The organism is Micromonospora sp. CA-249363 (assembly GCF_050950185.1).
In the GTDB taxonomy this organism is placed as follows: domain Bacteria; phylum Actinomycetota; class Actinomycetes; order Mycobacteriales; family Micromonosporaceae; genus Micromonospora.
This window is the reverse complement of the sequence record NZ_CP192020.1, coordinates 2,219,940-2,277,610: the sequence shown is the minus strand read 5'-3', so window position 1 is coordinate 2,277,610 and position 57,671 is coordinate 2,219,940. Positions and strand designations below refer to the sequence as shown.

Here is a 57,671-nt window from a genome sequence, read left to right as displayed (position 1 = left end):
GAAACAGGCCCAGGCAGACCAGGCGCACGCGCGGTTCGCCGACTCCGAGTCGGACTTCGTCGCGTACCTGAACCTGTGGCGGTATCTGCGGGAGCAGCAGCGCGAGCTGTCCTCCAGCGCCTTCCGCCGGATGTGCAAGGCGGAGTACCTGAACTACCTGCGCATCCGCGAGTGGCAGGACATCGTCAGCCAGTTGCGCCAGGTGCTGCGTACCCCGGCCGAGGGCGACCGGCGCGGCGGGCGGCCGGCGCGCGAGGCCTCGGCCGAGGCGGACGCCGGCCGGGGCGCGGGCCGCCGGGGTGGCGCGGACCTGCCGGAGGAGATCGACACCCCGAAGGTCCACCAGTCGCTGCTGCCCGGCCTGCTGTCGCACATCGGGCTCAAGGACGCACAGAAACACGAGTACCTGGGGGCACGCGGCGCGAAGTTCGCGCTGTTCCCCGGCTCGGCGCTGTTCAGGAAGCCGCCGCGCTGGGTGATGGCGGCCGAGCTGGTGGAGACGTCCCGGCTGTGGGGGCGCATCGCCGGCCGGGTCGAGCCGGAGTGGGTCGAACCACTGGCGCAGCACCTGGTCAAGCGCAGCTACAGCGAGCCGCACTGGGAGAAGAAGCAGGCCGCGGTGATGGCCTACGAGAAGGTCACCCTCTACGGCATGCCGCTGGTCGCGTCGCGGAAGGTCAACTTCGGGCGGATCGACCCGGCACTGAGCCGGGAGCTGTTCATCCGGCACGCCCTCGTCGAGGGCGACTGGCAGACCCACCACCGGTTCTGGGCCGACAACAAGCGACTGCTGGGCGAGATCGAGGAGCTGGAGAGCCGGGCCCGCCGCCGGGACATCCTGGTCGACGACGAGACCATCTTCGGCTTCTACGACCAGCGGATCCCCGCCGACGTGGTCTCCGGCCGGCACTTCGACACCTGGTGGAAGAAGACCCGCCACGAGCGCCCCGACCTGCTGACCTTCACCCGCGACCTGCTGGTCAACGACGGCCGGGGCGGTGTCGACGAGAGCGACTACCCGGACGAGTGGCAGACCGAGGGGGTGACGCTGCCGCTGACCTACCGGTTCGAGCCGGGCACGGCGACCGACGGCGTCACCGTGGACATCCCGCTGCCGCTGCTCAACCAGGTGCCGGCGGAGAGCTTCGACTGGCAGGTGCCGGGGCTGCGCGAGGAGTTGGTGATCGCGCTCATCCGCTCGCTGCCCAAGGCGATCCGGCGCAACTTCGTGCCGGTGCCGGACTACGCGCGGGCCGCCCTCGCGGCGATCACCCCCGGGGAGACGTCGTTGCTGGACGCGTTGACGCGTGAGCTTCGGCGGATGACCGGGGTGACCGTGCCCCGCGACGCGTGGGAGCCGGACAAGCTGCCCGCGCACCTGCGGGTGACGTTCCGGGTGCTCGGCGACGACGACAAACCGGTCGCCGAGGGCAAGGACCTGCCGGCCCTGCAACGTCAACTGCGTCAGGAGGTACGCCAGGTCGTGGCGGCCGCCGCGCCGGAGGTGGCCCGCACCGGCCTGCGGGAGTGGAGCGTCGGCGCGCTGCCGCGAACCATCGAGCAGGTACGCGCCGGGTACGCCGTGACCGCGTACCCGGCCCTGGTCGACGAGGGCACGACGGTCGGGGTGAAGGTGTTCGACTCCCCCGCCGAGGCGGAGGCCGCACACTGGGCGGGCACCCGCCGACTGCTGCGCCTCACCGTGCCGTCCCCGGCGCGCTTCCTGCAGGGACGGCTGAGCAACGAGGCGAAACTGGCGCTGAGCCGCAACCCGCACGGCGGCGTGCAGGAGCTGATCGAGGACGCCGCCGGAGCGGCCATCGACCGGCTCATCGACGCCGCCGGTGGGCCGGCGTGGGACGCCGAGGGCTTCGCCGCCCTGCGCGACAAGGTCCGCGCCGACCTGGTCGACACCGTCGTCGAGGTGATGGACCGGGCCCGCAAGGTGCTCGCCGCCGCGTACGCCGTCGAGCAGCGGCTCGGCGCGACGCGCAACCTGGCCGTGGTGGCGGCGCTGGCCGACATCCGCAAGCAGCTCGCCGGGCTGGTGCACGCCGGCTTCATCACCGAGACCGGGTACGCGCGCCTGCCCGACCTGCTGCGCTACCTCACCGCCATCGAACGCCGGATGGACCGGCTGGGCGGCAATCCGCAGCGCGACCGCCAGCAGCAGGACCGGATCGCGGTGGTCCAGAAGGAGTACGACGACCTGCTCGCCGCCCTGCCGCCCGCGCGTCGGCAGGAGGCGGCCGTCCGGCAGATCCGCTGGATGATCGAGGAGTTGCGGGTGAACGTGTTCGCCCAGGCGCTCGGCACCCCGTACCCCGTCTCGGAGCAGCGGATCTACCGGGCGATGGACGACGCCGAGGGCCGCTGAGCCGGCCGGTCCGGCCGCTGCCGGCCTGGTCGCGGCGGCGCCCTCGGCCGGGTCAGCCCAGCGGCTCCACGCCCGGCGGCAGCTCGCTCCGGTCGATCGCGGACTGGACGTAGTCGAGCAGGATCCGCCGGAGTTCCCGGCCGGCGTGCGTCGGGACGACGTCGCGGCGACGGGCCACCGCGATGGTCCGCGTCACCCCGGGGGTCGCCAGCGGCGTGATGCGCACCCCGGGTCGGCGCGCCAGCACGATCCCGGGCACCAACGCGATGCCGAGTCCCGCCTCGACGAAGCTGAGGACGGCGTCCATCTCGCCGCCGTCCACCGCGAAGCGCGGTTCGAAGCCCGCCTCCCGACACGCCGCGATGGTGGCGTCCCGCAGGTCGTAGCCCTCCCGGAACATCACCATCGGCTGGTCGCGCAGGTCGGTGATCCGCAGCTCGCCCGTCGCCGAGGCGGTCGGCACCTCGCCCACCGAGGCCACCACCAGGCTCTCGCGCAGGATCGGATCGACACGCAGGCCCGGGTCGGCGCCCTGCGACGGCATGATGATCAGCGCCAGGTCCAGATCCCCGCGCAACAGGTCCCGGACGAGGTCCTGGGACCCGCTCTCCTCGACGCGCAGGTCGACGGTGGGGTGCGCGTCGCGGAACCGGCGCAGCACCGGCGGGGCGAGCGAGGTGGCCAGGCTCGGGGTCGCGCCCAGTCGTACGCGCCCTCGGCGCAGGCCGACCAGCTCCTGCACCTCCCGGGTCGCGGTCTCCACGTCGGCGAGGATCCGGGTCGCCAACGGCAGGAGCACCTCCCCCGCCGCGGTGAGGGCGATGTTGCCCCTTACCCGCTCGAACAGCGGGGCGCCGAGGTCGGTCTCGAGGGCGTGAATTTGCTTACTCAACGAGGGCTGGGTTATGCCGACGATGTCGGCGGCTTGGGTGAAATGTCGTACTTCGGCCACCGCGACGAAGTACCGGAGCTGATGGAGCTGCATCTACATAGCTTATGGCTATCAACGCTGCGAGTTCGATGCATTGGACGACTGATCAAAGTGCTCCTAGCGTCAGATCCGTGGTAATGACGAAAACTCGGTCGCCCATCCGCTCGAACGTCGGCCTCAAGGCCGTCATGGCGGTGACGGGCATCCTGCTGGTGCTGTTCCTGATCGCGCACATGCTCGGGAACCTGAAGGTGTTCACGGGGGAGACCTCGTTCGACCACTACGCGCACTGGCTGCGCGACATCGGCAAGCCACTGCTGCCCGGTGTCTGGTTCCTGTGGATCCTGCGCACCGTCCTCGTGGTGGCCGTCGTCGCCCACATCGTGGCCGCCACCGTGCTGGCGCTGCGCGCCCGCGCCGCCCGCCCGGTCAAGTACGCCCACCGCAAGAAGGTCCGGGGCAGCTACGCGGCCCGCACCATGCGCTGGGGTGGCGTGATCATCCTGCTGTTCGTGATCTACCACCTGCTGGACCTGACCACCGGCACGCTCAACCCGGTCGGCAACGAGCACAAGCCGTACGGCAACGTCGTCGCCGACTTCGCCCCGGCGCGCTGGTACGTCACGCTCTTCTACACCCTGGCGATCGTCACGCTCGGCTTCCACCTGCGCCACGGCGCCTTCAGCGCGTTCCGCAGCCTCGGCCAGCAGACGCCCCGGGGCGAGCGCCGGGCGCGCGCCGCCGCGCTGGTCTTCGCCGTGGTGCTCTGCGCCGGATACCTGGTGGTCCCGTTCGCCGTACTCACCGGATTGGTGTCCTGACATGGAACTCTTCACCGAGGGCGACCCGATCGCCGACACGAAGGCGCCCGCCGGCCCGGTCGAGAAGCGCTGGGAGACCCGACGCTTCGAAGCCAAGCTGGTCAACCCGGCCAACCGCCGCAAGATGACGGTGATCGTGGTCGGCACCGGCCTGGCCGGCGGCTCGGCCGCCGCGACGCTGGCCGAGCAGGGCTACCACGTCAAGTCCTACTGCTACCAGGACAGCCCGCGCCGGGCCCACTCGATTGCGGCGCAGGGCGGTATCAACGCCGCGAAGAACTACCGCAACGACGGCGACTCCGTCCACCGGCTGTTCTACGACACCGTCAAGGGCGGCGACTTCCGCTCCCGGGAGTCGAACGTGCACCGCCTGGCCGAGGTGTCGGTCAACATCATCGACCAGTGCGTCGCCCAGGGCGTGCCGTTCGCCCGTGAGTACGGCGGCCTCCTGGACACCCGCTCCTTCGGCGGCGCGCAGGTGCAGCGCACCTTCTACGCCCGGGGCCAGACGGGCCAGCAGCTGCTGCTCGGCGCGTACCAGGCGCTCGAGCGGCAGATCGGCCTCGGCAACGTGGAGATGAACGCCCGGCACGAGATGCTGGAGCTGGTCGTCGTCGACGGCAAGGCCCGGGGCATCGTCGTCCGGGACTTGGTCACCGGCGAGATCAGCACCGAGATGGCGGACGCTGTCGTGCTCGCCTCCGGCGGCTACGGCAACGTCTTCTACCTGTCCACCAACGCCAAGGGCTGCAACGTCACCGCCACCTGGCGGGCGCACCGCAAGGGCGCGTACTTCGCCAACCCCTGCTACACGCAGATCCACCCGACCTGCATCCCGGTCTCCGGCGACCACCAGTCGAAGCTGACCCTGATGAGCGAGTCGCTGCGCAACGACGGTCGGGTCTGGGTACCGAAGACCAAGGGCGACGACCGCAGCCCGAAGGACATTCCCGAGGACGAGCGGGACTACTACCTCGAGCGCATCTACCCGTCCTTCGGCAACCTGGTCCCCCGCGACATCGCCTCCCGCGCCGCCAAGAACGTGTGCGACGAGGGCCGGGGCGTCGGTCCGACCAAGCTCGGCGTCTACCTCGACTTCGCCGACGCCATCGACCGGCTGGGCCGCAAGGCCATCGAGGCCAAGTACGGCAACCTCTTCGAGATGTACGAGCGCATCACCGGCGAGGACCCGTACGAGGTGCCGATGCGCATCTACCCCGCCGTGCACTACACGATGGGCGGGCTGTGGGTCGACTACGACCTCCAGTCCAGCATCCCCGGCCTGTTCGTGATCGGCGAGGCGAACTTCTCCGACCACGGCGCGAACCGGCTGGGCGCCTCGGCGCTGATGCAGGGCCTCGCCGACGGCTACTTCGTGCTGCCCACCACCATCGCCAACTACCTGGCCTCCGGCGGGCTGGAGAAGGTCGACGCCAGCCACCCGGCGGCGGTCGAGGCGCGCACCGACGTCGAGGATCGGATCCAGCGGCTGCTGGCGGTCAACGGCGACCGGACCGTGGACTCGTTCCACCGGGAGCTGGGCCAGATCATGTGGGAACACTGCGGCATGGAGCGCAGCGAGGCCGGACTGCGCAAGGCGATCGGCGAGATCCGCGACCTGCGCGAGCAGTTCTGGCAGCGGGTCAAGGTGTCCGGCACCGGCGAGGAGCTGAACCAGTCGCTGGAGAAGGCCGGCCGGGTGGCCGACTTCTTCGAGCTGGCCGAGCTGATGTGCATCGACGCCCTGCACCGCGAGGAGTCCTGCGGCGGTCACTTCCGGGCCGAGCACCAGACCCCCGACGGGGAGGCGCAGCGCGACGACGACCGGTTCGCGTACGTCGCGGCCTGGGAGTTCACCGCCACCGGTGAGCCCTCGGTGCTGCACAAGGAAGACCTGAAGTTCGAATACGTCCACCCCACGCAGCGGAGCTACAAGTGAACCTGACCCTGCGCATCTGGCGCCAGAAGGGCCCCGAGGACAAGGGTCGGATGGTGACCTACCCGGTCGACGACGTGTCCCCGGACATGTCGTTCCTGGAGATGCTCGACGTGCTCAACGAGCGGCTGATCCTCTCCGGCGAGGACCCGGTGGCGTTCGACCACGACTGTCGCGAGGGCATCTGCGGCATGTGCGGCCTCATGATCAACGGTGACGCGCACGGGCCGCAGCGCGGCACCACGGCCTGCCAGCTGCACATGCGGCAGTTCAAGGACGGCGACACGATCGACATCGAGCCGTGGCGGGCCAGCGCCTTCCCGGTCGTCAAGGACCTGGTGGTCAACCGGAGCGCCTTTGACAGGATCATCGCCGCCGGTGGCTACATCACCGCGCCGACCGGCAGCGCGCCCGAGGCCCACTCCACCCCGGTGGCCAAGGCCAACGCGGACGCCGCCTTCGAGTCGGCGGCCTGCATCGGCTGCGGCGCGTGCGTGGCGGCCTGCCCGAACGGCTCCGGCATGCTCTTCACCGCCGCCAAGCTCACCCAGCTCTCGCTGCTGCCGCAGGGCCAGCCGGAGCGCTACACCCGGGTGATCGGCATGGTGGACGCGCACGACGAGGCCGGCTTCGGCGGCTGCACCAACGCCGGCGAGTGCACCCCGGCCTGCCCGAAGGGCATTCCGCTGAACACCATCGGCCGGCTCAACCGCGACTACCTGTCGGCCACCACCAAGGGCGGCAACACGCCCGGCTCCTGACCCTTTCGGCCCAGGCAACCCCCTGACCGCCGCGCCCGGATCGTCGGGCGCGGCGGTCCGGCGTCAGGGGCACCCAGCGAACGCAACGACCGTCCTGGCCCGACACCGTCCGGCCTGGCCCGACCGGACCTGGCCCGACCGGACCTGCCTGGCCTGGCCTGGCCTGGGCGCAAGATCGACTCCGTTCCGCCGATGTGGCGGTGTCCGAGCGCTCGGACACCGCCACATCGACGGAACGGAGTCGATCATGCCGTCGCGCCCCTCGGCGTGCGTGCCGACGCGGTGCAGCGCCGTGGACAGGAGGGGCAACGCTCGCGACCCTCGTCGCTTCTCGGGGCCCTGCACGCGGCAGCAGGACAAGACCGACTCGGTATCCAGGAAGTCGGCCAGTCCGGGCGCCCACGACACGCCGACTTCCTGGAACCCGAGTCGGTCAAGGCACCAGGAACGGTCGCTCCAGCCTCACCGACGAACGGCGACCAGCCTGGGCTGGGGGCGACCGTGCCCGGCGCAGGGATCAAGCCTGACCGCCCGGAGCCGGGCACGGTCGCCCCCAGCCCCAACCGCAACCACCGACAAGCCGGGCACGGTCGCCCCCCAGCCCCAACCGCAACCACCGACAAGGCCGGAGCGCCGGTTCAACTCCCCCTCCCCGGGTAGCAGTCAGGGTAGGACCGAGGGAGGGCAGCGGGACATGAAGGCGTTGACCTGGCAGGGCAAGCGGGACGTACGGGTCGAGGAGGTGCCCGACCCTCGGATCGAGGAGCCGACCGACGCGATCGTCAAGATCACATCGACGGCGATCTGCGGGTCGGACCTGCACCTGTACGAGGTGCTGGGGCCGTACCTGAAGCCCGGGGACATCCTGGGACACGAGCCGATGGGGATCGTCGAGGAGGTCGGCCCGGAGGTGACCGGACTGAAGCCCGGCGACCGGGTGGTGGTGCCGTTCAACATCTCCTGCGGCGACTGTTGGATGTGTCGACGCCAGCTCTACGCCCAGTGCGAGACCACCCAGGTGACCAGCGAGGGCAAGGGCGCGGCGCTGTTCGGCTACACGTCCCTCTACGGGTCGGTGCCCGGCGGCCAGGCCGAGTACCTACGTGTTCCGCAGGCCCACTTCGGGCCGATCAAGATCCCGCAGACCGGCGCGGACGAGCGCTATCTCTACCTCTCCGACATCCTGCCCACCGCCTGGCAGGCGGTGAAGTACGCGGACACCCCGCCCGGCGGCACCCTGGCCGTCTTCGGGTTGGGCCCGGTCGGCCAGTTCTGCGCCCGCATCGGCCGCCATCTCGGCGCCGGGCGGGTGATCGGGCTGGACCTGGTGCCCGAGCGGCTGGAGCTGGCGCGCCGGCACGGCATCGAGGTGCTCGACGTACGCGAGTTGTCCGACGTGCCGGGCGCGCTGATCGACCTGGTCGACGGGCGTGGTCCGGACGCCGTCATCGACGCCGTCGGCATGGAGGCGCACGGCTCGCCGGTCGGCAAGCTCGCCCACGCGGCCGTCGGGCTGCTGCCGGACAAGCTGGCCCAGTCGATGACCGACCGGGCCGGCGTCGACCGGTTGAGCGTCCTGCACGCCGCGCTCAAGGCGGTCCGTCGCGGCGGCACCGTCTCGCTCTCCGGCGTGTACGGCGGCGAGGCCGACCCGATGCCGATGATGGAGATGTTCGACCGGGGCGTCCAACTGCGGATGGGGCAGTGCCACGTGCGCCGCTGGGTCGACGAGATCATGCCGCTGCTCTCCGGCGACGACGACCCGCTGGGGGTGGAGGATCTGCGTACCCACCGGCTGCCGCTGAACGACGCGCCGCGCGCGTACGAGATGTTCCAGAAGAAGGAGGACGGCTGCATCAAGGTGGTCCTGAGTCCATGAGTCGGGTCGTGGTGGTCGTGGGCGCGACCAGCGGGATCGGCCGGGCGACGGCCCGGGCGTTCGCCGAGCGCGGCGACCGCCTGGTGCTCGCGGCCCGCGCGCCGCAGACCCTCGCCGAGGTGCGCGCGGAGTGCGCGGACGTCGAGGCCCTGACCGTGGCGACCGACGTCACCGAGGCGGGGGCGCTGGAGTCGTTGGCGCTGGCGGCGATCGAGCGGTTCGGTCGCATCGACGTCTGGGTGCACACCGCGGCGGTGATGGCCTACGGGCGTTTCGACGAGCTGCCGGAGCGGGTGTTCGACCAGGTGGTGCGCACGGACCTGCTGGCCGCCGCCGGCGCGGCGCGGGTGGCGCTGCGGCACTTCCGGGCGACCGGAGCCGGCACCCTGATCCTCACCGGTTCGGTGCTCGGGCACATCACCGCCCCCTACATGAGCGCGTACGTGGCCAGCAAGTGGGGTTTGCAGGGGCTGGCCCGAACGATCCAGCAGGAGCTGCGGGACAGCCCGGGAATTCGGCTGTGCCTGGTCAACCCGGGCAGTGTGGACACACCGGTCTACCAGCAGGCGGCCAACTATCTCGGTCGTGTCGGGCGTCCGCCACCGCCGGTCGCCGGGCCGCAGCGGGTGGCCCGGGCGATCGTCGACTGTGTGGACCATCCGCGCCGGGAGGTGTCGGTGGGGCGGCTGAACGTGCTGCTGCGGGCGGGCTTCACGGCGCTGCCCGGCGTCTACGACGTCCTCGTCGGCCCGTTGATGCGGCTCGCGGGCCTCAGCGGACGACCGGTCGAGGCGCACGACGGCTCGGTCTTCGCGCCGAACCCGGCCGGCGAGGCGGTCCGTGGCGGCCACCTGCCCGACCTGCGGCAACTCGGCCGAGTGGTGTCCGGGCCGGCCGCGCAGCTCCGCGACGCGGCGAGCGGCGCGATCGGCGCCGCGCTGCGCCGACGGCCCGGGTGAGAATGTTCGGGACTGTTCGGAACCTTTTCCGGGGGCATCATGAATAGATCAACTCGCCTAGCGTGGGGGGCCGGCAGGCGCTTCGGCGCCCCACGACGGGAGAGACGATTGACCATCCGACTGAACCGCAGGACCGCCCTCGGACTGGGCACGGTGGCCACCGCCGGCACGGTGCTCGCCGCGGCCACTCCGGCCAGCGCCGCCGAGGCGGCACCGACCACCCCCGCGCAGGCGGCCCGGCGGGTCGCCACCGTCTTCGGCCGCCACAGCGTCGAGGCCGGCGGGAACTGGCAGGCGTACGTCAGCGTGGCCGACCCGGCGGGCGCGCCGGTGGTCGCGGTGGCGGCGGAGGCCGACCGGCGGATCGAGGCGTACAGCGTCAACAAGATCGCGGTCGCCACGGCCGTGTTGGACAAGGTCGACCGTGGACTGCTGACGCTGGACCAGCGGGTCGAGGTGACCGCGGCGATCGTGGTGCCGGGTGGTGACGGCATCTTCAGCCTGGACGGCGCGTACCCGAGCAGCGTGACGCTGGGGCACGTGCTGGCGAACCTGCTGACCGTCTCGGACGACACCGCCGTACGGCTGTGCGGGCTGGTCGCGCCCGCCGCCGAGATCAACGCGATCCTGGTCGCCAAGGGCTTCCCGAACACCCAGGTCGAGCCGGTCGCCAACCCGAACCGGTTCTTCCTCGGCACGAGCACCCCGCGGGAGACCCACGACCTGCTGCGCGCCCTGGTCGCCGGCACGCTGCTCTCGCCGGCCTCGACGGCGCACCTGCTCGGGCTGCTGCGCTCCCCGGTGGCCTTCACCGACGGCATCCGTCGCACCATGTCCTCCGACGAGCGGGCCCGCATCGCCACCAAGGCCGGCTGGTTCGCCGACGCCCGGCACGAGGCCGGGGTGATCTTCGACCGGTCCGGCGCCGCGGTGCTGACCTACGCGCTCTTCGCCGACGGGCAGGCCGACCCGGACAACTTCGGCGCGACCCATCCGGCGGTGCAGGCGCGGGCCGCCATGGGTCCGAAGTTCCTCGCCGCGGTGGACCGCCTCGGGGGCACGGGCGCCACGTACCGGACGGCCGCCCAGCGGCCCAGCAACGGCGGCTGACTCCGCTTCCGGGCCGGTCGTCGGGGAACGACCGGCCCGGTGCGGGCGACCGCCGGGGCGGGAAGCTCGCGGGGGAACTACCGTGTAGTGCGGGACACGGCGGAGGGACGGCGATGACGCCAACGGCACGCGCGGACGGGCAGGGGTCGCTCGGGCGACGGATGTGGGCGACGGGGGGACTGGCCGCGCTGGCCGGCCTGGCCTGGATGGCACGGGATGTGCCGGCGGCGCTGGGCGGCCGGCTCGCCGGGGCCCGGGCCGAGCGGGCGGCCCGCTCGCCGCAGTTCCGCGACGGCACGTTCCACAACCAGGCCGACGTCCGCACGATGGTCGCCACCGAACCAGGTCGTAACCTGGTCCGGGAACTGATCTTCGGCAAGCAGAAGCGTCGCCCCGGCGCGCCCGTGCCGCTGCTGCGGCCTGGCACGTCGCCGGCGGCCGACACCGCCGACGAGCTGAACATCGTCTGGTACGGCCACGCCTCGGCGTTGATCGAGATCGAGGGCCGGCGGGTCCTGCTCGACCCGGTGTGGAGTGACCGCTGCTCGCCGTCCGGCGCGGTCGGCCCGCGTCGGCTGCACGAGCCGCCGGTACGCCTGGACGAGCTGCCCCCGCTCGACGCCATCCTGATCTCCCACGACCACTACGACCACCTGGACATGCCCACCGTGCGGGCGCTGGTCGCCGGGCAGTCGGCGCCGTTCGTGGTGCCGCTCGGCGTGGGCGCCCACCTGGATCGCTGGGGGGTGCCCGCCGAGCGGATCATCGAGCTGGACTGGTCCGAGTCGCACCGGGTCGACGGGTTGGAGATCACCGCCACCGCGGCCCAGCACTTCTCCGGTCGCGGGCTGCGCCGCGACGGCACGCTCTGGAGTTCCTGGGTGGTCGCCGGGGCGCGGCGCAAGGTCTTCTACACCGGTGACTCCGGCTACTTCGCCGGGTACGCGGCGATCGGCGCCGAACACGGTCCGTTCGACGTGACGCTGATGCAGATCGGCGCGTACGACCGGGCCTGGCCGACGATCCACATGTTCCCCGAGGAGGCGGTCGACGCCCACCTCGACCTGCGCGGCGGGCTGTTCATCCCGGTGCACTGGGCGACGTTCAACCTGGCCCTGCACGACTGGTCGGAGCCGGTGAACCGGCTGTGGGCCGAGGCGAAGGCCCGCGACGTGCGACTCGCCGTGCCCCGACCGGGTGAGCGGGTGGTGGTCGACGACCCGCCGGCCGTCGACGGATGGTGGCAGTCCGTCGCCTGAGCAGTCTGCGGCCCGACCCGGCTCACCGGAGCCGGGTCAGAGCACGAAGGCGTCGGTCCAGAGCGCGCCGGAGCGACCGGAGAGCGCGTCCAGCATGGCGACCGCCTGGCCGTCGGTGAGCTGCGCGACGAAGTCCACGATGGCGCGTCCCCGGGCCCGGCCGATCCGGTGCGGTGTACGCGGGTGCAGCTCGGCCTCGGCCAGCTCGACCAGGTCGTGCAGCCGGCGGGGCAGGCGGGACTCCTCCTCCGGGTCGAGCAGCCACTCCCACAGCGCCTCCACCAGGGTGCCCAGCAGCCGGGCCTGACCACGCTGGTGCAGGGCCAGGTCGGGGCGGGCCAGCACGAACCGGTGGTGGACGAACTTGAGCACCTGCACCTCGTGCCACTGCGCGCAGCCGAGCAGCACGTACCCGGAGCGCACCGACGGCTGGTCGGTCACGGTGATGGCCTCGACGAAGCGCGTGGACCAGCGGGCGGAGAACCGCGCCACGTACTGCTCCGCCTCGATCGAGCCGTCGAACGGCATCGCGAGGAGCCCGTCCACCAACTCCTCGCGGACGTGCTCGACGGCGGCGGCGAACGCGTCGTCGTCGGCGACCCAGGCGTCCTTGCGGTGCAGTTGCCGGCGCAGCCGTTCGATGGCCGCGCCGGGTCGTCGGGCCGAGGTGGCCAGTGCCGCGTCGGTGATCGCCCGGAAGTGCCCGCTCTCGCGCTGCCAGGCCATCAGCTCGGCGGACACCGCGCCCTGCTGGAGCACCCCGACGCGGTAGAAGTCCTCCACGTCGTGGATGGCGTACGCGATGTCGTCGGCGGTGTCCATCACGGACGCCTCGACGGTCTGCTGCCAGTCCGGGATGCGGCCGACGAACGGCTCGCGGGCCTGCCGCAGGTCGTCCAGCTCGGTCCGGTACGCCCCGAACTTCAACGAGCCGCTCTCCGGGTCGTCCGGTGGCGGGGTGGCGCCACGGGGTGGCGGTTCCAGCAGTCGCGGGTGGGGGTCGGGGTAGTCCAGCCGCGTCCACGGGTACTTCAGCATCGCCGCACGGACCGCGGCGGTCAGGTCCAACCCGGTGGTGGCCGCGCCCCGGATCTCGGTGCTCGTGACGATCCGGTACGACTGCGCGTTGCCCTCGAAACCGTCGGCGAGGCCGAGACGCTGGCGGGCCAGCCGGTCGAGCACCCGCTCCCCCAGGTGGCCGAACGGCGGGTGGCCGAGGTCGTGCGCGAGCGCGGCGGCCTCCACCACGTCCGGGTCACAGCCGCCGAGCTTGTCCAGCAGGTCACGCCACCTGTCGTCGGCCGTCAACCGCTCGGCGATGGCCCGGGCCACCTGGGCGACCTTGAGGCTGTGGGTGAGGCGGTTGTGCACCAGCAGGCCGGAGCCGACCGGGCTGATCACCTGGGTGACCCCACCGAGCCGGGCGAAGAACGGCGAGCCGACGATCCGGTCCCGGTCGGCGCGGAACGGGTTGGCCGTCAGGTCGCCGAGGGCCCGGGCGCTGCCGCCGAAGAGCCGCCGGGCGCGCGGCTCCGCAGGTGATTCCATGATCGCCACGCTAGCGCAGGCCCGGTGGGGCCGGTCGAGGGATCGGCCCGGCACGGGCTCGGTGGGCGCGACGCCGCGGCCCGGCCGGGCGCGGCGACGGCTGTCGGGGCCGCCCGGCAGAATGCAGGCGTACCCGCTCTTTGAGGGCGGATCGAGTCGAAGGCGGATCGAGATCGTGACCCAGTCTGTTCATCAGCGGATCGCCGACGAGCTCGGCGTGGCCGAGCGTCAGGTGCGGGCGGCCGTGGAGCTGCTCGACGGCGGCGCCACCGTGCCGTTCATCGCCCGCTACCGCAAGGAGGCCACCGGCCTGCTCGACGACACCCAGCTGCGCACCCTGGAGGAGCGCCTGCGCTACCTGCGGGAGCTGGACGAGCGGCGGGCGGCCGTACTGGAGTCGATCCGCGGCCAGGGCAAGCTGGACGAGGCCCTGGAAGCGCAGATCATGGCCGCCGACTCGAAGTCGCGGCTGGAGGACATCTACCTGCCGTACAAGCCGAAGCGGCGGACCCGGGCGCAGATCGCCCGCGAGGCCGGCCTCGCGCCGCTGGCCGAGACGCTGCTGGCCGACCCCACCCAGGACCCTCGGGCGACGGCCGCCGGATACGTCGACGCGGACAAGGGTGTCGCCGACGCCGCCGCCGCGCTGGAGGGCGCGCGGGCGATCCTCATCGAGACCTTCGCCGAGGACGCCGACCTCATCGGCACGCTGCGCGAGCAGATGTGGTCGCGGGGCCGGCTGGCCTCCCGGGTACGCGACGGACAGGAGACGGCCGGCGCGAAGTTCGCCGACTACTTCGACTTCTCCGAGCCGTACCCGAAGCTGCCCTCGCACCGCATCCTGGCCATGTTCCGGGGCGAGAAGGAGGGCGTGCTCGACCTGACCATGGAGCCCGAGGAGGCCGGCGAGGCCGACGCCGTCCCGACCGGCCCGAGCAGGTACGAGGCGATGATCGCCGGCCGTTTCGGGGTGTCCGACGCGGGTCGCCCGGCCGACCGGTGGCTGAGCGACACGGTCCGCTGGGCGTGGCGTACCCGCATCCTCATCCACCTGGGCGCGGACCTGCGGATGCGGCTGTGGCAGGCGGCCGAGGAGGAGGCCGTCCGGGTCTTCGCCACCAACCTGCGCGACCTGCTGCTCGCGGCCCCGGCGGGCACGCGGCCGACGATGGGCCTGGACCCGGGCCTGCGGACCGGGGTCAAGGTGGCCGTGGTCGACGCCACCGGCAAGGTGGTCGCCACCGACACCATCTACCCGCACGAGCCGCGCCGGCAGTGGGACGCCTCGGTGGAGACCCTCGCCCGGCTGGCCGGGGCGCACGGCGTGGAGCTGGTGGCGATCGGCAACGGCACCGCCTCGCGCGAGACCGACAAGCTGGCCGCTGACCTGATCAAGCGGTACCCGCAGCTCAACCTGACCAAGGTGATGGTCTCCGAGGCCGGCGCGTCGGTCTACTCCGCCTCCGCGTACGCCTCGCAGGAGCTGCCCGGGATGGACGTGTCGCTGCGCGGCGCGGTCTCCATCGCCCGCCGTCTCCAGGATCCGCTCGCCGAGCTGGTCAAGATCGATCCGCGCTCGATCGGTGTCGGCCAGTACCAGCACGACCTGTCCGAGGTGAAGCTCTCCCGGTCGCTGGACGCCGTCGTGGAGGACTGCGTCAACGCGGTCGGGGTGGACGTCAACACCGCCTCCGCGCCGCTGCTGACCCGGGTCTCCGGGATCGGGGCCGGGCTGGCCGAGAACATCGTGCTGCACCGGGACGCCAACGGGCCGTTCCGGTCGCGTACCGAGCTGAAGAAGGTGGCCCGGCTCGGGCCGAAGGCGTTCGAGCAGTGCGCCGGCTTCCTGCGGATCCCCGACGGGGACGACCCGCTGGACTCCTCCAGCGTGCACCCCGAGGCGTACCCGGTGGTGCGGCGCATCCTCGCCAGCACCGGGCAGGACCTGCGCGCGGTGATCGGCAGGAGCGCCATCCTGCGCGGGCTGCGGGCCACCGACTTCGTCGACGACCGGTTCGGCCTGCCCACCGTCACCGACATCCTCGCCGAGCTGGAGAAGCCGGGCCGGGACCCTCGGCCGGAGTTCCGTACCGCCACCTTTGTCGAGGGCGTCGAGAAGATCGGCGACCTGACGCCGGGCATGGTGCTGGAGGGCGTGGTCACCAACGTGGCCGCGTTCGGCGCGTTCGTCGACGTCGGGGTCCACCAGGACGGCCTGGTCCACGTCTCGGCGATGTCCCGGACGTTCGTGAAGGACCCCCGCGAGGTGGTGAAGTCCGGCGACGTGGTCAAGGTCCGGGTGCTCGACGTGGACGTACCCCGCAAGCGGATCTCGCTGACCCTGCGCCTGGACGACGAGACCCCGGCCGCCGGTGGTGGTCGGACGAGCCAGGAGGGGCGCGGCGGCCCGGCGCAGCGCGGACCCCAGGGAGGTCGCGGCGGCCAGGGCGGTCGCGGCGGGTCCGGCGGCGGCCAGGGCGGCTCCGGGGGACGCGGCGGTCAGGGCCGCCGCGGCGCCCAGCAGCAGGGCCGGGGCGGCGCTGCCGCGGCACCCGCCAACGACGCGATGGCCGACGCCCTCCGCCGCGCCGGCCTGGCCTGATCGGCCCTTCGGTCTCAGCCCTTCCGATCCCCCGAACCCCCGCTCCCGGCTCCGCAGCCGGGACGGGCCCGGGGGGGCGGGTCCGGGTCTGGGCCGCCGCTGGCCGGGGCCGAGCCGGGACGGGCCAGGCCGGAGTCCGAGGCCTTCGGCCGCCGTCTAGGTACTGGCCCCTTTGGAGCTGATGCGACGAACGAATCACGCGACCCGCAGTTTTGATGTCGCCAACGATTCAGCTCCAAAGGACGGCCCTACCGCACCCGGCCCGCAGGAGAGCGACGGGTCGGGGCGTACCGTCGGATCGTGGGTGAGGACGACGGCCGTAAGTGGCGGGAACGGCAGCAGCGGGCGGTGCGGGCGCATGCCGACGCGGAGGCCCGGCGGCGGGCCGCCGAGCAGGAGCGGGCCGCGGAGCTGGTGGCGTGGTTCGTGGCCGAGGCCACCCGGCGGGGGCTGCCCACCACGCGCCTGGTCGCGCGGGGTTACGACGGGCGCGGTCGCTACCGGACCGGGCTGCGGGGTTGGTACGTCGACCGGGCCGAGACCCGGGCGGTGGACGTGGCCGGTCGGTTCCATCTGCTGACCGTGCCGGGCGGCCCACGGGCCCGGTTGTTCGGCGTCGACCCGCAGCCCAGCCCGCCTCCGCTGGTCATCGGGGCGGGCGGACGCGACGGCGAGTCGATTCCGTTGCGGACGCTGCTCAGCCGGTTGCTCGACGACGGGACCGACGAGCCAGGTTCCACCACCAGAGCTGCTGCACGATGAGGGTGAGCAGGCCGGCCAGGACGATCGCGCTGAGGTTGATCACCAACTGAAGTGCTGAGCCGCCCGCCTCGTCCCACACCCCGTAGGCGGCGGCGACGGCCACGTTCGCCGCGGCCGGCACGGTGGTGACCGAGATCAGTACGCCGACCAGGCTGCCCGACTTCTTCGAGGTCAACGAGAGCATGCCGGCCACTCCGGCGAGCAGCCCGACGACCCAGGACAGCGCGTCCGGCCGCCAGATGAAGTCGGTGAGCGGTCGATCGGCGAGCAGCATCTCCTTGCTGACCAGGCCGGCGGCGGTCAGCGCCCAGGTGCTCAGCACGGTCGCCACCATGGCCGCCAGGAAGCCGACCGTCAGTGCCTGCACCGAACGGCCGATCACTCCGAGGCGGCGGCGCAGCAGCGCCACGCAGAGCGCGGCGAGCGGGCCGAACTCGGGGCCGACCACCATCGCGCCGACGATGAGGATCGGCTGGTCCAGCAGCACGCCGATGCCCGCGATCATCGTCGCCACGATGATCAGCACCAGATAGGTGCCGGACAGTTCGGTCTGCTCGCCGGTCTTCGCGGCGATCTCGTCCCAGACCACCGCGTCGGCCCCGCTACCGGGCGCGTCCTCGGCCGCGCGATCGGCCGCCGCGGAGATGGTCAGCTCGACGTCGTCGGCGGCGATCCCACCGTGTGCCTCCACACCGAGACGCTGAAGTCCCTGGAGCACGCTGTCGGCGCTCTCGCGGACCACGTCGCACTGGATGAGGTCGCCGCGGGGCTGCCGGGCGGCGCCGGGCAGCACCACCAGGTGGGTCACGCCGGGGTCGGCGGCCAGCAGGTCGGCCACCGCCTCGGACTGGTCCTTCGGAGCGATCACCCTCAGATGCAGCACCCACAGGCTCCCTTCGCGCGTTGAGCCCACCGGTGGGCGCGGCTCGCAGCACTGTAGCCGCCGCTGACGAGGGCTCGACGTGAAGAGCCTTCCGGGACCGGCACCCCACGAAGAGTGGAATATCCCGAAAACAGCCTCGAATGGCGGATACGCAGGTATGGGAGCTGGACTGATGGTAAAACCGGTTTGTCAGTTTGGCCCGGCGACGGCGGGAGTCATCCGAGCATGAGCAAGGTCTACCTCTCCCCGCCCGACGTCGGTCAGCTTGAGGAGTCGTACGCGCTGGCCGCCATCCGCTCCGGGTGGGTCGCGCCGCTGGGTCCCGATGTCGACGCCTTCGAGTCCGAGCTGGCGGAGCGGATCGGCACGTCGTACGCCGTGGCCACCAGTTCCGGAACGGCCGCCCTGCACCTGGCGCTGCTGGGGGTCGGCGCCGGCCCCGGGCAGGCGGTCGTCATGCCGACCCTGACCTTCGCGGCCACCGCCAACGCCGCCATCTACACCGGCGCCGAGCCGATCTTCGTGGACTGCGACCCGACGACCGGCAACATCGACGTGGACCTGCTCGAGTCGTTGCTCGACCGGCTCGCCGCCGAGCAACGACGGGTGGCGGCGGTCGTACCGGTGGACATGTTCGGCGTCTGCGCCGACTACGACCGCCTGCTTCCGGTGTGCGAGCGAGCCGGATACCCGGTCATCGAGGACGCCGCCGAGGCGCTCGGCGCCACCCGCTCCGGCCGGGCGGCCGGGTCGTTCGGCCGCGCCGGCGTGCTGTCCTTCAACGGCAACAAGATCATGACCACGTCGGGCGGCGGCATGCTGCTCACCGACGACGCCGAGCTCGCGGCCCGCGCGCGGTACCTGGCGACGCAGGCACGACAGCCCGTCGCGCACTACGAACACACCGACATCGGCTACAACTACCGGTTGAGCAACGTGCTGGCCGCGATCGGGAGGGCGCAGCTGTCCCGGCTGGACGGCATGATCCGCCGCCGCCACGAGTTGCGCGACCAGTACGCCAAACTGTTCGCCGCGTGCCCGGGGGTTCGACTGCTCGGCGACGCCGATCCCGGTGCCAACTGCTGGCTGACCACCATCGTGGTGGAGCCGGAGATAGCCGGGTGGCGGCCCGGCGAGCTGGCCGCCCACCTCGCCGCTCAGGACATCGAGACGCGTCCGGTGTGGAAGCCGATGCACCTGCAACCGGTGCACGCCGGAGCGGAGACCGTGCTCACCGGCGCGGCGGAACGGCTCTTCGCCACCGGCCTCACCCTGCCCAGCGGCTCGGCGATGCCCGAGCACGAGGGCGAGCGGGTCCGCCGGGCCATCGACGAGTTCCTGAGCCGCCGATGACCGACGGATTCGCGGTGACCGGCCCCGGCGCCCCGGCCGCCCTGCTGGACGCCTCCTGCCCGGACATCTACTTCACCGCCGGCTACGGCCGGGCGGCCGCCGAGACCGAATCGGGCAGCTGGCAGATCATCCACGAGCACGACCGGCTCATGCTGCCCCAGGTACTGCGGCCGGTCAGCGACACCGACGCCGACGCGGCGAGCCCGTACGGCTATTCGGGTCTGCACGTCGACACCGGCTGCACCCCCGCGGACCTGGCCCGCTTCTGGTCCCGTGCGGTTGCCCACTGGCGGGACTCCGGGGTCGTCGCGCTCTTCCTCCGCTTCTCGCCGCTGGATCCCACCTCGGTCGAGGCGGTCCGTGGGCTCGGCTCCGTCGAGCTGACCCGCCGGGCCGACACCGTCACCGTCGACGTGTCGCACGGGCCGGACGAGGTGTGGAACGGCATGGAGGGCCGATCCCGCACCGCCATCCGCAAGGCTCGCCGGAGTGGCCTGACCGGCGCCGTCCGTCCCGCCCGGTCGGACGACCTGCTTCCCGGCGCGCCCTTCCGCCGGCTCTACGAGTCGACAATGGTCCGACTGGGCAGCCAGCCCTGGTATCTGTTCCCGGACCGCTACTACCGCGACCTGGCCGCCGGGCTGGACAAGGCGCTGTCCATCGCGGAGATCCGCGACCCGGACGCCGAAGTCGTGGCCGCCGCCCTCGTGCTGCGGCACCGGGACCGGGTCCACTACCACCTGGCCGGATCCGACCCGCTCGCCGCGCGCGCCGGCGCCAACAACCTGCTGGTCTGGAGCATCCTGGATTGGGCCGCGGAGCACGGGTGCCGGCTGGTCCACCTCGGCGGCGGCGTCCGTGCCGACGATGGGCTCTTCCAGTTCAAGCGCTCCTTCGGCGGCGCCCGCACCCCGTTCTGGACGGGCTCCGCCGTCATCGCGCCGGACCGCTACCGGGAGCTGGTCGCCGCGCAGGCCCGACGGCTGGGCCGCACGGCCGAGGACCTGGAATCCAGCGGCTACTTCCCGGCGTACCGGGCGGGTGTCGCATGAGCGGAGCGACACTCGACACGCAACGTCGGATCAAACGGCTCATCGACGTCGTGGTGAGCCTGAGCGTCCTGGTCGCGCTCTCCCCGGTACTGGCCGTCGCCGCGATCCTGATCCGGCTGCGGCTGGGCGGGCCGGTCCTGTTCCGTCAGGAACGGACCGGTCGGGCGGGCCGCCGGTTCACCGTCTACAAGCTGCGCACCATGACCGACGAACGCGACGCGCACGGCGTACTCCTGCCGGACGGAGAGCGGTGCAAGGGCATCGGTCTGCTGCTGCGGCGGGCGAGCATCGACGAGCTGCCCCAGCTCATCAACGTGCTCAAGGGTGAGCTGAGCCTGGTCGGGCCACGTCCGCTGCTGCCCCGGTACGACCCGTTCTACACCGACCGGGAGCGGCTGCGCTTCGAGGTGCTCCCCGGGATCACCGGGCTGGCGCAGATCCACGGACGTAACGGGCTCGCCTGGAACGAGCGTCTCGAACTGGACGTCGTCTACGTCACCAACTGGTCGCTCGGGCTGGAACTGCGGATCATCGGCCGCACCGTCCGCGCGGTCCTCGCCGGCGCCGGCGTCGCGGCGGATCCGTCGGCGCAGATGCTCGACCTCGACCGGGAGCGGATGCTGACGTGACCGTCCTGGTGCCGCGGTTCGGCGTCGCCACCGTCGACGAGCCGGCCGATCCTCACCTCGACGGGATCGTGGAACTGCTCCGCCAGTCCATACCCGCCGAGTGCGCGGGTCTGACGCCGTACCACTCGGCCACCTTCGCCGCCTTCCTCGGCGCCGCCGTCGCCCCGCCCGGCGACCTCCGGACGGTCGTGCTCCGCTACGTCCGCGACTCCTCCGGCATACCGGCGGTCGCCGACTGGCGGGTGATCGGTGGACGGCTCTTCCTCAATGGCATCGCGGTCGCCGCAGGGCAGCGGGGACGCGGGTGGGGCGGGCTGCTGCTTGACGACGGATACGACCTGGCCCGCCAGCTCGGGTGCGCCGATCTCGCGCTGGACGTGTCGTTGGGCAACCCACGGGCGCGCCGCCTCTACGAGCGACGCGGCTTCACCGACGAGTCGTACGCGCAGTGGACCGAGGTACGACTCGATCCAGTGGCTCCCGAACCCGCCGTCCGCCTGCTCGACTGGCCGTCGTTCGCGGCGCACCACGCGGCGTACGGCTTCGGCGATCTTCGGATCGGTTGGGCGACCGGAACGGCGAGCGTCCGCGTCGTCGGCACGTCCCTGCGTCTCACCGCGGAGGCGCCCGGCCCTGGTCTCGCCGCCGCACTGGCCCAGGTCCTGCCGATCACCCGCTGCTGTCGGATCGGCACGACAGCCGAGGCCGGAACTGCTGGCGGCTTCGCTCGATTCGCCCGGATGTCCCGTCCGGTCGAGCTCAGGAGCTGAGCAGAGCGCTCGGCGAGGCGGTACGTGAAAAAGACAAGTGATCAATAAATAGGAGGTATCACTACATAAGGCGTAAAAGCCGCCGCCGGTCCTGGCGGCCGAACGATTGGGACGAGGACACACATGCCGCAGCGGCACATCGAAAGAGAACGACGCTCGGAAAGGGCCGGAGCGCGATGGGGGGCGGTGCCTCGGGCGTGTGTGCTCCTCGGCACGGACGCCGGCGCCTGGATCGTCGGAGTTGTGCTGGCCACCTGGGCGCGTTACGAGTTCACCCTCACCACGGGCCAACTGACGCGCGCGGTGACCCTCGGCGGCCTCGCGGCGGTCCTGCACGCGGGGTTGGTTCCGGTGCGGCGGCTCCGCTCGGGTCGGCACCCCGTCGGCAGCCTCCACGAGGTCCAGCACGTCGCCAGCACGGCGATCATGATCGCGAGCATCCTGACGGTGGGTCTGTTGCCACTCGCCGAGCGACCGGTACCCGCCAGCACCCCCCTCATCGGCGGTGCCCTGGCCGTGCTGTTCATGCTCGCCGCGCGGTTCGCCTACCGGCACCGCCACGATCTCGCCATGCGCCCCGACGTGCACTCGGCGACGCCGGTGCTCCTGTTCGGCATGGGCGACGCGGGTCAGGGCCTGCTGCGGGCCATGCTCGGCGATCCGCGCGGACGGTACCTGCCGGTCGGCGCGCTGGACGACGATCCGGAGAAGCGCGACCTCCGCGTTGGCGGAGTACGGGTGCTGGGCGGTCGACACGACGTCGGCACCGCCGTCCGACGCACCGGCGCCGGCGCCGTGATCTTCTCGGTCGCCAACGCCGACGCCGCCCTGATCCGTCAGATCCGCGAGGCGACCCTCGAGACGGGCGCCGCCTTCAAGGTGCTGCCGCCCGTCCGGGACCTGGTGGACCACCGGATCACCGTCACCGACGTCCGCGACGTGCAGATCAGTGACCTGCTCGGCCGTCGCCAGGTCGTCGCCGACCTGCCGCTGAGCGGCAACAGCCTGACCGGCCTGCGGATCCTGATCACCGGCGCGGGCGGCTCGATCGGCTCGGAACTGTGCCGACAGGTCATGAAGGCCGATCCGGGCGAGGTGATGATGCTGGACCGCGACGAGACGGCCCTGCACAGCCTCCAGATGTCGCTGGCCGGGCGCGCCCTGCTCGACGGCCCGGAGCTGATCCTCGCCGACCTTCGCGACGACGAGGGCATCCGCCGCGTCATCCGCGAGCGCCGGCCGGACGTCATCTTCCACGCGGCGGCGCTCAAGCACCTCACCCTGCTCCAGCGGCATCCCGGCGAGGCGGTCAAGACGAACGTCTGGGGCACCCTGTCGGTGCTCGACGCCTGCCGGGACGTGGCCAAGTTCGTGAACATCTCCACGGACAAGGCGGCCAATCCGATCAGTGTCCTCGGTTACTCGAAGCGGATCACCGAGCTGCTGACCGCACACGCCGCGTCACGGTTCCCGGGCACGTTCCTCAGCGTTCGGTTCGGCAACGTGTTGAGCAGCCGGGGCTCGGTGGTGACGGCGTTCCAACGGCAGATCGAGGCCGGCAACCCGCTGACCGTCACCCATCCGGACGTGACCCGCTATCTCATGACCGTCCAGGAGGCCGTCCATCTGGTCCTGCAGGCCGCGGAGATCGGTCGGAACGGGGAGGCTCTGGTGCTGGACATGGGTGAGCCGGTGCGGATCGCCGACCTGGCCCGGCAGATGGCCGACCATGCCACCAGCAGCGTCCCGATCGTGTACACCGGCCTACGGCCGGGCGAGAAGCTGCACGAGGACCTGCTCGGGGCCGGCGAGGTCGACACCCGCCCGCTGCATCCGCTGGTGTCACACGTGACGGTGCCCGCGCTGGACCCGATGGAGGTGCGCGGGCTCGACCCGTACGCCGAGCCGGCGAAGGTCGTCGAGCAGCTCGCCCTGCTCTGCGCCCCGCCGACGGTCTCCGTCGTGAACGGTCCGCTGGGCGTACCGCTGCAGTCACGCTGACGACGGCCACAGGGCCGGCCACCGCGGATCGCGGTGGCCGGCCCTGTCTGCTGTCCAGGTGAGCGCCGGGTGGTTCAGCGGCGGATGCCCGCCCAGTCGTGGTGCCGGCGGACGGTGGAGAGGATGAAGTCGACGACCCGCCGGGAGGTGTCCGGCACCTGGTAGTCGACCGGGCAGGGGACGCCCTGCGCGGCGACCTGGGCCACGGTCACCTCGACCGCCTCGACCACGCCCTGCGGGTCGAGACCGGTCATGATGATGCCGCCGGCGTCCAGCGCCTCCGGCCGTTCGATCGACTCGCGCAGCGTCACGGCGGGGAAGCCGAGGATGGCCGCCTCCTCGCTGACCGTCCCGCTGTCCGACAGGGTGCAGTACGCCCTGGTCTGCAGGTGCACGTAGTCGAGCAGGCCGAACGGCTCGTGGAAGGCGATACCGTCCAGCGCGGTGGCATCCGGCGCCAGCGCCTCCAGCCGTTTGCGGGTGCGCGGGTGGGTGGAGACCAGCACCGGCAGGCTCCACCTGTCGCGCACCGCCACCAGGCAGTCCAACAGCCGGCCGAGCCGGTCGGGACGGTCCACGTTCTCCTCGCGGTGCGCGCTGACCAGGAAGTACCCGCCCGGCTCCAGCTCCAACTGCCGGAGGATGGTCGAGTTGGCGATCGACGCCCGGTAGTGCTCCAGCACCTCGCGCATCGGGGACCCGGTGTGCAGGATGCGGCGCGGGTGCAGGCCCTCGGCGAGCAGATTGCGACGGGCGTGTTCGGTGTAGACCAGGTTGAAGTCAGCCACGTGGTCGACCAGCCGGCGGTTCGTCTCCTCCGGCACGTTCAGGTCGAAGCAGCGGTTCCCGGCCTCCATGTGATATACGGGCACCCGCATCCGCCGCGCCATCAACGCGGCGATGCAACTGTTGGTGTCGCCCAGCACCAGCAGCGCGTCCGGCCGCAGCTCGGCGATCGCCTGCTCCATGCCGACCAGCACCCCTCCGAGAACCCGGCCCAGCGACGAGGTGTCGACCTCCAGGAACCGGTCGGGCTGGCGCAGCCGCAGCTCGGTGAAGAACACGTCGGACAACGTCGGGTCCCAGTTCTGGCCGGTGTGGACCAGAACGTGGTCGACCGTGTCGTCGAGCCGGGCGAGCACCCGGGACAGCCGAATGATCTCCGGTCGAGTGCCGACCACCGTCATGATCCTGGTCATGCCCGTCCCCTCTGCGCAGCCACCTTGGTCAAAATGTCCTCGAACTGGTCGACGCCCACCCGCAGCGACATCCGCTCCTGGTAGACCTGTCGCGCCCGGCGGCCCATCTCGCGCCGGGCGTCGGTGGGCAGGTCGGCCGCCGCCGCGAACTGGTCGGCGAGCGCCCGCCAGTCCTCCGGCGGGCAGACGAGACCGAGCCCGGCCGAACGGACGAGGGCCGCCGTGTCGCCGCCCGCCGCGGCGACCACGGGCATCCCGCAGGCCAACGCGGCCTGGAGCTTCGACGGGACGGCGGCCCGCAGGGCTGGCACGTCACGCAGGCACACCAACTGCCAGTCCGCCGCCGCGGACAGCTCCGCCATCTGATCGGGCGGGTGCCGACCGACGAACCGCACATTGTCGGCACCCAAATCGGCCGCGAGTCGACGGGCCGCGTCCTCGCCCGCGCCGGAGCCGACCAGCACCAGGTCCAGCCGGTCCCGGACGGCGGCCGTCGCCCGGATGGCCGTTTCCAGACCCTGGAGGAGCCCCAGGTTGCCGGCGAACATGACGGTGCACCGCCCGCGGTGGCCCAAAACCGCACGGGCCTCGGCGGTGACCGGCACCGGCCGGAACAGGGCGTCATCGGTCCAGTTCCAGACCACGCGGACGCGGTCCGGGTCGGCGCCTCCCGCCACCACCCGCTCGGCCATCGTCGGCGAGATCACCACGATGGTGTCCGCCAGCCGGTACGTCGCACGCATCAGAGCGCCGACGGCCGACTCCAGCGAGCGACCTGCCCGGCCGGTGGGCGCCATGCCGGAATGCGTCACCGAGTCGGGCCACAGATCCTGCACGTGCAGCACGATCGGTGTCTGCCGGAAGGCGCGCAGCAGCGCCGCGGCGGCGATGGCCGTGGGCGGCGGGTGGTACACGTACGTGACGTCGACGTCGGCGAGCCACCGCGCCCCGGGCAGCGCGCTGCTGGCACCGAAGGACAAGAGGCTCAACGCCCGCCGCAGGGCCGAGGCGTCATGACTCGGATAGGCCGGCACCCGCCGGACCGCCACCCGCCCCTCGGTCTCCCGGTACCCCCACCTCTGCCGCCACCCGGGATAGGTCCGGCCGTACGGATAGCTCGGAAAGGTGGTGAGCACCCGGACCTGGTGGCCCCGCTCGGCGAGCCCGCTCGCCAGGTTGCCCGGGATGAACGCACCCTCGGGGGGATACCACTGGCTGATCAGGCCAACCCTCACGCGCCGACCGCCACCGGCGCCGTGCGGAGCGCCTCCACCGGCTCGGGCCAGGTGTCCGGTCGGTCCGGGTCGAACAGCTCGTTGGTCCAGAACATCGTCACGAGATCGTCCGAGCCGGTGTTGACCAGCTTGTGCACCCACATCGTGGGCATGTCCACCAGCACCGGCTCGTCGCCGCTGACCGGGAACCGCAGCACCTCGGTGTCGTCCACCCGGCGCAGACTGATCTCGGCCGCGCCGCGCAGCACCACGAACCGTTCCACCTTCGCCAGGTGGAAGTGCTCACCTCGGGTGATGCCGGGGCGGGTGGTGGAGCAGAACGTCTGGCCGGCGCCGCCGTGCGCCTTGACCGTCTCGACCAGTTCGCCCCGGGCATCGGCCCGGCGCGGCAGCGCGATCGGGTAGTGCGCCGGGAAGCAGTGCGACCGGTAGGTGTTGAACAGCCGCACGTCGTGCCGGCTCACCAGGGACGGAAACTCCCCGGTCCGGTACGTCGCGGCCATGCCGGTGAGCAGGCTGGCCAGAGCCTGCACGCCGATCTTCACCGGCGGCATGGCCGGATCCCACGAGCCGCCGGCCGGCACACCGATGAGCCGGGCGGCCGCGTCGGTGACGTGCACGAGGCTCAGCTCGCGGTCGGCGTGCACCTCCGGCCGGCCGCCCTCGGCGAGCACCCGGCAGAACGTCGCCACGGCCGAGTTGTAGTACGGACGCCCGTGCTCGCCGTACAGGTTCGGCAGCAACACGTCGTCGACCTCGATGCCGGTGGCCGCCAGCACCCGCGCGGCCGTGGCCTTGGCGTCGCCGTACGGGGTGCCGTTGCCGGCCTGCACCGAGTTCGCGTAGACCACCCGTGCCGGCGGGTTCGCGCATCTCTTGAGGCCGTCGGCGAGCTGCGCGGCGAGTTGCACGTTCCCGGCCGCGACATCGGCCGGCTCGCCCCGGTTGACGCCGGCCAGGTGCAGCACCCGGTCGACCCCGGCCACCTTGGCGGCGACCACATCGGGTTCGGTGAGGTCGGCCCGGGTGAGCACGACCGGCTCCGGCCAGTGCAGCGCCCGCAGCAGCACCCGCACGTGCCAGCCGAGGAACCCTCCGGCGCCGGTGACGGCGAGCCTCAGCACGCCAGCACCGGATCCCGCAGCGCCAGCTCCGCGCGTATCTCGGGCAGCGTCTTCAACAACGCGATGATCTCGGGAACGCCGAGCTGCGGCGCGTTGGAGGAGTTGAAGTCCTCGCTCGGCCCGCCGCCGAGATCGCCCTCGGAGACGTACAGCGCGTAGTTGAGGTCGCGGGCGTCCAACGGCACCCGGAGGAAGTCGCCGAAGTCCTCGGCCTGGGCAAGTTCCTCCCGGCTGGCCAGCGTCTCGGCCTGCTTCTCTCCGTGTCGCACGCCGATCACGTCGAGCTTGGCGGGCACGTCGAAGAGCTGGCAGACCGCCTCGGCCAGGTCGCCGACCGTGCAGGCGGCGGCCTTGCGGATGAAGATGTCGCCGGGCCGGGCGTGGTGGAACGCGTGCTCGACCAGCTCGACCGAGTCGGCGAGCGACATCAGGAACCGGGTCATTCCCGCGTCGGTCACGGTCGGCGCCCGGCCGGCCTTGATCTGTTCGACGAACAGGGGGATCACCGATCCGCGCGAGTACATGACGTTGCCGTACCGGACGCAGGAGACCGTGGTCGAGCTGTTCGGGTTGTTCCGGGCGTGCGCCTGGGCGACCTTCTCCATGAGGGCCTTGCTCATGCCCATCGCGTTGACCGGGAAGACGGCCTTGTCCGTGCTGAGCACGACGACCGACCCGACGCCGTTGCGCTCGGCGGCCTCGATGACGTTGGCGCTGCCCAGCACATTGGTCCGGACGGCCTCCAGCGGGAAGAACTCACACGACGGCACCTGCTTGAGGGCGGCGGCGTGGAAGACGTAATCGATTCCCCGGCTGGCCTTGAGCACCGAGTCGTAGTCGCGCACGTCCCCGACGTAGTAGCGGACCCGCTCGTCGCCGAGCAGCCGACGCATGGCGTCCTGCTTGGCCTCGTCCCGGCTGAACACCCGGACCTCGCCGGCACCACGGTCGAGCAGCCGGCGCACCATGGTCTGGCCGAAGGAACCCGTACCGCCGGTGATGAGAACGCGGCGTCCGGTGGTTGCGAAATTCATTGATTCTCCCGTGTCGTCGCTGCGCCGGTCCGCAACCCGACGACTCGACGAGAGAGTCACGGGGCGCCCGCGCACCCGTCCGGAGCAAGGGCCAAATCGGCCAGTTTCAGCATCCGGGACAACGAGAGGCGACCTGCACAGATACGCTCTCCCTCACGATTCGCCCGTAAAGCATGACCAGCGACGCAATGGTCAGCTGGTCCAATGTGAATCGCTCACTTGTCACGGTGGAAACGCGAGTCGAATCGCGTTCGCATGCTGCGGACGGCCACCCGTGGACGCGCGCGGCTGGCATTCGTGAAAGGCGTCCGATATCCGGTCGGCCACTGATATAAAACCCTGAGCACTTGTGACACCGCCATCGGGCATGCCCCGCCCCGCGACGTGACCTGCGCGCACGGCCACAGGCCTCTGGGTGCGCCAGTGCAACCCGGCGGACCAGATCGGGGACGAGTGGAACCACCCCCGCCGGGAGGCACCCGGCGGATCGGGAACTGACGCGGGAGCACCAGCCGGATGACCACGACAGCACCGAGCGCCACACGTTGGAACGCCCCCGCGACGGCGACGGCGCGGCCGGTTCAGCACCATGGACCCTTTCGCCATTCGTCGCGCGCCTGGTTGCCACTGCTGCTGGCCGTAGGCTGGATGCTCGGGACATTCGGCTTCTTCTGGGCCGGGGCGCTGGCGCAACAGGTCCCGAACCCCGCCAAGCTGTGCCTGTTCGTATTCAGCGCCACCGGCGCCTTTGCCGCCGGTTACGCCGCGCAGCTCTACCGCCGCAGCACACCTCGACGATCGGGCGGCGCGACGCGGTCGACCGACATCCGGCGGATCCGCAGGCTCGTTCTGGCCGGCGGGATCTACCATGTCGCGCTCGGTGTGGCCCTGCTGCTCGAATACGGGGCGACCGGCCCCGGCAGCATCCTCGCCAGTCTGCAGGACCCCGCGGCGGCCTACCTCAACAAGTTCACGGTCTATCAGCAGCAGCAGGACAGCGGGCGCGCGAACCCGGCCATCCAGGTTCTCACTCTGCTCGGCGTGCTGGGTACGGCGCTCGTTCCGCTGCTCGTCGTCCACTGGCGACGGCTGACGAGTGGCCTACGGCTGGTCGGACTCGCGGGCGTCGGTGTCTACAGCCTCTTCTTCCTCTACATCGGCACCCTCAAAGGGCTCGGCGACTTCGTGCTGATGATGGCGGCCAGCCTGCTCATCGCCGCATCGCGTGGGCCGGGCCGGCTCGGCCGGACAAAGAAGCGTCGACGCGCGACAGTGCTGGTGGCGGTCGTCGTGGCCCTCTTCTGCGCCTATCTGGTCAGCAACCAGGCCGATCGGGTGGACCAGTTCGGCACCCACGACCGTGTCCGTGCCAACCCGACAGTGGAGCGCATCGTCGGCGAGCATGCGGCGACCGGAGTGGCCGCTGTGATGATCTATCCGACCCATGGCTATCTCGGTCTCGCGTACAACCTCGACACACCGTTCGTCTGGTCGCACGGCCTCGGCAGCACTCCGGCGGTGACCTCGTACGGCACCCAGTACTTCGGGGTCGACGCCGACCGGTATCCGGCCTATCCGACGCGTACCGAGGCCCGGACGGGATGGCCGGCGGGTCTGTACTGGGCAACGATCTATCCCTGGCTCGCCTCCGACCTCACGTTCCCGGGGACCGTCCTGTTCATGGCGTTGCTGGGCTGGTTCTTCGCCGGGCTCTGGCGCCAGGTGAACCTCGCCGGCGGCATCCTGCCGACCCTGCTCTTCGTGCAGATGTGCCTGCTCGTCACCTACATCCCGGCGAACAATCAGCTCGGCATGTCACGCCCGGGGATGATCGGTCTCGTCACCCTGCTGATGCTGTACACGTGGAACGCCCTGACGAACAGCGCGGGCGATTCAAGGCCGCCCGAGGTGCAGCGGCGACCCGCGCCCCTGCTCGGCGGTGTGCACATCCCCTGATCGGGCGACCGACAGGCCGGCCAGGAACGACCGGATGCGTCGGCCCTGCGCTGCCGGACCACGGGTCTCCCGTACGAAAGCGGCACCGGCCGCGCCGAGAACGGCTCTCTGGTCGGGAGGCATCGCCAGCAGCAGCCGCAGGGCTTCGCGCAGCCCATCGACCGTGTCCGTCTCGGCAAAGCGCAGGTACGGCTCGTAGTCGGGCGGAATGCCCGGCAACCGTGTGGTCGCCACGGGAACGCCGGTGGACAGGTACTCGATGAGCTTCGACGGAAACGAGTAGCGGACGAACGACTGATCCACCGGCCGCGGGTTCACCAGCACCGACGCGCGGGCGAGGCGCTGCACCAGCGCGGCGCGGTCCAGCAGCTCCGGCGGGGAGATCCGAGGGTCGGCCTCCGCCTGCGTCCGCGACCACTCCTCCAGCTCTCCCCGCCCGAACAGCAGCAGACGCAGATCCGGGTCGGCCATACCGCGAAACGCCTCGACGAGACGGTCGACACCGTACGCGCGGGTCAGCCCACCCGCGTAGACGATGTCGCGGGTGGCGGTGTCTGACCTGGGAGGGGAGGCGTCGAGGCCGCCGGGTGACGCCCCGGCGGCGGGTGGATCACAGATCCCCTCCATGACCAGGCGGGGAATCGACGGTGCGAAGTCCTCGCCGAGCGCCGCGGTGAGCACCACGACCCCGGAGGAGCGGCGCAGCGCCATGCGGACCAACGCGTGGTCCAGCCGGCGCAGCGCGCGGACGATCCGCCCGTCATCGGGGAGAACCACACCGGGGGGGTCGGTCAGCACCGGCACCACCCGTGCCGCGCCTCGCCACGCGACCAGGACGCCGAACCACAGGAACGGCGTGTGGACGCCGTGGATGAGCAGGACGTCGTCGCCGTGTCGACGCAACGTCCGCGACCCTGCGCGCACGGCGGACACGAACCGGGTCAGGTGCTTCAGGCCGAGGAGATTGACGAAGCCGAGCAGCTCCCCGTGCACGCCGTCCTGCTGGAACCGCCCCGACCGGAAGCGGATCTGCCGGTTGCGCGGGAACGTCGACGCGGGCGCCGCCGAGAGCAGACGTACCGGACAGCCCGCCGCGCGCAGGCTCCGCACCAGGCCCCAGGCGAACGTGTGCGTCTGCGTGGGTAGGACGACGTCTCGCGCCACGATCTCGCGGAACACGTCGTCGGCGACCGTGAAGCCGAGCAGCAGCACGCGGGGAGACTGCTCGTCGGTCACGCCTCCTCCTCCAGGATGCGCTGGTAGACGCCGTCGAGAGACCGGAGCATGACCGGCAGGCTGTAGCCGTCGTGCACCACCTTGCGGCCCGTCTCCCCCAGGTGCCGACGTTCGGCGGCGTCGTCGAGCAACGGCTCGAGGGCAGCGGCGAATGCGGCCGGGTCTCCCGGCGGCACGAGGTGACCGCCGCCCTGGCGAAGCACCTCGACGTTGCCGCCGACGGCGGAGGCCACGACGGGTAGCGCGTGGGCCATCGCCTCCAGCAGGGCGTTGGACAGGTTCTCGTGCAGGGTGGGAAAGACGAAGACGTCGGCGGCCGAGAGGAGGTCCGGCACGTCGAGCCGATTGCCGAGCAGCAGCACCTCGGTGCCGTGGACATCGGCCAGGGCTTCGGCGATGCCCGCACGGTCCGGTCCGTCGCCGGCGACCAGCAGCACCCGGCGGCCCGGTCGTGGCGGCAGTCGCCGCAGCGCGTCCGCCAGCACCCCGAAGCCCTTGTCCCAGTTCAGCCGCGCTACCGCGATCATGGCCACGTCCTCGTGGCCCAGGCCGAGGGCGGCACGTCGACTGCTCCGCGCCGCCCCGACGTCGACCGGGAGTGGGACCCCGTTGGGGATCACGCCGACGAACTTGTGCGCCTGCGCCCGCACGAAATCCCGGCCGGCGGCGTACTCGCACACCGTGGCGACGTGGCTGGCCATCCGCAGAGTGGCCGGTTCCGCACCACCGGCCAAGAGCGCCCTACGCCAGCTGCGGCCGGTGTGTCTCAGATCCCGCACGGTGCCGTGCACGGTGACCAGGATTCTGGGACAGCCGGCCAGTCGGGCGGCGAGCACGCCATGAAAGCCCTCGTTCTGCAGGCCCCGGACGTGCACCAGGTCGGGGCGCACCCGCCGCAGGAGCCGGACCCATTCGCGCAACAACGGCACGTTGAGGCCGCCGTTGCCACCGGTCTGGTGCATGCGGACGAACTCGTACCGGTCGCTGAGCGTGGAATCCAGCACGCGCCCCACGGCGGTCAGTGGCCCGTTGGCGCCGGGCGTGCCGGCCGAGTGCTGCACGACGACCGGCCGTGCGCGCACCGGTGGAGAGCTCGGACCGTGGTCGTCCCCACTGACTCGCTGCACTGAGACTCCATCGTCGACCGTGGGCCACCGACGGCGCGCCCTGAATGCCCGGTAATCGAATCGGTGCGTACAGTAACACCGGCATTAGCCGTCAAAAGCTTGAGACACGCTTTATACGAACGGAACGCATGAAAAGCGACGAGACTCTCACCTCTCCGGCTCAGTCGGCGATCGACTCGGGCGAGCCGGTACCACGAGTGGTCATGGTGGCCGCGTACCGGTTCCCGCACGGCGACGCCATGTCGAACCGGCTGCTCCAGCTCGCTCGCTCCGCGACTCCCCCGGGCGCGACCACCGTGATCGTGAACGACTGGCCCGGCACCGAACGCCCACCCGAGCCGGTCGACCTGCCACCCGAGCTGCGGCTGATCACGCTGTTCGCCGCTGACGGGGGCGGGAGACTCCGGCGCTGGGCACACCGGCAGAGTCGTCCACTGCGCGTACTCAGGGCACTGCGTCAAACGGGCATACCCACCGGCGAGGTCACCGGCATCTGCCTTCCGCTGGGACTGTGGAACCTGACCACGTGGATCGTGCTGCGGCTGACGATGCGCTGCCCGTTGACTGTCGACGTGCTCGAACGGCACGAGCCCGGACAGTTCCGCCACGGACGCCTGACGCCCTACTTCATCCGGCACCGATGGCACTCGCTCCTCGCGGGACACCTGGCCGATCGGGTGATCGCGATCTCCACGACGCTGCGACGACGCCTCAGCCGAGGGAACCGCCCCATCCTGGTGGTGCCGCCCCAGGTCGACTGCGCCGATTACCGCCCACCGGCGCCACCGCCACTGAAGGACGGCCTACGGCTGCTGTACGCCGGCACCGCCGGCCCCAAGGATCGTCTCGCCGCCCTGCTGGAGGGCATCCGCCGGCTGCCGGAGCCCGATCGTCGGCGGGTACGGCTGACCGTGGCCGGCATGACCCGGGAGCAGGCCGCCACCATGTCCGACCTGGACGACAGCGTCGTGGCGGACCTCGCCGACCAGATCGTCTTTCTGGGCCGGGTGTCGCGTGACCGCGTCCTGGCCGAGCTGCGCACGGCGCACTACTCGGTGCTGGTCCGACCCACCGGGGGCTACGCCGATGCGGGCTTTCCGTCGAAGGTGCCCGAGAGCCTGGCCGCCGGCTGCCCGGTTCTGCTCAACCACACCAGCGACCTGGCGACGTACATCGACGACGGGCGCGAGGGCATCGTGCTGGCGGGGCCTGACGCGGACGACGTCCGGGACGGCCTTCGGCGGGCGCTCGCCCTCGACGACGCGCAGTGGTGGCAGATGAGCCGCTCTGCCCGGGATCGGGCTTCAGCGTTCGACTACCGCGCCTGGGTGTCGGCGGTCAGCGCGTTCGTGGCCGGTCGGCCCCCTGTCTAGGACCGCGACACGCCGTAGATCTCGCGGATCACCGCAGCCTTCTCCTGAGCCGGCAGGTGGCCACAGCCGAGCGACTTGGCCCGCATCGCGGCGAGGTACTCGTCGGTGCTGCGGAGAACGCGCGCGGGCACACCAGCGGCGACGCTCCCGTCCGGAACGTCACGGGTCACGACCGAGCCGGCTCCGATGATGCATCGATCCCCGATCCGGACCCCCGGCATGATGATCGACCGGACACCGATGTAGACGTCGTCGCCGACACTGATCGGCGCGGTCCACTCGAGATCCGGGTACTCCCGGCGCAGGATGAGGGTGCCGCCGTCATGCGTGAGGAACTGCACGCCGGCGGTGATGTAGACGTTGTCGCCAAGTGTGATCAGCCAGGGCTCGGAGCCGAACATGCTCCGGTTGACGCCGTAGAAACGCGCGCGCCCGCGCAGATTCACGCCGATGGAGCGCGCGAACCCTTCCGGGTCGCGGGCCGCCGCTCGGCGATCACGCAGGGCAGCGAGGATGCTGCGCACCATCATGCTCCATCTCAGGTGAAGTGGACGTCCTGGCGGAAACTTCCGCCAACGCCTTTCGGTAACCGACGATGGCGGCGGGGAGCACGGTCACCCCGTACGACAGCGCCGAGGCGATTGCGACACCGGACAGACCTTCGCTGCCGGCCAACAGGATCTTCAGCGGTACGGCGACAAGCAGGCAGGCCACCCACCCGATGAACTGTGGCCCCAGCAGCCCGACGCTGTTCTGCACCATGAAGAGCGGCGACGCGACGGCGACGGACACCGACCACACGGCGAGCGCGACGAACAGCGGGATCGGCACCCGCTCGAGGTCGTCCGACCGCACCCAGATGCGCAGGATGTCGTTGCCACCCAGCACGAGGCACAGCGCGGGGAGCGCCACCGCCGCGGCGGACAGGTAGATCATCCGTCGGGTGCTACGTCGCACCCAGCTCACGTCGCCCCGGGCGAGAGCTTCGCCGTTGGCCGGCCAGAGCGGCAGATTGACCAGAGTGACGAACAGCGCCAGCACGGCGAACATCCGCAGGATCACCGCGTAGTTCGCGGCCGCGTGCAGACCCAGCACCCGACCGACGAGGAAGCCGTCGAGGTTGAGGGCGAGGGAGGTGAGCACCGAGAGCCCGAAGAACCGGGACCCCAGCCGGAGGAGGCCGCGCACCTTCGTGGCTCGTACGTCCCTCAGGCGCGGTCGGAGATCGGGTTGCTGCCAGCCGAAGAACCAGACGGAGTTGGCCAGGCTCATCAGGGGCACGGCAAGCACCGCGGCCGCGATCACCAGGACCGGGTCGGCCTTCGCGCCGGCGGCAACCACCACCAGGCCCGCCGAGATCAGGCTGCCGGCCGCCTGCCAGAGGTTGCTCGCTCCGACCTGCTGGTGGGCGTACTGCACCCGTTGGATGAGGGCCAGCGGAATGTTGACCAGGAAGGCGCCGAAGCAGAGCAGCACGACCGCTCGGGCGTCGCGGGCCACCACCGGGTCGGTCACATTCAACAGCGACGGCCAGGCCACCCACCGGACAGACGCCACGAGCACCAGCAGCAACGTCACCGCCAGCGTGCCGAGCAGGGCGTACGCGCTGGCGATCTCCCGGGCCGCCGCCCGACGGTCACCGGTGGCGTACAGCCGTGAGAGCCGGGTGAGCAGGCCGTTTCCCAGGCCGAAGTCGGCGAACAGCGCCATCGCGGTCAGTGACGTGATCGCCATCCACATGCCGTACCGCTCGGGGCCGAGATAGCGGAAGGCGACGGGGGTGATCAGCAGTGGCGCGACCAGGCCGACGGCTTTGCCCGCGAGCGACGAGGCGATGCCGGCGACGAGTGCCCGGCCTCGCGAGCGCCGCGCCACCGACAGGTCGTCGTCCTCGCGTACCGCCGCTTGCGCCGTCGTGGTCCGTTCCGTTCGCGCGGTGTCCGCGGGCGTCTGGTCGACCGTGTCGACCAGGGCAGGTGAGACCGCGCCGGCACCCGGGGGCCGGTCGACCATCAGGCGGGCTGCTTCATCACATGCGCCTCGAACCACTCGACGGTGGCTCGCAGACCGTCGATCCGGGGAGTCGGAACCACCTGCGGAAAGAGCGAGCGGAGAACCCGGTTGTCGGCCTCGGAGTGCCGGACGTCCCCCGGACGTGGCGCCACGTGCCGCCGGGCGATCGGGCGACCGATGATCTGCTCCAACTCGGACACCACGGTGTGCAGCTCCGCCCGGGCGCCGAAGGCGAGATTGACCGGCTGAGGATGGGACACCGACCGTTCGACGGCGTCGAGCAGCACGGCGCAGACCGTCTCGACGTAGGTGAAGTCGCGGGACTGCCCACCGTCGCCGTGGAGTTCGATCTCCTCGCCACGCAGCGCCGCGTAGACGAAGCGGGGTATGACGGCGGCATAGCCGTGGTCGTGCCGTTGAGCGGGGCCGTAGACGTTGAAGAACCGGAACGCGAGGGTGGGTAGGCCGAAGGACGTCTGGTAGGCCAGCGCGTACGCCTCGGTGGCGAGCTTGCTCACGGCGTACGGGCTGAGCGGACGGGTCCAGGCGAGCTCGGTCTTCGGCAGGGTGGGGTTCGCGCCGTAGACCGAGGAGGACGAGGCGACGACGACATGGCCCACCCCGTGCCGGCGAGCGGCCTCGAGGACCCGCAGCGTGCCGGTGGCGTTGGCGTGGTGTGAGGCGATCGGGTCACGCAGCGAACGCGGCACGCTCGGCAGCGCGGCCAGGTGCACCACCGCGTCCCGGCCGACCATCGCCCGATCCAGCGCGTCGTCGTCGAGCATCGAGCCGGGAATCGTGTCCACGTCGAGGCCGTCGAGGTTGCTCATCCGCCCCGTGACCAGGTCGTCGAGAATCCGGATGTCGGTGACGCTGCTGCGCAGGATCGCGGCACGGGCCAGGTTGGACCCGATGAACCCCGCACCGCCGGTGATGAGTAGTCGCATGCGTTCGCCTCCGGGCACCGTTCAGTGGTCATCCGGTCCAACGAGCATCCGCAGCGACCGTCACGTTTCGTCATCACACGACTACAAGACGGGTCCCATGCCTCAGTGGAGGGCAGCCTCGGTCGAGGTCGGCCGCGGCTCGGCCCCGGGCAGGTCCCGCAGCGCCGCCAGATCCGTCGGCGTCAGTCGGCGCTCCGGGGGATAGACCAGCTGCTCGTGCGAAATGATCGTCTCCACTGGCCAGCGCAACCGGATCACCCGGGCCGGATTGCCGGCGGCGATCGCGTAGGCCGGCACGGAACGGGTCACCACGGCGCCGGCCCCGATCACCGCGCCACGACCGATCGTGACGCCGTGCAGGATGACGGCACGGGTGCCGACCCAGACGTCGTCACCAATCGTCACCCCCCGGTCGAGGTCGCCGTCGGCGGACCCCTTCTCGACGGCGACCATCGGCACGCCGACGCGGTCGATCCGGTGGTTGCCGCCCCGGATGGTCACCTCCGGGCCGAACATGACGTTGTCCCCGATCCGGATCCGAGATCGAAGAGCCATGAGGATCGGACGATGCCCGAGATCGACGTTGCGGCCCACCTCGATCGTCTCGTAGGTGTAGACGCCGTCCGGGTCGAAAGCGAAGTTGTCCCCGTAGGCGGCGAACCGACCGACGTTCGCCACACCTCGCAGGGCCCTGCGCGCCCGGGTCGCGGTGGCCCCGATCAGGTCCAGGAGACGGGCCAGCCCCACGATCGCGCGCCTCGGGCGGCGCGAGGATACGCGCATCAGCGGCCTCCCCTATCCGATGTCGTCACCACCACTGCGGACAACGAGTGAGCGTACGTGCGGAATGCGGCTTCGATGCCGAAATGCTGGTTAACTGGGCCACGGACGGTCAGCCGGCCGCCACTCATCGACCTATTGACATCTCTCGGGGCAGACCGAAGGCTCGCGCCTACAGGTCCTTCACCCAAGGAGGCGCGATGAGACCGAGACGACTGGCGATCGCCGGCGTGGTCACCCTGCTCGGAGCCCTGGCACTGGCCCCACCGGCGAGCGCGCGGCCACCATCGGATCCCGCCGCCCGCGAGGGCCTGGAGGTGTACGTCGGCACGGTCGACGGAAAGCAGCGGGACCTGCTGCGCGAGGCCGGTGTGGACCTCGGTCACGACGCCACGGCGGACTCGGCCGGACGCACCACCGTCGAGACTGTCCTCACCCCGCGGCAGGCGAAGCGGCTCATCGACAAGGGCGTACCCCTGCGGGTGAAGAAGGTCCGCGGCAAGGACGCGTCGCAGGCGCTCCGGGAGCAGGCCGCCGGAGGCTGGTCGGCGTTCCGCCCGTACAGCGAACCGGGCGGCCTGCGTGACGAGATGACCGCCACCGCGGCGCGGTTCCCGAAACTGGCCAAGTTGGAGACGATCGGCAGGACCCAGCAGGGCAAACCGATCCTCGCCGTGAAGGTGACCAAGGACGCGCGCAAGGTCCGCGACGGCCAGCGACCGGCGGTCCTCTACTCCGGCGCGCAACACGCCCGCGAGTGGATCACTCCGGAGATGACCCGCCGCCTCATGCACCACGTCCTCGACGGCTACGGCAAGGACCGGCAGATCACCCGCCTGCTCGACACGACCGAGCTGTGGTTCCTGCCGGTCGCCAACCCGGACGGCTACGACTACACGTTCACCCCCGGCAACCGCCTCTGGCGCAAGAACCTGCGGGACAACAACGGCGACGGCCAGATCGGCCCCGGCGACGGCGTCGACCTGAACCGCAACTTCTCCTTCAAGTGGGGGTACGACAACGAGGGCTCCTCGCCCGACCCGAACAGCGAGACCTACCGGGGCCCCCGACCCTCCTCCGAGCCGGAGACGAGGGCCCTGGACGGGCTGCTGCGCCGGGTCGGCTTCGAGTTCTACGTCAACTACCACTCGGCGGCCCAACTGCTGCTCTACGGCGTCGGCTGGCAGGTCAGCACGCCGACACCCGATGACGTGATCTACGAGGCGATGGCCGGCGACGACGCCCATCCGGCCGTTCCCGGCTACGACCCGGACATCTCCGCCGAGCTGTACACCACCAACGGCGACACCGACAGCCACGCCACCGTCAGGTACGGCACGCTGGGCTTCACCCCGGAGATGTCGACCTGCGACTCGGCGGCGGCTGTCGACCCGGACGACGAGTGGCGTCCGGAGGACTGCGTCAGCGACTTCATCTTCCCCGACGACGAGACGCTGATCGCCGGCGAGGTCGCCAAGAACCTGCCGTTCGCGCTGGCCGTGGCGAAGTCCGCGGCCGACCCGGACGACCCGGTGTCGGTGGTGGGTCGCAGCACGCCCGACTTCGTGGTGGACACCTTCGACACCTCGTACGGGCGCACCCAGCAGGTCGCCTCCATCACCCGCCGCGCCCTGAAGAACGTGCGCATGCACTACACGGTCAACGGCGGTCGGCCGAAGACGGTCGGGGTCCGCGAGTGGCGCGGCGGCGAGCGGTACGGCGACACCAACGACGACTACTACGCCGAACTGCGCGGCACGGTCACCGGCGCCAAGCCCGGGGACCGGGTGGAGGTCTGGTTCACCGGCGTCAAGCAGCGCGCCGGGGTGGTGGCCAGCGAGCACTTCACCTACCGGGTGCACACCGACATCGGCGGCGACGTGCTGGTCCTCGCGATGGAGGACGTCACCGGGCTGAGCCCGGCGCAGACCGGCGCCGGCGCCAGGTACGCCGACGAGATCGCCGCGTCGCTGACCGCCGCCGGACGCACCAGCGACGTGTACGACTTCGACGCCATGCGTCGCACGGCCCCGCACCCGCTGGGCGTGCTGTCGCACTACAAGGCGGTGGTCTGGGAAACCGGTGACGACATCATCCTGCGCTCCCCCGGTCAGGTGGCCGGCACGACGGCCAAGGCCGCGCTGGACACCGAACTGGCCGTGCGTGACTACCTCAACGAGGGCGGCAAGCTGCTCGTCAGCGGCCAGTACGCCCTCTACGCGCAGGGCGCCAACGGCGCGTACGTGTACCAGCCGGACGCGCCGCCGGAGTGCACCGACGGGGACGACCCGGCCTGCCTGCCGCTGCTGAACGACTTCCAGCAGTACTGGCTGGGCGCGCACACCTACGTCAGCGACGGCGGCACGGGCGACGACGGCCCGTACCCGGTCCAGGGCGTCGACGGGGCGTACGCCGGACTGTCGGGCACCCTCAACGCGCCCGGCTCGGCCGGCAACCAGACCCACACGGCCTCGTTCCTGACCACGTCGAGCTTCCTGCCGGTGGACGACTTCCCGCAGTTCGCCAGCTCCGCGCCGGTGGACTGGGTGCGTCCGGGGTCAGCGCCGTTCGACCCGCGCACGGGTGACTGGTACCTGTGGAGCGGGCAGGCCGACGAGTCGTACAAGCGGCTCACCCGCACCGTGGACCTGACCGGAGCCACGAGCGGCGAGCTGCGTTTCGCCGCCTCGTACGACATCGAGACGAACTGGGACTTCCTGATCGTCGAGGCGCATGAGGTGGGCAGCGACGACTGGACCACGCTGCCCGACGCCAACGGGCACACCGGCCAGGAGACCGGGGACAGTTGCGAGTCGGGGTGGCAGAGCCTGCATCCGTTCCTCGCGCACTACCAGAGCACGGACTGTTCGCCCACCGGCAGCACGGGCCAGTGGTACGCCATCACCGGAGCGTCCGGCGGCTGGCAGGACATCTCGGTCGACCTCACGGCGTACGCCGGCAAGCAGGTCGAGGTGTCGATCTCGTACGTCTCCGACTGGGGCACCCAGGGCCTGGGTGTGTTCCTGGACGACGCCCGGGTGCTCGTCGACGGCGCCACGGTCACCGAGACCTCGTTCGAGACCGAGGACCTGGGCGGTTGGACCGTGGCCGGTCCGCCCGCCGGTTCCGCCGGTAACGCCACCGACTGGTCGCGCAGCCAGCAGGCGTTCGAGGAGGGGTCCGTGGTGGTCACCGCGGACACCGTCTACCTGGGCTTCGGGCTGGAGGGCCTGCCGCCGGCCGCGCGGAACGACCTCGTCGCCCGCTCGCTGACCCACCTGACCGGGCGGCCGCGCCGCTGACGGTACGAGGTGCGCCGGCGGCCCGTGGGACCGCCGGCGCACCTTCGGGTGTACGCCGGACGCGTCCGACACCGGTGTGGTGAGCTGTACGGGTGTCGGGACTGGGTCTGGTACTGCACCCCACCCGGGATGTCACCGAGGTGGTCGGGATCATCGAACGGTGGGCGACGCGCCACCACAAGACGCTCTACGTGCGCGCTGAGGACAAGCACCGGGTGCCGGCCACCGTCGAGCCCCTGCCGGAGATGGAGGTGGCCGTCCGCGCCGACGCGTTGATCAGCATCGGCGGTGACGGCACCATGCTGGGCGCGCTGCGCTCGGCCATTCTCGACCCGAAGCCGGTGCTCGGCGTCCACCTGGGCCGCCTCGGTTTCCTCGTCGAGATCGAGCCACCCGCGTTGCCGGAGGCGCTGAGCCGGCTGCTGTCCAAGGACTTCACCATCGAGTCGCACGCCTGCCTGGCCTGCGACGTGTGCGGCGACGACGTCGTGGCGTTCAACGACATCGCGCTGGTCCGGCGGCCCGGCTCGGGCTTCGTCAGCGCCACCCTCGCCATCGACGGGCAGCGCTACGGCTCCTACCGGGCCGACGCCGTGGTGGTGAGTACGCCGATCGGCTCCACCGCGTACAGCTACGCCGCCGGCGGTCCGTTGATCTCCCCGGCGGCGGACGCCGTGGTCGTCACGCCGTCCGCGCCGATGGCCGGCATCTCCCGCTCGGTGGTGCTCTCCGGCGACGAGAAGATCCGGCTGGAGTTGGAGCCGCACTCGTCATCCGTCGTGGTGGAGATGGACGGGTTGGTCTACCGCGACGCGGCCGACGAGGGCGCTGTGGAGATCAGCTATCGGCGCAACGCCGGGTTGGTGGTCCGCTTCGACCCGCTGCGCTACCAGGAGCGCAACCAGTTGAAGATGAGCCTCCTGGACCTACCGTTCCTCCCGGAACAACTGAAGGCCCTGATCCCCAAGGAACTCCAGAACCCCAACGAAAAAGACATCCCCCCACGCTGCTAACCCCCCCGGGTGCCCGGTCCCCACCCCCACCCCCGGACCCCGTTGATCATGAAGTTATTGCCGTCCGCCTCGGCGTGTCGTGGCAATAACTTCATGATCAACGGGGTGGGCGGCGGGTGCGGGGGCCTGCCCCCTGGGGGGCGGGGGGTGGGGGGGTTGGGTTAGGGGGTTTGGGTCAGGGCTTGGTCTACCAGGGTTTTGGCTTCTTCCTGGATCTTCTTCAGGTGGTCGGGGCCCTGGAAGGACTCGGCGTAGATCTTGTAGACGTCTTCCGTGCCCGAGGGGCGCGCGGCGAACCAGCCGGACTCCGTGCTGACCTTCAGGCCGCCGATCGGGGCGTTGTTGCCGGGGGCTGTGGTCAGGGTCGCGGTGATCGGTTCGCCGGCCAGCTCGGTAGCGGTCACCTGGTCCGGGGAGAGCTTGGCGAGCACCGCCTTCTGCTCGCGGGTGGCCGGGGCGTCGATCCGGGCGTACGCGGGCGCGCCGAAGCGCTCGGCCAGCTCCGCCCAGTGCTCGCTCGGACTGCGCCCGGTGGTGGCCAGGATCTCGGAGGCCAGCAGACAGAGCAGGATGCCGTCCTTGTCGGTGGTCCAGGTGGAGCCGTCGCGGCGCAGGAACGACGCCCCGGCGCTCTCCTCGCCGCCGAAACCGACCGCCCCGTCGAGCAGGCCGGGCACGAACCACTTGAACCCGACCGGCACCTCCAGCAGCGGTCGGCCCAGGTCGGCAGCCACCCGGTCGATCATCGAGGACGACACCAGGGTCTTGCCCACGGCGGCGTCCGGCCCCCAGTCGGCGCGCGTACGGAACAGGTGCCCGATCGCCACCGCCAGGAAGTGGTTGGGATTCATGAGGCCGCCGTCGGGGGTGACGATGCCGTGCCGGTCGGCGTCCGCGTCGTTGCCCGTGGAGATCTGGTAGTCGGCGCGAGCGGCGATCAGCGACGCCATCGCGTTCGGCGAGGAGCAGTCCATCCGGATCTTGCCGTCGCCGTCGAGGGTCATGAACCGCCAGGTCGGGTCGACCGTCGGGTTGACCACGGTCAGGTCCAGCCGGTGTCGCTCGGCGATCTCACCCCAGTACGCCACGCTGGCACCGCCCAGCGGGTCCGCGCCGATACGGATGCCGGCGTCGCGGATGGCGTCGATGTCGATCGCGGCCGGCAGGTCGTCGACGTAGTGGGCGAGGAAGTCGTACTCCCCGGTGGTGTCGGCGGCCCGGGCTCGCGCGTAGGTGATCCGCCGGACCTCCTTGAGCCCGGCGGTCAGGATCGCGTTGGCCCGGTCCTGGATCCACCGGGTGACGTCGGTGTCGGCCGGCCCGCCGTTGGTGGGGTTGTACTTGAAACCGCCGTCGTCCGGCGGGTTGTGCGACGGGGTGATGACGATGCCGTCGGCGAGCCCGCTGGTGCGCCCCCGGTTGTGGGTGAGGATCGCGTGCGACAGCGCCGGCGTGGGGGTGTAGCCGTCGCGGCTGTCCACCAGCACGGTGACGCCGTTCGCGGCGAGGACCTCCAGCGCGTCCACGGCGGCCGGCGCGGAGAGCGCATGGGTGTCCCGGGCGAGGAACAGCGGGCCGTCCAGGCCCTGCTCCCGGCGGTAGTCGCAGAGCGCCTGCGTGACCGCGAGGATGTGGTCGGAGTTGAACGCGTTGCGCAGGCTGGAGCCCCGGTGACCGGAGGTGCCGAAGGAGACCTGCTGCGCCGGGTCCGCGGGGTCCGGATGCTCGGCGTAGTAGGCGGTCACCAGGCGCGGCACGTCGACCAGGTCGGCGGGCTCGGCGGGCTGGCCGGCACGGGGATGGGTCACTGCGGGATCCTCCTCGGTGTGAGCGGGTCGGTCACGGCTCGACCTTCTGGCCCTTGCCGATGACCACGATGCCGTTGTCGGAGACGGTGTAGCGCTGGCGGTCCTTCTCCAGGTCGACGCCGATCTCCACGCCCTCGGGCACGAACACGTTCTTGTCCAGGATCGCCCGTCGGACCACCGCGTGTCGGCCGATCTCGACGCCTTCCATCAGCACCGAGCCCTCGACGTGCGCCCAGGAGTGCACCCGCACCTTCGGCGACACGATCGAGTTCTCCACGAGCGAGCCGGAGATCACCACACCGGGCGAGACCATCGAGCCGACCGCCCGGCCGACCCGCTCACCCCACTGGTGGACGAACTTCGCCGGCGGCCACGGCGGCTGCTCCGTGTAGATCGGCCAGTCGAAGTTGTAGAGGTTGAAGACGGGGTGCACGTTGATCAGATCCATGTGCGCGTCGTAGAACGAGTCGAGCGTCCCCACGTCCCGCCAGTAGCCCCGGTCCCGGTCGGTGCTGCCCGGCACCTCGTTGTCGCGGAAGTCGTAGACGTTCGCCTCGCCCCGCTCGACGAGCATCGGGATGATGCTGCCGCCCATGTCGTGCTTGCTGCTCTTGTCGGCGGCGTCGCGCTCGACCGCCTCGCAGAGGGCCCGGGTGGTGAAGACGTAGTTGCCCATCGAGGCGTAGATCTCGTCCGGCGCGTCCGGCAGGCCGACCGCGTCGGTGGGCTTCTCGCGGAACGCGCGGATCTTCCGGCCGTCCTCGCTGACCTCGATGACACCGAACTGGTCGGCCATCGACAGCGGCTGGCGGATGCCCGCCACGGTGACCGCCGCGCCGGAGGCGATGTGGTCCTCCACCATCTGCCGGGGGTCCATCCGGTAGATGTGGTCGGCACCGAAGACGATCACGTAGTCGGGCTGCTCGTCGTTGATGAGGTTGAAGCTCTGGTAGATGGCGTCGGCCGAGCCGGCGAACCACCACGGCCCGCGGCGCTGCTGCGCCGGAACCGGGGTGACGTAGTTGCCGAGCAGCGTGGACATCCGCCAGGTCTTGGTGATGTGTCGGTCGAGGGAGTGGGACTTGTACTGGGTCAGCACGACGATCTTGAGATAGCCGGCGTTGGCCAGGTTGGAGAGGACGAAGTCGACCATGCGGTACATCCCGCCGAACGGGACGGCCGGCTTGGCCCGGTCCGTGGTGAGTGGCATCAGGCGCTTGCCCTCCCCACCCGCCAGGACGATCGCGAGCACCTTGGCAGCCATGCCCCGACGCTATCCACCCGCGTGCCACTTCACCACTCGTACGGGGACTCTTCTGCACTAGGGTGCGGGGTCATGACGGAACCCACCCCGCTGCGCGTCGACCTGCTCACCCGCGAGTACCCGCCGGAGGTCTACGGCGGCGCGGGCGTGCACGTCGAGTACCTGGCCCGGGAGCTGCGTCGCCTCGCCGACGTCCGCGTGCACTGCTTCGGCCTCCCCCGCGCGGAGCCGGGTGTCACGGCGTACGCCGATCCGCCCGGCCTGACCGGCGCGAACGCCGCGCTGCGGACGATGGGCGTGGACCTGGAGATGGCCGCCGGCGCCGCCGGCACCGACGTGGTGCACAGCCACACGTGGTACGCGAACCTGGCCGGGCACACCGCGAAGCTGCTGCACGGGGTGCCGCACGTGGTGACCGCGCACAGCCTGGAGCCGCTGCGGCCGTGGAAGGCCGAGCAGCTCGGCGGCGGCTACGCGCTCTCCTCCTGGATCGAGCGCACCGCGATGGAGGCCGCCGACGCGGTGATCGCGGTCAGTGCGGGCATGCGCAGCGACGTGCTGACCGCGTACCCGCAGATCGACCCGGCGAAGGTCCGGGTGGTCTACAACGGCATCGACACCGTGCAGTACGCCCCGGACTCCGGCACCGACGTGCTCGACCGGCTCGGCATCGACCCGGCGCTGCCCAGCGTGGTCTACGTGGGCAGGATCACCCGCCAGAAGGGCCTGCCCTACCTGCTGCGGGCCGCCCGGGAGCTGCCCGCCGACACGCAGCTCGTACTGCTGGCCGGCGCGCCGGACACGGCGGAGATCGCCGCCGAGGTCGAGGACCTGGTGACCGAGCTGCGGGCCAACCGATCCGGCGTCGTCTGGGTGGCCGAGATGCTGCCCAAGCCCGAGGTGATCCAGGTGCTCACCCACGCCACAGTCTTCGTCTGCCCCTCGGTGTACGAGCCGATGGGCATCGTGAACCTGGAGGCGATGGCCTGCGAGACGGCGGTGGTGGCGACCGCCACCGGCGGCATCCCCGAGGTGGTGGCCGACGGCGAGACGGGCCTGCTGGTGCCGATCGAGCAGGCCACCGACGGGTCGGGGACGCCGCTGAAGCCTGAGACGTTCGTGGCCGACCTGGCGGCGGCGATCAACGGGCTGCTCGCCGACCCGGCACGGACCGAGCGGTTCGGTCTGGCCGGCCGGCGGCGCGCGGTCGAGCACTTCTCGTGGGACGCCATCGCGCGGCAGACCCTGGACGTGTACCGCTCCGTCGGCGCGCGCTGACGTCATGCGCTACGACGAACTCGAAGCCGCGATCCTGCACCTGGTCGTCGCGGCGGGCGAGGACGAACTGCGAGCGTTCGGCCTCGACACGGTCACCCGGCTGACCCGCGACGATCTGCTCGACACCGCCGTCGACGACGAGATGACCGAGGACGCGTGGGCGGCGCTCGCCAGCGCCCGCGAGAACGTGCGAACGGCCGACGCGACGGAGCTGCGCGCGCTGCTGGTTCGGATCGACGAGGGCATCCTCGCCGACGGTGACCTCGATCAGGGTCTCCTGACGGCCTTCACCGCGCTGGAGCACTGGACCACCTATCTGGAGGAGAACGCGCGCGGGGAGATCTACGAGCTGGCCATCCGCGCTGTCGAGGAGGTCGACTTCCAGGTCTCGGCCGACCTCGACGACGTCCTCGCCACCCCGGAGATGGCCGCCGAGTACGCCCGGATCGAACGCCTGCTCACCGGCGGCCCCGAACCGGCATAGCGGTTCCTGAAGATCCGCGCAACGTCGGGCAAACTGCTGCATCCACGCGCTCTGATGCAGCAGTTTCCCCGAAAGTGAGCGGATCTTGGGTCGGGTGCCCACCGGGCGGGTGCTTGGCCGCGCGCGAGCGGATCTCGCACAGTAGGTTGGCGGAGTGACAGGACGGTTCCCGATCGAAGACGTCTCCCCCGTCGTCTCGTGCGGGCGGTACCCGGCCAAGGCGGTCGTCGACGAGCCGGTTCCGGTGTCGGCGCGCGCCTACCGGGAGGGGCACGACGCGCTGGGCTGCAATGTGGTGTGGGCCGGCCCGGACGGTGAGGAACGGCCGTTCACCCGGATGCGCCCCGGCGAGCCCGGCCAGGACCGCTGGCACGCCACGATCCGCCCGGACGCCGTCGGCTCCTGGACCTTCACCGTTGAGGCTTTCCAGGACCCTTACCTGACGTGGCAGAACGCGGTCACCAAGAAGATCGCCGCCGGGCAGGGCCCGGAAGATCTCGCCAACGACCTCGCCGAGGGCGTGCGGGTGCTGGCCGCTGCCCAGGACCTGGTGCCGGCCGCCGACCGCGCGCGCGTCGCCGACGCACTCACCGCCCTCGCGGCCACCGACCTGCCGTTGCCGCAGCGTGTCGGGCCGGCGCTCGCCCTCGCCGACCTGCTCTGGGAGCACCCGGTGCGGGAGTTGGTCACGGTCTCTGACGCGTACTCCCTCTGGGTTGACCGCAAGCGGGCCCTCTTCTCGGCCTGGTACGAGTTCTTCCCGCGCTCCGAAGGAGCGGCGGGTGGTCGCTCCGGCACCTTCGCCACCGCGACCGAGCGGCTGCCGGGCGTCGCCGCGATGGGCTTCGACGTGCTCTACCTGCCGCCCATCCACCCGATCGGCCGGATCAACCGCAAGGGCCGCAACAACGCGCTCACCGCCGGGCCGACCGACGTGGGCTCGCCGTGGGCGATCGGCGCCGCCGAGGGCGGCCACGACACGATCCACCCCGACCTGGGTACGCCGGCGGACTTCCGAGCCTTCATCGAGGCGGCCGCGGCGCAGGGCCTGGAGGTGGCGATGGACCTGGCGTTGCAGTGCGCGCCGGACCACCCGTGGGTCACCGAGCACCCGGAGTGGTTCACCACCCGGGCCGACGGCAGCATCGCGTACGCGGAGAACCCGCCGAAGAAGTACCAGGACATCTACCCGGTCAACTTCGACAACGACCCGGAGGGCATCCGGGCCGAGGTGCTGCGGGTGGTGCTGCACTGGGTGGGCGAGGGCATCCGGATCTTCCGGGTGGACAACCCGCACACCAAGCCGTTCGACTTCTGGCACTGGCTCATCGCCGAGGTCAAGAAGGTCGACCCGGACGTGTTGTTCCTCGCCGAGGCGTTCACCCGGCCGGCCATCATGCACGGGCTCGGCAAGATCGGCTTCACGCAGTCGTACACCTATTTCACCTGGCGCACGACGGCCGCGCAGATGCGGGAGTACTGCGAGGAGCTGGTCGAGTCGGCCGACCACATGCGGCCGAACTTCTGGCCCAACACGCCGGACATCCTGCACGAGTCGTTGCAGCACGGCGGTCCGCCGATGTTCAAGATCCGGGCGGTGCTGGCGGCGCTGCTCTCCCCCTCCTGGGGCCTGTACGCCGGTTTCGAGCTGTTCGAGCACGTGGCCCGCCCGGGCGCCGAGGAGTACCTGAACAACGAGAAGTACGAGCTGCGCCCCCGCGACTGGGCCGCCGCCGAGGCGCAGGGCCGCTCGCTGGCCCCGTTCCTGACCACCCTCAATCGGGTACGCCAGGACAACCCCGCCCTGCACCAGCTCCGGAACCTGCGGTTCCACGAGATCGACAACCCGGCGCTGCTGTGCTGGTCGAAGCACGACCCGGAGACCGGCAACACGGTCCTCGTGGTCTGCTCGTTCGACTCGCGCGAGGTGCAGTGGGGCAACACCACGCTCGACATGCCGGCGCTCGGGTTCGACTGGCACGAGCGTTTCACCGTGTACGACGAGCTGACCGGCGCCAGCTACGACTGGGGGCAGCGCAACGCGGTACGGCTCGACCCGTACCTGCAACCGGCGCACGTGCTGACCGTCCGCCGCCCGACGCCGCCCGCCGTCCCCGAGCCGGCCGGCGTCGAACCGGCGGACCTCACCGTCGCCGACGTCCCGGACGACCTGTCGGGTGGCACCTCACCGACGGCCCCCGCACCGACGTCCGCCACGGACCCGACGCCGGGCACCGGCCCGACGGCCGGCGCTGGAACTGCGGCCGGCGCAGGTCTCACGGGCGGCGCTGGCACTGCGGGCGGCGCTGGCACTGCGGGCGGCGCTGGCACTGCGGCGCGTTCGTCCGCTGCCCGCCCCTCCGCTCCCCGCCCGGCTCCTCCCCGCTCGGCCGCGGCCCGCTCGACGAAGCCCCGCCCGTCCGCCCCCGCACCGACCGACGCCGCACCGAAGGACGACCGATGGACCAGCTGATCACCGGTGTGACGCACGACCCGCACGCGCTGCTCGGGGCGCACCCCGCCGAGGGGTCGACCACGATCCGCACGATGCGCCGGGGCGCGGGTGACGTGACCCTGCTCGTCGGCGACGAGCGGCACCCCATGAAGCGCGTGCACGACCTGGGCATCTTCGAGGCGCAGGTCGAGGGCGGTGTGCTCGACTACCGGGTGGAGGTCGACGGCACCGCGCACGACGACCCGTACCGCTATCCGCCGACGCTCGGCGAACTGGACCTGCACCTCATCGGCGAGGGCCGGCACGAACGGCTGTGGGACGCGCTCGGCGCGCGGGTCTTCGACGAGGGCGTGGCGTTCAGCGTCTGGGCTCCCAACGCCCAGGGCGTACGCGTGATCGGTGACTTCACCGGCTGGGGCGCGGACGACGGCTGGCCGATGCGCTCGCTCGGCTCCAGCGGAGTGTGGGAGCTGTTCGTCCCCAACGCCCGGGTCGGCGCCCGCTACAAGTACCGGGTGCTCGGCGCCGACGGGCAGTGGCGGGACAAGGCCGACCCCCTGGCGGCGTACGCGGAGGTGCCGCCGGCCACCGCGTCGGTGGTGTACCACTCGACGTACCGGTGGAACGACGCCGACTGGCTGGCCCGGCGGGCCGAGCGCCAGCCGCACCAGGAGCCGATGAGCGTGTACGAGGTGCACCTCGGCTCCTGGCGACCCGGCCTCGGCTACCGGGAGCTGGCCGACCAGCTCACCGCGTACGTCACCGAGCTGGGCTTCACGCACGTGGAGTTCCTGCCGGTGATGGAGCACCCGTTCGGCGGCTCCTGGGGCTACCAGGTGACCGGCTACTACGCCCCGACGTCCCGCTTCGGCGACCCGGACGAGTTCCGCCACCTCGTCGACGCCCTGCACGCCGCCGGCATCGGAGTGATCCTCGACTGGGTGCCCGCGCACTTTCCCAAGGACGAGTGGGCTCTCGCGCGCTTCGACGGCACCCCGCTGTACGAGCACCCCGACCCCCGTCGCGGCGAGCACCCCGACTGGGGCACGTACGTCTTCGACTTCGGCCGCCGCGAGGTGCGCAACTTCCTGGTCGCCAACGCGCTGTACTGGTGCGACCAGTTCCACGTCGACGGGCTGCGCGTCGACGCGGTCGCCTCGATGCTCTACCTGGACTACTCCCGCGAGGCGGGCCAGTGGGCCCCCAACCAGTACGGCGGTCGGGAGAACCTGGAGGCCATCGCGCTCATGCAGGAGGTGAACGCGACGGTCTACAAGCACCACGCCGGCGTCGTGATGATCGCCGAGGAGTCCACCGCGTGGCCGGGGGTCACCCAGTCCACCGCCGAGGGCGGGCTGGGCTTCGGGTTCAAGTGGAACATGGGCTGGATGCACGACACCCTGCTCTACACCTCGAAGGACCCGATCTACCGCCAGCACCACCACCACCAGCTCACGTTCTCCCTGGCGTACGCCTGGAGCGAGAACTACGTGCTGCCGATCAGCCACGACGAGGTCGTGCACGGCAAGGGCTCGCTGGCCGGCAAGATGCCCGGCGACACCTGGCAGCGGCTGGCGAACGTCCGGGCGCTGCTGGCGTACATGTGGGCACACCCCGGCAAGCAGTTGCTCTTCATGGGCTCCGAGCTGGCCGACGACCGCGAGTGGAGCGAGGAACGGGGCCTCGACTGGTACCTGCTGCACGACCCGGCCCGCGCTGGTGTGCAGCGGCTCGTCGGTGACCTCAACCGCGTCTACCGGGCCACCCCGGCGCTGTGGGCACAGGACACCGAGCCGGCCGGGTTCCGCTGGATCGCCGGAGACGACGTCGCCAACAACACCGTCTCCTTCGTCCGCATCGCCCCGGACGGCTCGACGCTGGTGTGCGTGGCGAACTTCTCCGCCCAGCCGCTGCACGACTACCGGATCGGCCTGCCGGCCGGCGGAACGTGGACCGAGGTGCTCAACACCGACGCGCACCACTACGGCGGTTCCGGGGTGGGCAACCTGGGCGAGGTGCACGCCGAGGACGTGCCCTGGCACGGCCTGGTCGCCTCGGCGGCCCTCCAGGTCCCTCCGCTGGGCGTCGTCTGGCTCCGCCAGGGCTGACCCCGCCTGCCATCTGCATGATCACTTGATGCTGACCAGTTGTCAGAGGCCACCAGGAACTGGTCACCATCAAGTGATCAAGGCTCAGGTTGGGCGCAAGGAGGAGCACACGGAGCTGCCGGTTCATCCTGGACCCGCAGCGCCCCTCCCCCTCGTGCTAGCCACGCAACAGATGCTGCCCGCCGGCGACAAGCATGACCAGACCCGCCGGGACTATCAGCACTCCGACGAGCCTGTCCAGCAGGACGAACCGCCGTCGGCGCTCAACGAGTCGCTCGTCCTGCCATTCGAGTTTTCTCGACGGCGTCAAGGGATGCACGGCACTCATGGCGAGGGCGATGTGTTTCGTCGCGACACCCCGGTAGTCCAGCGCGAGGACGAGCCCTATCGTCACCAGGAGCAGGCCCAACACGATGCTGATCAGCGCTCGCCACACGACGACGCTCCTTCGTCAGACGAGGCCGGCGTCGCGGAGTAGCTGCCACAGGCCGGCGCCGTCGGGCGCGGAGAGCCACTTCTGCCCCACCGGCCCGGAGGGTCGCCCAGCCGGGGCGGGCAGGCTACCGGCCAGCACCGACTGCGTCGGGGACAGCCTGCGGATCGCCACCCCGGCAACGTTCTCCGGGTGGGCGGCGGCGAACTCCCGGTAGATCTCCTGGTCGTGCTGGCCGTCGTCGCCGACCAGCAGCCAGCGCACGTCGGGAAACTCCCGGGCCAGTCGGGCGAGGGTGGAGCGCTTGTGCTCCATGCCGCTGCGGAACCACCGGTCGGCGGTCGGCCCCCAGTCGGTGAGCAGCAGCGGCCCGGCCGGATAGAGGTGCCGGGACAGGAACCGCGTCAACGTCGGCGCGACGTTCCACGCGCCGGTGGAGAGGTAGAAGACCGGGGCGCCGGGGTGCGCGGTGACCAGCCGCTCGTAGAGCACCGCCATACCGGGTACGGCGGCGCGGGCGTGCTCGTCGAGGACGAAGGTGTTCCACGCGGCGAGCAGCGGCCGGGGCAGCGCCGTCACCATCACCGTGTCGTCGATGTCGGAGAGGATGCCGAACTTGACGTCCGGGTCGAGGATGCGCACGGGGGCGTCGACGGGCTCGGCGTCGGGGACGCTGAGCCGTACGGTGCCCCAGCCGGGTGGTAGGTCGGCCTCGACGAGCGTGTCGACGAACCCGCTGCGGTCGGCGCGGGCCTCGTGCCGCACCCCGCCGGCCTCGATGTGCACGGTGACGTGCTTGGCGGGCAACGTGGTGAAGCTGCGCCAGCCGCGGACCTTCTCCAGCCGACCCCGCTGGCGGGTGTCCGGACGGCCGAGTAGCACCCGGCACATGACGCGCACCCAGCCGGGGCGGCCGTAGCCGGTGTAGGCGACGATGTTGATCCGCCAGCCGGTTCGGCGCAGCCGACGCTCCACGAGCTGGTGCACGGCGTCTTCGATCCGCGCGGCCCGGTGCAGGTTCGGCACGGCCAGTTGGCCGGCGGGTGTGGGTGGCACCCGCCAACCCTGCCACACGCCGACGCCGACGGCCACGCGAGCGGGTCCGAACCGCAGCCCGCCAGCCAGGCCGGACTGGGCGGAAGCGGCCCGGCCGGCCGTCGGTCCGTGAAACACTCCGGTCGGGACGACGACGGGGGCGTGGTCGTGTCGCATCCAGAGCAGCACCGCGGGCGGTGGCGTCCGCGACTCGACCGGCCGGCGCTCGTCGCGCTGCTGTTCGGGCTGGTCGGCGTCGGGTACCGGCTGGTCCTGACGCTGTACACCGTGCCGGTGTCGAACAGCGACGAGGCGACCTTCGGGCTGGCCGCCCTGCACATCGGGCAGGGCCGCGAACACCCCGTCTTCCTCTACGGGCAGCACTACATGGGCATGCTGGAGTCGTACCTGGCGGCGCCCCTGCTCGCCGTGTCCGGGCCGAGCTGGCCGGTGCTGCGGCTGCCGATGCTCGTCCTCTACGCGGTCTTCCTCTACCTCGTGTACCGGCTCACCCGGCGTCTCTACACACCGTGGTTCGCCGTCCTCGTGGTCGGTCTGCTGGCGCTGGGACCTGAGCGGGTGGTGCGTGACCAGCTCACCGTGGTCGGCGGCCGGCCGGAGGTCAAACCGGCCGTGTTGCTGATGCTGCTGATCGCCGTGGGGCTGGCCGCCGGGTCGGTGCGCCACCGTCGGCTGGCCGTCGCGCTGTTCGGGCTGCTGGCCGGGCTGGCCGCCTGGTCGGACTGGCTGATCCTGCCGTACCTGGGAGTCGCCGTGCTGGCCCTGGTCTGGGCGGTCCGGCGGGAACTGGTCGGCTGGTCCGGGCTGCTGCTGGTGGTGGGTTTCGTGGTCGGGATCGCGCCGATGATCGTCGACAACCTGCGTGCCGGGCCGGGTGAGGACTCGTTGACGGTGTTCCGGGAGGTCAGCACCAAGGCCGGCCCGCTGCCGCCGTGGTCGGACCGGATCCGGGGCGGCCTGCTGGAGGGGGTGCCACTGGCGCACGGGCTCTGCCCGGTCGACGGCTGCGGCCGCTGGCAGCAGTGGTTCGGGCTGCTCTACCCGGCGCTGCTGGTGGTCGCCGCGGTGCTCGCGCTCCTCGCGTACCGCCGGGCCGCCGGCACGGCGCCCGGCGAGCGGGCCACCGGCACCCTGCGCGGTGGGCGCGCCACGGGCACGCCACGGGCCGCGCGGGTCGGGCCGGTCGTGCAGCTCGCGCTGGTCGTCGGCGCGGCGTTGACCCTCCTGTCGTACGTGCGCAGTCCGCTCGCCGCGACCAGTCCGCTGGACAACGCCCGCTACCTGTCGGTGCTGCAACTGTCGCTGCCGGCGGTGCTCTGGCCGCTCTGGGCGGCGGCCGTGGCCGGCTGGCGGGGCACGGTGGGCGTGCTCGGGCGGTTGACCGGCGCACTGGCCGCCGCCGTGCTGACGGCGCTGGCCGCGACGACGCTGGTGGTCACCGTGCTCTTCGCGACCAGCGGCACGGCCGCGTCGCGGACCGAGGAGCGCCAGGCCCGGGAGTTGGCCGCCGCGCTGCGCGCCGACGGACCCCACGAGGTGTACGGGGACTACTGGACCTGCAACCGGCTGATCTTCAACACGGACGAGACGGTGGTCTGCGGGGTGCTCGACGGTGACCTGTCCCCCGGACAGAACCGCTACCGGCCGTACTGGCGGCAGGTCGGGCGGGCCGCGCGCCCGGGCTACGTGGTGGAGGTCGACTCGCCGATGGACCGGCGGCTGCGGCGGCTGCTCGCCGACCGGCCCGACGCCGCACCGGTCCACGAGGTGGGTGGCTATCGCGTGTACCACCCCGACACCCCGGTGCGGCCCTGGCGGTGAGGACGGGTCGTACGCTGGCTCCGCCGCCGTACCCGTTCGAGGAGACCCGATGCTCATCCTGCTGCCACCCTCGGAGGGCAAGGCCGATGCCGGCACCGGACGGCGGTGGACGCCGGACAAGCTCTCGCTGCCGGAGCTGAATCCGGCCCGTGAGCGGGTGCTCGACGCGCTCGTGGCGCTCAGCGCGGGGCCGGACGAGGAGGCGGCGTTGGCCACGCTCGGGCTCAGCGACGGCCAGCGGGGCGAGCTGCGCCGCAACGCCCGGCTGCGGGAGGCGGCGACCGCACCGGCCGAGCGGCTCTACACCGGGGTGCTCTACGAGGCGCTGGAGCTGGCCACGTTGCCACCGGCGGCGCTGCGGGCGGCCCGCCGGTCGATCCTCATCAGCTCCGGGCTGTGGGGCGCGGTACGCCTCGCCGACCGGATCCCGCCGTACCGCTGCCCGATCGGCGTCCGCCTGCCGGATGTCGGGGCGCTCTCGGCGTACTGGCGCAGGGAGTTGACGCCGGTCCTGGCCGGCGCGGCCGGTCGGGGCCCGGTGCTGGACCTGCGGTCCGGCGCGTACGCGGCCACCTGGACGCCGCGCGGTGAGCTGGCCGAACGGACGGTCACCGTGCGGGTGCTGCACGAGCGGGAGGTCGACGGCGTCCCCGTCCGCTCGGTGGTGAGCCACTTCAACAAGGCGACCAAGGGGCGGCTGGTCCGGGATCTGCTCCTCGCCGGCGCCAGGCCGCGAACCGCGCGGGAGTTGGTCGGCACACTGCGCGAGCTGAAGCACACGGTGACGGAGGAGCCGGCCGCCGCCGGGCGGGTACGGCAGGTGGATCTGGTGGTCACCGAGCTGTAGCGGAGCGAGAGCCGCAAGATTTCCTCAAGGCTGGGCGGGACACGTTCCGTAACGGCCGCGCAGGGGTCACGGTAGGGGAACCCAGACTCCGACGAGGGAGCCTTCAGTTGGTCCGCGATCCCGCCCTGCTCGACCGGCCCCGCTCGCCGGCGACGCCACCTCCGCTGGACTGGCTGACCCTGGGCGACGCCTTCGAGGCCTCCTGCCTGCTGCGCTGCACGGCGCCTCCGACGGGTGCCCGGTCGAGCGCCACCACACCGGCGCAGGCGCCGGGGGTCGAGTTCAACCGGGAGGACGCCGCGCAGCGGATGCGCCAGTTGCTCGCCCGCCTCGACATCCCGGTCGCCCAGGAGGTGACGGTCGGCGGACTACGCCGCCGCTACGAGCTGCACCGGCTGTGGGTGCCGCCGGAGCACCGGGGCGCGTACGGCCGGTTGATGGATGCCGGCTGGTGGCAGGGACGTCGGGAGCTGTTGGGCGGCCCCGTGCCGGGCGCCTCGCCGGCCCGCCGCCGGTGGATGTCCCGCCTCGCGGCGGCGGCGTGGCGGTCGGCGCTGCTGGCCGGCGGGCGGCACGTACGGCGGCACATCCTCGGTGTACGGCTCACCGACCGGGAGTTGGCGGCCGTGCTGATCCGCAGCGCGGCCGTGCTCGACGTACCGGCCGCACTCCGCCCGGGCACCGGCTGTTTCCTGGTGAGCGTGGCCGACGGGCCAGACCGGGAACGCATCCTGCGCAGCGCGTCGATGGAGCCGGCGCGCGACGCGCTGATGACCCCGGGCCCCCGCCCGGCCCGCTGAACGAGGGCCCGTACCGGCGGTACTGACGGGTACGGGCTTGCGTGTGCCCGTCGGAGCGCGCACAGTGCACCGCGTGAGTCGTACCTCGTCTCCTCGGGCCGGTCGACGCCGCGGGTGGGCGGCGGCGCTGGCGCTGGTCGTGGCCCTGACCGTCGCCGGCTGCCGGGACGACCCGGGCGAGGCCGTGGAGATCAGGATCGCCACCGGCAGCCCCACCGCCGTGTACTACGCGTTCGGACAGTCCCTCGCGACCATCCTCAACCGCGAACTGCCCGGGGTACGGGCCAGCGTGGTGATCACCGCGGCCTCGGCGGAGAACGTCCGCCTGGTCAGCACGGGGGCTGCCGAGCTGGGCTTCACCCAGGCCGACGTGCTGCCCACCAGCCCGACGCAGAGCCCGTCGGTGGACGCGGTGGCGCGGGTGTACGACGACCAGCTGCACCTGGTCACGACCGACGGCGGGCCGGTGCGTACGGTCGGCGACCTGCGGGGCCGCCGCGTATCCGTGGGTGCGGCCGGCTCCGGCACCGAGATCACGGCGACCCGACTGTTGGAGGTGGCCCGGCTCGGTGGCGACGCGGTACGCCGGGAACGGCTCGGCCTGGACGACTCGGTGACCGCCCTGCGGTCGGGACGCATCGACGCGTTCTTCTTCTCCGGTGGCCTGCCGGTCCGGGGCATCGGGGAGTTGGCCGGACGCAGCGCCACCCGGATCGTCGACCTGGGCGAGTGGACGGAGCCCCTGCGCGCCCGCTACGGGCAGGTCTACGTCTCCCGGGACATCCCCCGCTCGGTGTACGGGATGAACCCGGTCACCACGGTCGCCGACCCGAACTACCTGATCGTGCGGGCCGACCTGCCGGAGCCGCTGGTCCGGGATGTGACCCGACTGCTGATGGAGCGTCGGGCCGAGCTGGGCGCGGCGCACCCGGCGGCGGGGCGGATGAGCCCCCGCTCGGCGATCGCCACCGCGCCTCTGCCGCTGCACCCGGGGGCCGCCGCCTGGTACCGGGCGGCCAAGCCCTGAGCAGCCTCGGGTTCGCCGCTAGCGGGCCGGAGTGGGCCACAGATCGGCGGCCGGGTCCCCGTCGGCCGGGTCCCCGTCGACCGGCTCTCCCACCGGCTCGGCCGTCGGAAACCACAGGCCGGCGACCAGCCCGCGCGGGGTGCCGGCACGCATGGTGAGCCGCCCGTCGGAGGCGTCCACCAGCACGGCGACGATGGTCAGGCCGAGCCCGGCACCGTCGACGTTCTGCGCGTCCGGGGCCCGCCAGAACCGCTCGGTGGCCTGGCGGAGCTGACTCTCCGTCATGCCCGGGCCGGTGTCCCGCACCTCCAACAGGAC

The 57,671-nt window shown here is 71.6% G+C and carries 44 protein-coding genes and 1 pseudogene (2 of these 45 cut by a window edge); 27 read left to right on the top strand and 18 right to left on the bottom strand.

The genetic code is table 11. The features are described from left to right. Positions 1-2,377, top strand: the 3' portion of a protein-coding gene (gene hrpA / locus ACQPZK_RS10435) for an ATP-dependent RNA helicase HrpA (protein WP_433538098.1). Its footprint begins 1,676 nt before the window's first position; the window shows 2,377 of its 4,053 coding nt (coding positions 1,677-4,053); its start codon lies beyond the left edge, outside the window; it ends in the stop codon at positions 2,375-2,377. Between the two features lie 52 nt (positions 2,378-2,429). Here the strand turns inward: hrpA and ACQPZK_RS10430 are convergent, their stop codons facing one another. Further along, entirely contained in the window at positions 2,430-3,362 is a 933-nt protein-coding gene (locus ACQPZK_RS10430; protein ID WP_433538097.1) for a LysR family transcriptional regulator, read from the bottom strand. 134 nt (positions 3,363-3,496) lie between these two features. Here ACQPZK_RS10430 and ACQPZK_RS10425 point away from each other — a divergent pair, with 134 nt between their 5' ends. The 7 genes from ACQPZK_RS10425 to ACQPZK_RS10395 all read left to right on the top strand — a co-directional run bounded on the left by ACQPZK_RS10425 (position 3,497) and on the right by ACQPZK_RS10395 (position 12,033). Beyond that, complete coding sequence (locus ACQPZK_RS10425) at positions 3,497-4,129, top strand: succinate dehydrogenase cytochrome b subunit (RefSeq protein ID WP_433539167.1); 633 nt, start codon at positions 3,497-3,499, stop codon at positions 4,127-4,129. Position 4,130: 1 nt separating this feature from the next. Next, positions 4,131-6,068, top strand: a complete 1,938-nt coding sequence (locus tag ACQPZK_RS10420) for a fumarate reductase/succinate dehydrogenase flavoprotein subunit (RefSeq protein ID WP_433538096.1) — start codon at positions 4,131-4,133, stop codon at positions 6,066-6,068. Continuing rightward, positions 6,065-6,826: a succinate dehydrogenase/fumarate reductase iron-sulfur subunit gene (locus tag ACQPZK_RS10415; RefSeq protein ID WP_433538095.1), complete on the top strand. Its 762-nt coding sequence runs from the start codon at positions 6,065-6,067 to the stop codon at positions 6,824-6,826. The genes ACQPZK_RS10420 and ACQPZK_RS10415 overlap by 4 nt, the downstream gene beginning before the upstream one ends. A 694-nt stretch (positions 6,827-7,520) precedes the next feature. Then, positions 7,521-8,705, top strand: coding sequence for a zinc-dependent alcohol dehydrogenase (locus ACQPZK_RS10410; RefSeq protein WP_433538094.1), 1,185 nt, complete (start codon positions 7,521-7,523; stop codon positions 8,703-8,705). Next, positions 8,702-9,664, top strand: a complete 963-nt coding sequence (locus tag ACQPZK_RS10405) for an SDR family NAD(P)-dependent oxidoreductase (RefSeq protein ID WP_433538093.1) — start codon at positions 8,702-8,704, stop codon at positions 9,662-9,664. The genes ACQPZK_RS10410 and ACQPZK_RS10405 overlap by 4 nt, the downstream gene beginning before the upstream one ends. 108 nt (positions 9,665-9,772) lie before the next feature. Further along, positions 9,773-10,774 (top strand): serine hydrolase, encoded by a 1,002-nt coding sequence (locus tag ACQPZK_RS10400; protein ID WP_433538092.1) that lies wholly within the window; start codon positions 9,773-9,775, stop codon positions 10,772-10,774. Positions 10,775-10,935: 161 nt separating this feature from the next. Next, positions 10,936-12,033 (top strand): MBL fold metallo-hydrolase, encoded by a 1,098-nt coding sequence (locus ACQPZK_RS10395; protein ID WP_433539166.1) that lies wholly within the window; start codon positions 10,936-10,938, stop codon positions 12,031-12,033. 36 nt (positions 12,034-12,069) lie between these two features. On the opposite strand, the gene ACQPZK_RS10390 is transcribed toward ACQPZK_RS10395, so the two are convergent. Further along, positions 12,070-13,581 (bottom strand): deoxyguanosinetriphosphate triphosphohydrolase family protein, encoded by a 1,512-nt coding sequence (locus ACQPZK_RS10390; protein WP_433538091.1) that lies wholly within the window; start codon positions 13,579-13,581, stop codon positions 12,070-12,072. 121 nt (positions 13,582-13,702) lie between these two features. On the opposite strand from ACQPZK_RS10390, the gene ACQPZK_RS10385 reads away from it, so the two are divergent. After that, positions 13,703-16,183, top strand: a complete 2,481-nt coding sequence (locus tag ACQPZK_RS10385; protein ID WP_433539165.1) for a Tex family protein — start codon at positions 13,703-13,705, stop codon at positions 16,181-16,183. A gap of 300 nt (positions 16,184-16,483) precedes the next feature. Beyond that, positions 16,484-16,945 (top strand): hypothetical protein, encoded by a 462-nt coding sequence (locus ACQPZK_RS10380; protein ID WP_433538090.1) that lies wholly within the window; start codon positions 16,484-16,486, stop codon positions 16,943-16,945. Here ACQPZK_RS10380 and ACQPZK_RS10375 read toward each other — a convergent pair. Further along, positions 16,881-17,828, bottom strand: a complete 948-nt coding sequence (locus tag ACQPZK_RS10375) for a DUF389 domain-containing protein (RefSeq protein ID WP_433538089.1) — start codon at positions 17,826-17,828, stop codon at positions 16,881-16,883. The two genes, ACQPZK_RS10380 and ACQPZK_RS10375, sit on opposite strands and share 65 nt — an antisense overlap. A 225-nt stretch (positions 17,829-18,053) precedes the next feature. On the opposite strand from ACQPZK_RS10375, the gene ACQPZK_RS10370 reads away from it, so the two are divergent. From ACQPZK_RS10370 to ACQPZK_RS10350, 5 genes are all read left to right on the top strand, one after another. Further along, complete coding sequence (locus tag ACQPZK_RS10370; protein WP_433538088.1) at positions 18,054-19,181, top strand: DegT/DnrJ/EryC1/StrS family aminotransferase; 1,128 nt, start codon at positions 18,054-18,056, stop codon at positions 19,179-19,181. Further along, the gene (locus ACQPZK_RS10365; protein ID WP_433538087.1) at positions 19,178-20,233 is read left to right on the top strand and encodes a lipid II:glycine glycyltransferase FemX; all 1,056 of its coding nucleotides are present in this window, start codon (positions 19,178-19,180) and stop codon (positions 20,231-20,233) included. The genes ACQPZK_RS10370 and ACQPZK_RS10365 overlap by 4 nt, the downstream gene beginning before the upstream one ends. Continuing rightward, positions 20,230-20,862, top strand: coding sequence for a sugar transferase (locus ACQPZK_RS10360; RefSeq protein WP_433538086.1), 633 nt, complete (start codon positions 20,230-20,232; stop codon positions 20,860-20,862). The genes ACQPZK_RS10365 and ACQPZK_RS10360 overlap by 4 nt, the downstream gene beginning before the upstream one ends. Beyond that, positions 20,859-21,632, top strand: a complete 774-nt coding sequence (locus ACQPZK_RS10355; RefSeq protein ID WP_433538085.1) for a GNAT family N-acetyltransferase — start codon at positions 20,859-20,861, stop codon at positions 21,630-21,632. Before ACQPZK_RS10360 ends, ACQPZK_RS10355 begins: the two co-directional genes overlap by 4 nt. Before the next feature lie 186 nt (positions 21,633-21,818). Then, positions 21,819-23,633, top strand: coding sequence for a polysaccharide biosynthesis protein (locus tag ACQPZK_RS10350; RefSeq protein WP_433538084.1), 1,815 nt, complete (start codon positions 21,819-21,821; stop codon positions 23,631-23,633). Positions 23,634-23,707: 74 nt separating this feature from the next. On the opposite strand, the gene wecB is transcribed toward ACQPZK_RS10350, so the two are convergent. The 4 genes from wecB to ACQPZK_RS10330 are packed head-to-tail and all read right to left on the bottom strand — an operon-like array spanning position 23,708 to position 28,225. Next, positions 23,708-24,832, bottom strand: coding sequence for a non-hydrolyzing UDP-N-acetylglucosamine 2-epimerase (wecB, locus tag ACQPZK_RS10345; protein WP_433538083.1), 1,125 nt, complete (start codon positions 24,830-24,832; stop codon positions 23,708-23,710). Next, positions 24,829-26,067: a glycosyltransferase family 4 protein gene (locus ACQPZK_RS10340; protein ID WP_433538082.1), complete on the bottom strand. Its 1,239-nt coding sequence runs from the start codon at positions 26,065-26,067 to the stop codon at positions 24,829-24,831. The genes wecB and ACQPZK_RS10340 overlap by 4 nt, the downstream gene beginning before the upstream one ends. Next, a complete protein-coding gene (locus ACQPZK_RS10335) occupies positions 26,064-27,191 on the bottom strand; it encodes an NAD-dependent epimerase/dehydratase family protein (RefSeq protein ID WP_433538081.1) in 1,128 nt (375 codons plus the stop codon). Before ACQPZK_RS10335 ends, ACQPZK_RS10340 begins: the two co-directional genes overlap by 4 nt. Continuing rightward, positions 27,185-28,225, bottom strand: coding sequence for an SDR family NAD(P)-dependent oxidoreductase (locus ACQPZK_RS10330; protein ID WP_433538080.1), 1,041 nt, complete (start codon positions 28,223-28,225; stop codon positions 27,185-27,187). Before ACQPZK_RS10330 ends, ACQPZK_RS10335 begins: the two co-directional genes overlap by 7 nt. A 648-nt stretch (positions 28,226-28,873) precedes the next feature. On the opposite strand from ACQPZK_RS10330, the gene ACQPZK_RS10325 reads away from it, so the two are divergent. Beyond that, positions 28,874-30,181: a hypothetical protein gene (locus tag ACQPZK_RS10325; protein WP_433538079.1), complete on the top strand. Its 1,308-nt coding sequence runs from the start codon at positions 28,874-28,876 to the stop codon at positions 30,179-30,181. On the opposite strand, the gene ACQPZK_RS10320 is transcribed toward ACQPZK_RS10325, so the two are convergent. Then, on the bottom strand, positions 30,119-31,417 hold the full coding sequence (locus ACQPZK_RS10320) for a glycosyltransferase (protein WP_433538078.1): 1,299 nt from the start codon (positions 31,415-31,417) through the stop codon (positions 30,119-30,121). The genes ACQPZK_RS10325 and ACQPZK_RS10320 overlap by 63 nt on opposite strands. Continuing rightward, positions 31,414-32,499 (bottom strand): glycosyltransferase, encoded by a 1,086-nt coding sequence (locus ACQPZK_RS10315; protein ID WP_433538077.1) that lies wholly within the window; start codon positions 32,497-32,499, stop codon positions 31,414-31,416. The genes ACQPZK_RS10320 and ACQPZK_RS10315 overlap by 4 nt, the downstream gene beginning before the upstream one ends. A gap of 173 nt (positions 32,500-32,672) precedes the next feature. On the opposite strand from ACQPZK_RS10315, the gene ACQPZK_RS10310 reads away from it, so the two are divergent. Further along, the gene (locus ACQPZK_RS10310) at positions 32,673-33,917 is read left to right on the top strand and encodes a glycosyltransferase (protein WP_433538076.1); all 1,245 of its coding nucleotides are present in this window, start codon (positions 32,673-32,675) and stop codon (positions 33,915-33,917) included. On the opposite strand, the gene ACQPZK_RS10305 is transcribed toward ACQPZK_RS10310, so the two are convergent. From ACQPZK_RS10305 to ACQPZK_RS10290, 4 genes are all read right to left on the bottom strand, one after another. Beyond that, a complete protein-coding gene (locus tag ACQPZK_RS10305; protein ID WP_433538075.1) occupies positions 33,914-34,447 on the bottom strand; it encodes a DapH/DapD/GlmU-related protein in 534 nt (177 codons plus the stop codon). The genes ACQPZK_RS10310 and ACQPZK_RS10305 overlap by 4 nt on opposite strands. Beyond that, entirely contained in the window at positions 34,413-35,930 is a 1,518-nt protein-coding gene (locus ACQPZK_RS10300; protein ID WP_433538074.1) for a lipopolysaccharide biosynthesis protein, read from the bottom strand. The genes ACQPZK_RS10305 and ACQPZK_RS10300 overlap by 35 nt, the downstream gene beginning before the upstream one ends. Next, positions 35,930-36,877 (bottom strand): NAD-dependent epimerase/dehydratase family protein, encoded by a 948-nt coding sequence (locus ACQPZK_RS10295; RefSeq protein ID WP_433538073.1) that lies wholly within the window; start codon positions 36,875-36,877, stop codon positions 35,930-35,932. The genes ACQPZK_RS10300 and ACQPZK_RS10295 overlap by 1 nt, the downstream gene beginning before the upstream one ends. 102 nt (positions 36,878-36,979) lie before the next feature. Continuing rightward, positions 36,980-37,660 carry an acyltransferase gene (locus ACQPZK_RS10290; RefSeq protein WP_433538072.1) on the bottom strand — a complete coding sequence of 227 codons (681 nt, stop codon included), beginning with the start codon at positions 37,658-37,660 and terminating at the stop codon, positions 36,980-36,982. A 197-nt stretch (positions 37,661-37,857) separates the two neighbouring features. Between ACQPZK_RS10290 and ACQPZK_RS10285 the strand changes: the two genes are divergently transcribed. Next, positions 37,858-40,959, top strand: coding sequence for a M14 family zinc carboxypeptidase (locus tag ACQPZK_RS10285; protein ID WP_433538071.1), 3,102 nt, complete (start codon positions 37,858-37,860; stop codon positions 40,957-40,959). Positions 40,960-41,060: 101 nt separating this feature from the next. Beyond that, a complete protein-coding gene (locus ACQPZK_RS10280) occupies positions 41,061-41,972 on the top strand; it encodes an NAD(+)/NADH kinase (RefSeq protein ID WP_433539164.1) in 912 nt (303 codons plus the stop codon). A 161-nt stretch (positions 41,973-42,133) separates the two neighbouring features. Here ACQPZK_RS10280 and pgm read toward each other — a convergent pair whose 3' ends face one another. Together pgm and glgC are read right to left on the bottom strand one after the other, a co-directional pair. Continuing rightward, positions 42,134-43,780, bottom strand: coding sequence for a phosphoglucomutase (alpha-D-glucose-1,6-bisphosphate-dependent) (gene pgm / locus ACQPZK_RS10275; RefSeq protein WP_433538070.1), 1,647 nt, complete (start codon positions 43,778-43,780; stop codon positions 42,134-42,136). Positions 43,781-43,811: 31 nt separating this feature from the next. Continuing rightward, complete coding sequence (gene glgC, locus ACQPZK_RS10270) at positions 43,812-45,044, bottom strand: glucose-1-phosphate adenylyltransferase (protein ID WP_433538069.1); 1,233 nt, start codon at positions 45,042-45,044, stop codon at positions 43,812-43,814. Between the two features lie 72 nt (positions 45,045-45,116). Between glgC and glgA the strand changes: the two genes are divergently transcribed. From glgA to glgB, 4 genes and pseudogenes are all read left to right on the top strand, one after another. Continuing rightward, positions 45,117-46,322: a glycogen synthase gene (glgA, locus tag ACQPZK_RS10265; protein ID WP_433538068.1), complete on the top strand. Its 1,206-nt coding sequence runs from the start codon at positions 45,117-45,119 to the stop codon at positions 46,320-46,322. 4 nt (positions 46,323-46,326) lie between these two features. After that, the gene (locus ACQPZK_RS10260) at positions 46,327-46,806 is read left to right on the top strand and encodes a hypothetical protein (protein WP_433538067.1); all 480 of its coding nucleotides are present in this window, start codon (positions 46,327-46,329) and stop codon (positions 46,804-46,806) included. Between the two features lie 154 nt (positions 46,807-46,960). Beyond that, a pseudogene (locus ACQPZK_RS10255) lies at positions 46,961-49,009 on the top strand (maltotransferase domain-containing protein); the annotation flags it as partial. Between the two features lie 257 nt (positions 49,010-49,266). Next, a complete protein-coding gene (glgB, locus tag ACQPZK_RS10250; protein ID WP_433538066.1) occupies positions 49,267-51,369 on the top strand; it encodes a 1,4-alpha-glucan branching protein GlgB in 2,103 nt (700 codons plus the stop codon). Positions 51,370-51,526: 157 nt separating this feature from the next. On the opposite strand, the gene ACQPZK_RS10245 is transcribed toward glgB, so the two are convergent. Together ACQPZK_RS10245 and ACQPZK_RS10240 are read right to left on the bottom strand one after the other, a co-directional pair. Next, a complete protein-coding gene (locus ACQPZK_RS10245) occupies positions 51,527-51,805 on the bottom strand; it encodes a hypothetical protein (protein ID WP_433538065.1) in 279 nt (92 codons plus the stop codon). A 15-nt stretch (positions 51,806-51,820) separates the two neighbouring features. Then, on the bottom strand, positions 51,821-52,858 hold the full coding sequence (locus tag ACQPZK_RS10240) for an App1 family protein (RefSeq protein ID WP_433538064.1): 1,038 nt from the start codon (positions 52,856-52,858) through the stop codon (positions 51,821-51,823). 147 nt (positions 52,859-53,005) lie between these two features. On the opposite strand from ACQPZK_RS10240, the gene ACQPZK_RS10235 reads away from it, so the two are divergent. From ACQPZK_RS10235 to ACQPZK_RS10220, 4 genes are all read left to right on the top strand, one after another. After that, positions 53,006-54,679: an ArnT family glycosyltransferase gene (locus tag ACQPZK_RS10235; protein ID WP_433538063.1), complete on the top strand. Its 1,674-nt coding sequence runs from the start codon at positions 53,006-53,008 to the stop codon at positions 54,677-54,679. Between the two features lie 49 nt (positions 54,680-54,728). Continuing rightward, complete coding sequence (gene yaaA, locus ACQPZK_RS10230; protein ID WP_433538062.1) at positions 54,729-55,526, top strand: peroxide stress protein YaaA; 798 nt, start codon at positions 54,729-54,731, stop codon at positions 55,524-55,526. 107 nt (positions 55,527-55,633) lie between these two features. Next, a complete protein-coding gene (locus tag ACQPZK_RS10225; protein WP_433538061.1) occupies positions 55,634-56,326 on the top strand; it encodes a hypothetical protein in 693 nt (230 codons plus the stop codon). Positions 56,327-56,390: 64 nt separating this feature from the next. Continuing rightward, on the top strand, positions 56,391-57,353 hold the full coding sequence (locus ACQPZK_RS10220) for a TAXI family TRAP transporter solute-binding subunit (protein WP_433538060.1): 963 nt from the start codon (positions 56,391-56,393) through the stop codon (positions 57,351-57,353). 18 nt (positions 57,354-57,371) lie between these two features. Here ACQPZK_RS10220 and ACQPZK_RS10215 read toward each other — a convergent pair whose 3' ends face one another. Further along, a protein-coding gene (locus ACQPZK_RS10215) for a sensor histidine kinase (protein ID WP_433538059.1) crosses the window boundary here: on the bottom strand, positions 57,372-57,671 show its 3' end. The gene runs 1,143 nt beyond the window's last position; the window shows 300 of its 1,443 coding nt (coding positions 1,144-1,443); its start codon lies off the right edge, out of view — the gene reads right to left on this strand; it ends in the stop codon at positions 57,372-57,374.

What these genes read in the sequence shown, in the direction of transcription:
- ACQPZK_RS10430 (WP_433538097.1), bottom strand. Translation starts at nt 3,362, where the DNA reads ATGCAGCTCCATCAGCTCCGGTACTTCGTCGCGGTGGCCGAAGTACGA.
- ACQPZK_RS10425 (WP_433539167.1), top strand. Translation starts at nt 3,497, where the DNA reads ATGGCGGTGACGGGCATCCTGCTGGTGCTGTTCCTGATCGCGCACATG.
- ACQPZK_RS10420 (WP_433538096.1), top strand. Translation starts at nt 4,131, where the DNA reads ATGGAACTCTTCACCGAGGGCGACCCGATCGCCGACACGAAGGCGCCC.
- ACQPZK_RS10410 (WP_433538094.1), top strand. Translation starts at nt 7,521, where the DNA reads ATGAAGGCGTTGACCTGGCAGGGCAAGCGGGACGTACGGGTCGAGGAG.
- ACQPZK_RS10405 (WP_433538093.1), top strand. Translation starts at nt 8,702, where the DNA reads ATGAGTCGGGTCGTGGTGGTCGTGGGCGCGACCAGCGGGATCGGCCGG.
- ACQPZK_RS10395 (WP_433539166.1), top strand. Translation starts at nt 10,936, where the DNA reads ATGTGGGCGACGGGGGGACTGGCCGCGCTGGCCGGCCTGGCCTGGATG.
- ACQPZK_RS10390 (WP_433538091.1), bottom strand. Translation starts at nt 13,581, where the DNA reads ATGGAATCACCTGCGGAGCCGCGCGCCCGGCGGCTCTTCGGCGGCAGC.
- ACQPZK_RS10385 (WP_433539165.1), top strand. Translation starts at nt 13,703, where the DNA reads ATGCAGGCGTACCCGCTCTTTGAGGGCGGATCGAGTCGAAGGCGGATC.
- ACQPZK_RS10370 (WP_433538088.1), top strand. Translation starts at nt 18,054, where the DNA reads ATGAGCAAGGTCTACCTCTCCCCGCCCGACGTCGGTCAGCTTGAGGAG.
- ACQPZK_RS10365 (WP_433538087.1), top strand. Translation starts at nt 19,178, where the DNA reads ATGACCGACGGATTCGCGGTGACCGGCCCCGGCGCCCCGGCCGCCCTG.
- ACQPZK_RS10360 (WP_433538086.1), top strand. Translation starts at nt 20,230, where the DNA reads ATGAGCGGAGCGACACTCGACACGCAACGTCGGATCAAACGGCTCATC.
- wecB (WP_433538083.1), bottom strand. Translation starts at nt 24,832, where the DNA reads ATGACCAGGATCATGACGGTGGTCGGCACTCGACCGGAGATCATTCGG.
- ACQPZK_RS10330 (WP_433538080.1), bottom strand. Translation starts at nt 28,225, where the DNA reads ATGAATTTCGCAACCACCGGACGCCGCGTTCTCATCACCGGCGGTACG.
- ACQPZK_RS10325 (WP_433538079.1), top strand. Translation starts at nt 28,874, where the DNA reads ATGCTCGGGACATTCGGCTTCTTCTGGGCCGGGGCGCTGGCGCAACAG.
- ACQPZK_RS10310 (WP_433538076.1), top strand. Translation starts at nt 32,673, where the DNA reads ATGAAAAGCGACGAGACTCTCACCTCTCCGGCTCAGTCGGCGATCGAC.
- ACQPZK_RS10305 (WP_433538075.1), bottom strand. Translation starts at nt 34,447, where the DNA reads ATGATGGTGCGCAGCATCCTCGCTGCCCTGCGTGATCGCCGAGCGGCG.
- ACQPZK_RS10300 (WP_433538074.1), bottom strand. Translation starts at nt 35,930, where the DNA reads ATGGTCGACCGGCCCCCGGGTGCCGGCGCGGTCTCACCTGCCCTGGTC.
- ACQPZK_RS10295 (WP_433538073.1), bottom strand. Translation starts at nt 36,877, where the DNA reads ATGCGACTACTCATCACCGGCGGTGCGGGGTTCATCGGGTCCAACCTG.
- ACQPZK_RS10290 (WP_433538072.1), bottom strand. Translation starts at nt 37,660, where the DNA reads ATGCGCGTATCCTCGCGCCGCCCGAGGCGCGCGATCGTGGGGCTGGCC.
- ACQPZK_RS10285 (WP_433538071.1), top strand. Translation starts at nt 37,858, where the DNA reads ATGAGACCGAGACGACTGGCGATCGCCGGCGTGGTCACCCTGCTCGGA.
- glgC (WP_433538069.1), bottom strand. Translation starts at nt 45,044, where the DNA reads ATGGCTGCCAAGGTGCTCGCGATCGTCCTGGCGGGTGGGGAGGGCAAG.
- glgA (WP_433538068.1), top strand. Translation starts at nt 45,117, where the DNA reads ATGACGGAACCCACCCCGCTGCGCGTCGACCTGCTCACCCGCGAGTAC.
- ACQPZK_RS10260 (WP_433538067.1), top strand. Translation starts at nt 46,327, where the DNA reads ATGCGCTACGACGAACTCGAAGCCGCGATCCTGCACCTGGTCGTCGCG.
- glgB (WP_433538066.1), top strand. Translation starts at nt 49,267, where the DNA reads ATGGACCAGCTGATCACCGGTGTGACGCACGACCCGCACGCGCTGCTC.
- yaaA (WP_433538062.1), top strand. Translation starts at nt 54,729, where the DNA reads ATGCTCATCCTGCTGCCACCCTCGGAGGGCAAGGCCGATGCCGGCACC.